The 41,414-nt window shown below is 43.9% G+C and carries 36 protein-coding genes; 19 read left to right on the top strand and 17 right to left on the bottom strand.

Annotated elements, in window-relative coordinates; translation table 11 throughout:
- Positions 1-31: 31 nt before the first annotated feature.
- Both AB4180_RS10530 and AB4180_RS10525 read right to left on the bottom strand, forming a co-directional pair.
- Positions 32-409, bottom strand: coding sequence for a hypothetical protein (locus tag AB4180_RS10530; protein ID WP_009846478.1), 378 nt, complete (start codon positions 407-409; stop codon positions 32-34).
- A gap of 203 nt (positions 410-612) precedes the next feature.
- A complete protein-coding gene (locus AB4180_RS10525) occupies positions 613-2,997 on the bottom strand; it encodes a helicase-related protein (protein WP_017099829.1) in 2,385 nt (794 codons plus the stop codon).
- A gap of 184 nt (positions 2,998-3,181) precedes the next feature.
- On the opposite strand from AB4180_RS10525, the gene AB4180_RS10520 reads away from it, so the two are divergent.
- The 3 genes from AB4180_RS10520 to AB4180_RS10510 all read left to right on the top strand — a co-directional run bounded on the left by AB4180_RS10520 (position 3,182) and on the right by AB4180_RS10510 (position 7,632).
- Positions 3,182-4,870: an NAD-dependent malic enzyme gene (locus AB4180_RS10520; protein WP_012603704.1), complete on the top strand. Its 1,689-nt coding sequence runs from the start codon at positions 3,182-3,184 to the stop codon at positions 4,868-4,870.
- Positions 4,871-5,063: 193 nt separating this feature from the next.
- A complete protein-coding gene (locus AB4180_RS10515) occupies positions 5,064-5,900 on the top strand; it encodes an ElyC/SanA/YdcF family protein (RefSeq protein WP_102250596.1) in 837 nt (278 codons plus the stop codon).
- A gap of 361 nt (positions 5,901-6,261) precedes the next feature.
- A complete protein-coding gene (locus tag AB4180_RS10510; protein ID WP_009846474.1) occupies positions 6,262-7,632 on the top strand; it encodes a DASS family sodium-coupled anion symporter in 1,371 nt (456 codons plus the stop codon).
- Between the two features lie 311 nt (positions 7,633-7,943).
- On the opposite strand, the gene AB4180_RS10505 is transcribed toward AB4180_RS10510, so the two are convergent.
- The gene (locus tag AB4180_RS10505; protein WP_017099827.1) at positions 7,944-9,239 is read right to left on the bottom strand and encodes a GGDEF domain-containing protein; all 1,296 of its coding nucleotides are present in this window, start codon (positions 9,237-9,239) and stop codon (positions 7,944-7,946) included.
- Positions 9,240-9,532: 293 nt separating this feature from the next.
- On the opposite strand from AB4180_RS10505, the gene AB4180_RS10500 reads away from it, so the two are divergent.
- Positions 9,533-10,357 carry a DUF2797 domain-containing protein gene (locus tag AB4180_RS10500; protein WP_012603698.1) on the top strand — a complete coding sequence of 275 codons (825 nt, stop codon included), beginning with the start codon at positions 9,533-9,535 and terminating at the stop codon, positions 10,355-10,357.
- A gap of 151 nt (positions 10,358-10,508) precedes the next feature.
- Here the strand turns inward: AB4180_RS10500 and AB4180_RS10495 are convergent, their stop codons facing one another.
- Complete coding sequence (locus AB4180_RS10495) at positions 10,509-11,801, bottom strand: sensor domain-containing diguanylate cyclase (RefSeq protein ID WP_017099620.1); 1,293 nt, start codon at positions 11,799-11,801, stop codon at positions 10,509-10,511.
- 205 nt (positions 11,802-12,006) lie between these two features.
- Complete coding sequence (locus AB4180_RS10490; protein ID WP_102250597.1) at positions 12,007-12,891, bottom strand: LysR family transcriptional regulator; 885 nt, start codon at positions 12,889-12,891, stop codon at positions 12,007-12,009.
- A 203-nt stretch (positions 12,892-13,094) separates the two neighbouring features.
- On the opposite strand from AB4180_RS10490, the gene AB4180_RS10485 reads away from it, so the two are divergent.
- Positions 13,095-13,766 (top strand): type 1 glutamine amidotransferase domain-containing protein, encoded by a 672-nt coding sequence (locus AB4180_RS10485; RefSeq protein ID WP_012603695.1) that lies wholly within the window; start codon positions 13,095-13,097, stop codon positions 13,764-13,766.
- A 199-nt stretch (positions 13,767-13,965) separates the two neighbouring features.
- Here the strand turns inward: AB4180_RS10485 and AB4180_RS10480 are convergent, their stop codons facing one another.
- Both AB4180_RS10480 and AB4180_RS10475 read right to left on the bottom strand, forming a co-directional pair.
- A complete protein-coding gene (locus AB4180_RS10480; protein WP_017099618.1) occupies positions 13,966-15,201 on the bottom strand; it encodes a cysteine desulfurase-like protein in 1,236 nt (411 codons plus the stop codon).
- The gene (locus AB4180_RS10475; protein ID WP_029223059.1) at positions 15,185-15,841 is read right to left on the bottom strand and encodes a 2OG-Fe dioxygenase family protein; all 657 of its coding nucleotides are present in this window, start codon (positions 15,839-15,841) and stop codon (positions 15,185-15,187) included. The genes AB4180_RS10480 and AB4180_RS10475 overlap by 17 nt, the downstream gene beginning before the upstream one ends.
- An 898-nt stretch (positions 15,842-16,739) precedes the next feature.
- Here AB4180_RS10475 and AB4180_RS10470 point away from each other — a divergent pair.
- From AB4180_RS10470 to cydC, 6 genes are all read left to right on the top strand, one after another.
- The gene (locus AB4180_RS10470; protein ID WP_017099617.1) at positions 16,740-17,747 is read left to right on the top strand and encodes a DNA cytosine methyltransferase; all 1,008 of its coding nucleotides are present in this window, start codon (positions 16,740-16,742) and stop codon (positions 17,745-17,747) included.
- On the top strand, positions 17,740-18,768 hold the full coding sequence (locus AB4180_RS10465) for a DUF262 domain-containing protein (protein WP_017099616.1): 1,029 nt from the start codon (positions 17,740-17,742) through the stop codon (positions 18,766-18,768). Before AB4180_RS10470 ends, AB4180_RS10465 begins: the two co-directional genes overlap by 8 nt.
- A gap of 2 nt (positions 18,769-18,770) precedes the next feature.
- On the top strand, positions 18,771-19,451 hold the full coding sequence (locus AB4180_RS10460) for an MAE_28990/MAE_18760 family HEPN-like nuclease (RefSeq protein ID WP_017099615.1): 681 nt from the start codon (positions 18,771-18,773) through the stop codon (positions 19,449-19,451).
- A gap of 435 nt (positions 19,452-19,886) precedes the next feature.
- The gene (gene trxB, locus AB4180_RS10455; RefSeq protein WP_004733400.1) at positions 19,887-20,846 is read left to right on the top strand and encodes a thioredoxin-disulfide reductase; all 960 of its coding nucleotides are present in this window, start codon (positions 19,887-19,889) and stop codon (positions 20,844-20,846) included.
- Between the two features lie 161 nt (positions 20,847-21,007).
- Positions 21,008-22,792, top strand: a complete 1,785-nt coding sequence (gene cydD, locus AB4180_RS10450) for a heme ABC transporter permease/ATP-binding protein CydD (protein WP_102250598.1) — start codon at positions 21,008-21,010, stop codon at positions 22,790-22,792.
- On the top strand, positions 22,785-24,506 hold the full coding sequence (gene cydC / locus AB4180_RS10445; protein WP_102250599.1) for a heme ABC transporter ATP-binding protein/permease CydC: 1,722 nt from the start codon (positions 22,785-22,787) through the stop codon (positions 24,504-24,506). Before cydD ends, cydC begins: the two co-directional genes overlap by 8 nt.
- A gap of 154 nt (positions 24,507-24,660) precedes the next feature.
- Here cydC and AB4180_RS10440 read toward each other — a convergent pair whose 3' ends face one another.
- Positions 24,661-25,527, bottom strand: coding sequence for a LysR family transcriptional regulator (locus AB4180_RS10440; RefSeq protein WP_102250600.1), 867 nt, complete (start codon positions 25,525-25,527; stop codon positions 24,661-24,663).
- A gap of 142 nt (positions 25,528-25,669) precedes the next feature.
- On the opposite strand from AB4180_RS10440, the gene AB4180_RS10435 reads away from it, so the two are divergent.
- A complete protein-coding gene (locus AB4180_RS10435; RefSeq protein ID WP_102250601.1) occupies positions 25,670-26,044 on the top strand; it encodes a nuclear transport factor 2 family protein in 375 nt (124 codons plus the stop codon).
- 171 nt (positions 26,045-26,215) lie between these two features.
- On the opposite strand, the gene proX is transcribed toward AB4180_RS10435, so the two are convergent.
- The 3 genes from proX to proV are packed head-to-tail and all read right to left on the bottom strand — an operon-like array spanning position 26,216 to position 29,501.
- A complete protein-coding gene (gene proX / locus AB4180_RS10430) occupies positions 26,216-27,223 on the bottom strand; it encodes a glycine betaine/L-proline ABC transporter substrate-binding protein ProX (protein WP_009846457.1) in 1,008 nt (335 codons plus the stop codon).
- Positions 27,216-28,310 carry a glycine betaine/L-proline ABC transporter permease ProW gene (gene proW, locus AB4180_RS10425; RefSeq protein ID WP_009846456.1) on the bottom strand — a complete coding sequence of 365 codons (1,095 nt, stop codon included), beginning with the start codon at positions 28,308-28,310 and terminating at the stop codon, positions 27,216-27,218. The genes proX and proW overlap by 8 nt, the downstream gene beginning before the upstream one ends.
- Before the next feature lie 3 nt (positions 28,311-28,313).
- Positions 28,314-29,501 (bottom strand): glycine betaine/L-proline ABC transporter ATP-binding protein ProV, encoded by a 1,188-nt coding sequence (gene proV / locus AB4180_RS10420; protein ID WP_009846455.1) that lies wholly within the window; start codon positions 29,499-29,501, stop codon positions 28,314-28,316.
- A gap of 680 nt (positions 29,502-30,181) precedes the next feature.
- Here proV and AB4180_RS10415 point away from each other — a divergent pair.
- Entirely contained in the window at positions 30,182-30,919 is a 738-nt protein-coding gene (locus AB4180_RS10415; protein ID WP_029223161.1) for an HAD-IIB family hydrolase, read from the top strand.
- 38 nt (positions 30,920-30,957) lie between these two features.
- On the opposite strand, the gene AB4180_RS10410 is transcribed toward AB4180_RS10415, so the two are convergent.
- The 3 genes from AB4180_RS10410 to AB4180_RS10400 all read right to left on the bottom strand — a co-directional run bounded on the left by AB4180_RS10410 (position 30,958) and on the right by AB4180_RS10400 (position 34,878).
- Positions 30,958-31,170: a TIGR02450 family Trp-rich protein gene (locus AB4180_RS10410; protein ID WP_009846453.1), complete on the bottom strand. Its 213-nt coding sequence runs from the start codon at positions 31,168-31,170 to the stop codon at positions 30,958-30,960.
- Between the two features lie 145 nt (positions 31,171-31,315).
- Positions 31,316-33,763 (bottom strand): molybdopterin guanine dinucleotide-containing S/N-oxide reductase, encoded by a 2,448-nt coding sequence (locus AB4180_RS10405; protein WP_029225303.1) that lies wholly within the window; start codon positions 33,761-33,763, stop codon positions 31,316-31,318.
- A gap of 20 nt (positions 33,764-33,783) precedes the next feature.
- The gene (locus tag AB4180_RS10400; RefSeq protein ID WP_102250602.1) at positions 33,784-34,878 is read right to left on the bottom strand and encodes a NapC/NirT family cytochrome c; all 1,095 of its coding nucleotides are present in this window, start codon (positions 34,876-34,878) and stop codon (positions 33,784-33,786) included.
- Between the two features lie 316 nt (positions 34,879-35,194).
- On the opposite strand from AB4180_RS10400, the gene AB4180_RS10395 reads away from it, so the two are divergent.
- Positions 35,195-35,470, top strand: a complete 276-nt coding sequence (locus tag AB4180_RS10395) for a nitrogenase-stabilizing/protective protein NifW (protein WP_065679126.1) — start codon at positions 35,195-35,197, stop codon at positions 35,468-35,470.
- A gap of 152 nt (positions 35,471-35,622) precedes the next feature.
- Positions 35,623-36,747, top strand: a complete 1,125-nt coding sequence (locus tag AB4180_RS10390) for a M14-type cytosolic carboxypeptidase (RefSeq protein ID WP_041472773.1) — start codon at positions 35,623-35,625, stop codon at positions 36,745-36,747.
- A gap of 138 nt (positions 36,748-36,885) precedes the next feature.
- Here the strand turns inward: AB4180_RS10390 and AB4180_RS10385 are convergent, their stop codons facing one another.
- Entirely contained in the window at positions 36,886-37,242 is a 357-nt protein-coding gene (locus tag AB4180_RS10385) for a PilZ domain-containing protein (protein ID WP_102250603.1), read from the bottom strand.
- Between the two features lie 364 nt (positions 37,243-37,606).
- Here AB4180_RS10385 and AB4180_RS10380 point away from each other — a divergent pair, with 364 nt between their 5' ends.
- The 3 genes from AB4180_RS10380 to AB4180_RS10370 all read left to right on the top strand — a co-directional run bounded on the left by AB4180_RS10380 (position 37,607) and on the right by AB4180_RS10370 (position 39,781).
- Entirely contained in the window at positions 37,607-38,845 is a 1,239-nt protein-coding gene (locus AB4180_RS10380) for a DEAD/DEAH box helicase (protein WP_102250604.1), read from the top strand.
- A 268-nt stretch (positions 38,846-39,113) separates the two neighbouring features.
- A complete protein-coding gene (locus AB4180_RS10375; protein WP_009846448.1) occupies positions 39,114-39,335 on the top strand; it encodes a hypothetical protein in 222 nt (73 codons plus the stop codon).
- Between the two features lie 143 nt (positions 39,336-39,478).
- Entirely contained in the window at positions 39,479-39,781 is a 303-nt protein-coding gene (locus AB4180_RS10370; protein WP_032555230.1) for a thiamine-binding protein, read from the top strand.
- 74 nt (positions 39,782-39,855) lie between these two features.
- Here AB4180_RS10370 and AB4180_RS10365 read toward each other — a convergent pair whose 3' ends face one another.
- Together AB4180_RS10365 and AB4180_RS10360 are read right to left on the bottom strand one after the other, a co-directional pair.
- Positions 39,856-40,023, bottom strand: a complete 168-nt coding sequence (locus tag AB4180_RS10365; RefSeq protein WP_017099427.1) for a hypothetical protein — start codon at positions 40,021-40,023, stop codon at positions 39,856-39,858.
- A 109-nt stretch (positions 40,024-40,132) separates the two neighbouring features.
- Positions 40,133-40,393 carry a DUF1289 domain-containing protein gene (locus AB4180_RS10360; protein ID WP_017098649.1) on the bottom strand — a complete coding sequence of 87 codons (261 nt, stop codon included), beginning with the start codon at positions 40,391-40,393 and terminating at the stop codon, positions 40,133-40,135.
- A gap of 191 nt (positions 40,394-40,584) precedes the next feature.
- Here AB4180_RS10360 and AB4180_RS10355 point away from each other — a divergent pair, with 191 nt between their 5' ends.
- A complete protein-coding gene (locus AB4180_RS10355; protein WP_009846444.1) occupies positions 40,585-41,031 on the top strand; it encodes an META domain-containing protein in 447 nt (148 codons plus the stop codon).
- Positions 41,032-41,414: the final 383 nt, after the last annotated feature.

Genomic DNA, 41,414 nt, shown 5'->3' with positions numbered 1-41,414 from the left:
TAAGCTCTAAGCTCTAAGCAATACTGATAGATTAAAGCTTAATAGTAAACTCTTCTCCAGTATTCTCGGCAATCACCAAATGACTGCGCGATTCAATGTACTCGATCTGCTCTTCTTCAAGAGAATATGGCATAGCAACTTTGAGTTCATTGATCCCCTCTAGCTTGGCTAGCTTGAGTAAGGTAACAATGTTTGACTCATCACTTTTACGCGTCGACATCGATTTCAATGCCATCTGCCATAAACGATCTTCAGGGCTGGCTAGCTCTTTAATGCTATCTCGCCAGACGGTACTAAATACTGGCGCAATCGTGGTTAGTGCTTCCAGAAAAGTCCATTTTTTACTGCATGAGGCGCCAAGAAATGTTGTGTAATCAAACTCTACACGCGTCTCTGTCTGTTTATCCATGATGTCCCCCGACACTTTGACAACACAATATACTCAATATCTATCAACTCTTTCTTTATAGCAATAGGATATAGAAGAATAGTCTTTTATGACCTTTTGATTGGTTAAAAAGGCATATAAAAATCAAACTTGTAACAAAATAAGTACTGAAAAAACATATATGCACCTATTTGATTAATATTTTAGAGATAAAACTAATCCATCTATTTGATATCAATTATCCGACTCGCTTTTTTGTACTGAATACGCCAGCCAGACCATGTCGGGAGCTCCCAACGTTTTGGCGATAACTTTCGACTGCCCGATTGATAGTGAACGTAAATCAGCTTGCGTGCCGGCAGGTATTCGACTTCGAGTTGCAAGTCGGCAAGGCTCAATGCAAACGGGTACTTTTCCGAAAACTCTGAATAGAGCCAAGTCGGGATACCATCGAAAGGTATGTCTGCATGGTCGAACATTTCCAATTCGCTCACATCAGTAACTCCTAGCACCTCAAGCTGCTCTATCAACCATAGCTCAAAGTTAATGTTCTCAATTTCTGGTGTGTATTGGGTTTGTTCATCGAGACCGAGTTTCACATACAGCTGCCAATGTTTGATTTGTTGAGTGCGAGCTTGTGCAAAACCCGGAAGTTGAACCCCATTCGATACAAGATCGACGATCGGCTTTAACGATAGTTGCCCTTCCGCTGCCACGAGCTTGGTCGTGATCGTGCGGCCTGCATACACCAACGCCATCCCAGTATAGACGCCGTCATCATTCACAATCGTTTCACCTTGCTCCCACTCTCCTAGCTCAGCATCAATGATAAGCTCAAGAGGAATGGGGGCCGTGACCGTCGCTAAGGTCAGTGTTTGCTTAACACCTCTTCCCGGCAAACTATGAGTGTCTAACACCAACATCGCTTGTGCATTGTCCGGGAAACGATTCTGACGGCCGAGTACTACCTCTAAAACTCCATTAGCAAAGGCTTCTTTTCGTTTCAGTCTGCGTACGAACACCAGTTCAGGGTGAAGTTGAACAATAGTGTTAAGCAGTTCAATACGCTGGAAACGGGACGCGACTTCTAATTGAGGAAGTTCAAACACCTCACGCATTTGCTTAGCCAGTCCCTGTGCTTCATTCAATACCTGCTGATCGATTTCTAGATTTGGATACTCGCGACCGCGAACGATCTGAATCAACAGGCTTAGATCACACCCTTCCTTTTCTTGCTGAGCGAGTGCTTCCAAATGTTCTGCATTGTTCGGTAACTGATACAAGCGAGCCGGAACGGACAACGCAGCTGTGAGATCGACCATCGCTTCTTTTAATGCTTTGGTTTTGATTCGAGTAACGATATCGGCATACAAAGCATCAATCGGCAGCGGATACAGCTTTTTGCCATGCTCGGTAATTTGATGGTCGGCTTTAATCGCTTCCATCGTCAGCAAGGTTTGAGTAGCACTGTTTAGTGATTTTTCAGGAATAGGATCAAGGAAAGACAAGCTCTCAAGCGGAGCACCACAACAGGCCGCGGCCAACATCGGTTCGATCAGCTCTTCACGCTGCAATTCAGGCGGTGTGACTAACTCTAACGCCGCATGCTCACCATACAGACGCACACAAGCGCCGTCCATTACCCTACCCGCGCGACCAGCTCGTTGCTTGGCACTGGCTCGTGATATGGATTTAAGCATCAGAGTCGTTCTACCGTTTCGTTGAACGGTGCGCCTTTCTAATCCTGAATCTATTACCACGCCAATGTCAGGAATGGTTAATGAGGTTTCAGCAACATTAGTAGCAAGAATGACCTTTCTCAGGCCATAACCGTTAGCATTGATATCGATATTACGACCCGATAACGCTAAATCTCGCTCTTTATCACTGACTGACGCATGCAATTTCACCACTTGGATATCTGGATTTTTCGCCAAGGTTTGTTCACATTGCACAATCTCTTTTTTACCCGGCAGAAAAACCAACATGTCGCCAGAAGATGCAATCAGTTGGTGATTCACTTCTTCGGCAACGCGTTGCTCTAGGTGTCGAATATCGGGCAATGCTCTTGATTCATTAGCCCTGTGCTCAATCTCAACTTGATAAGTTCGCCCCTCGCAGCTAATTCGATTCGCATCCAAGTAATCAGCAAGACGCTCGCCTTCAATGGTTGCAGACGTGATCACCAAACGATGACTCGCTTTTTGTTTGAGAATCGCCACCAGCAAATCGATATCCCAACGCCTCTCATGAAACTCATCCACCACGATAACATCAAAGCTAGCGAGTCCGTCTTCAGATAACCAACGCAGCGCGATACCGGGCGTCACAAAAACGACGTTAGTTTTCTCGTTGTATTCAGACTCAAGTTTGATCGCATAACCAATTTTGTCACCAAGCTTCTCGCCCGATTGTAGCGCGAGATATTTAGCCAGTGATGTACACGCGATGCGTCTTGGTTCCACCACCAGTACTCGCCCATATTGGCAAGCCCAAAGTGGCAGGCGCGTAGATTTACCCGATCCGGTTTCCGCCTCTACGACAAGGTGAGAATTAGCGATTTGTTCGTGAAATACGTTTTGATAAGCATCGATGGGAAGTAATGACATAAAAAAGAGGCGTCGCGAAAAAGTGTGAGCAAAGTATAACGAATTATGCTGCTAAAATTCGATAAGTGTGGGACATGGGTAAGAATATCATTTTGTTTGCAAAGATCGGAGGTAAACTATTTACAATTGAATAACTAAACCGTTATCATTTTTCGGTTACCCTTTCTCCCATATTAGGCATCTAATGAACAACGATAAACGCCCTCTATATATCCCTTATGCTGGTCCTGCTCTACTAAGTACCCCTCTTCTAAACAAAGGCAGCGCATTCTCTGCTGAAGAGCGCAGTTCTTTCAACCTTGAAGGCTTGTTACCGGAAACAACCGAAACAATCCAAGAGCAAGTAGGACGTGCATACAAGCAATATTGTAACTTCGAAAGTGATATGGATAAGCATATCTACCTTCGTAACATCCAAGACACTAATGAAACGCTTTTTTATCGTTTAGTTCAAAACCACATCTCTGAAATGATGCCTATCATTTACACGCCAACAGTTGGCGCAGCATGTGAGAACTTCTCAAATATTTACCGTCGTGGCCGTGGTCTGTTTATCTCATACCCGAACCGCGATCGTATCGATGACCTACTGAACAATGCGACAAACCACAACGTTAAAGTTATCGTGGTTACGGATGGTGAGCGTATTCTTGGTTTGGGAGACCAAGGTATCGGTGGCATGGGTATTCCAATTGGTAAACTAGCACTTTACACAGCTTGTGGCGGCATCAGTCCAGCTTACATGCTACCAATCGTGCTCGATGTGGGTACAAACAACCCGCAGCGTCTTGCTGACCCAATGTACATGGGCTGGCGTCACCCTCGTATCACGGGTGCTGATTACGATGCATTTGTTGAAGAATTCATTCAAGCCGTTCAACGCCGTTGGCCTGATGCATTAGTTCAGTTCGAAGATTTCGCACAAAAGAACGCAATGCCACTGCTTGAACGCTACAAAGATCGCCTCTGTTGTTTCAACGATGATATCCAAGGTACAGCCGCTGTAACGGTTGGTTCTCTACTTGCAGCATGTAAAGCAGCGAACAGCAAACTGTCAGACCAACGCATCACCTTCTTAGGTGCGGGTTCTGCAGGTTGTGGTATTGCTGAAGCTATCATTGCTCAAATGGTGTCTGAAGGTATCAGCGATGCACAAGCTCGCTCTCAAGTTTACATGGTTGACCGTTGGGGTCTGCTACAGGAAGGCATGCAAAACCTGCTTGATTTCCAACAGCGTCTAGTTCAAACCAACGCGAACACCAAAGATTGGGAAAGCGACGGCACTGGTTTCTCTCTACTAGACGTTGTTCGTCACGCGAAACCTACGGTTCTGGTTGGCGTATCTGGTGCTCCGGGTCTGTTCAGCAAAGAAGTCATCAAGGAGATGAACCTTCACTGCGAACGCCCTATCGTGTTCCCACTGTCAAACCCAACAAGCCGTGTTGAAGCAACACCAAATGACATTATTCGTTGGACTGACGGCCAAGCGCTTGTTGCGACTGGTAGCCCATTTGAGCCGGTGGTTCACAACGGCACCACTTACCCAATCGCTCAGTGTAATAACAGCTACATCTTCCCAGGTATTGGCCTTGGTGTATTGGCTGTGAATGCTTCACGCATCACTGACGAAATGCTAATGGAATCAAGCCGAGCACTTGCAACGTGTTCTCCACTTGCTATCAATGGCTCAGGTGCTCTACTTCCACCATTGGAAGAGATCCACACCGTATCTAAAAAGATTGCTTTTGCCGTTGGTAAAAAAGCGATTGAGCAAGGTGTTGCTCTAGAGATCACTGAAGAAGCACTACAACAAGCGATTGACCAGCACTTCTGGCAGCCGGTTTACCGTCGCTACAAGCGTACTGCATTCTAATAAAGCGTTCTGTACTTTGAATAAAGCGTGCTGCGCTTGGAATAAAGAGCGTTAACGACTCTTACAAGAGCCTCTGCAACTGCGGGGGCTTTTTTCTTTACACTGTCTTGTCTTTTTAACTGATTTTTCTCATTTTTATTTGGTATTATCGAGCACTCAAAAATTATTGCTCAGTCAAAGGACCATACCGAGAGTGAAATTTGATTCTCACATTTTCCGTAGCCACTTATTAAAAGCTTACAAAAAACTGCAAGGTTTTCTGTTTGGCGCTTTCCTCGTGTTCTTAGTAGGCAGCGCTGCGGTTATTGCGATCGATTATTGGGTTTCATGGCAAGCAGAAGATCGCATCATCTACGATATAGATGAAGTGCCCGAGCTTGAGGTCGCCGTAGTGCTTGGCACAAGCAAATATTTAGGTAGAACACTCAACGACTATTATAAGCACCGAATCGAAGCGGCAATTGAGCTGTTCGATCGTGAAAAGGTAGACCAATTTCTACTGAGTGGCGATAACGCTCATCGCTCTTACAATGAGCCGTGGACGATGAAACGCGACTTGTTAAAAGCGGGCGTCCCCGATGAACGCATCAATCTAGATTATGCGGGGTTCAGAACCCTAGATTCGATTGTTCGCGCCAAAAAGATATTCGATACCGATAACTTCCTAATCATCACTCAGAAGTTCCACTGTGAAAGAGCGCTATTTATCGCTAACTCTTACGATATTAATGCGCAGTGTTTGGCGGTTTCAGGACCAACCCATCATTCAGGAACCTCAATACGTTTACGTGAAGTGTTTGCACGTACCAAAGCGTTTCTTGATCTGTATATTATTGGTACTACGCCAAAATTCCTTGGCCCTAAAGAGCCGATCCAACCCAGTCCAAAACCAGAATCATTGCCGATTCCTAGCCCTATTACTGACCCCAATGCAAACCCTATAGCAGCCCCCACAGCAAGCCCTACTGAAAATCCGATTGCAACTCCTTCAGTAAGCCCTATTTTAGAACCAGCAGAGACCGATGTGTAGAAAACTACACATTTTGAATTTGTTGCCTCACACTTCCCCATTGTTAAGCAAAAACACACCAACACTCCTTTATTAACTTGAGTAACATTCTCCCAACAAAGTCTGACCCTACATCAAGTCTATATACCTCGAAAATAATAATACCAATCAAAGTAAGTAAGTGATCATAAATAGCGCAGGAAAAATGCTTGAGAACAAGGCAGAAATTTTCGATAAGTAGTTATTCTACAATCAAAATTTCTAACGATGTTATCGAGTGTTTTAACCAGCTAGGATGACCAGTTAGTTACTACGATTGGTATAAGCACCGCTCAACGAAGTCGTGCACCAATAAAACGAGGATAAACAAAAGGAGCGTCTTATGACGGCACTTGTTACTACACTGAAACACTGGTTGTTTACCCGCAACAGCATGATATTAATTGGTAATTTCACGCTATTTGCAGTTTTGCTCAATTCCCTGCCATTCGAAGCGCAAGTGAATACGGGTTTAAGTATTCTCGTGTTCGTTGCCATTCTATGGTTAACAGAAGCTATCCACGTCAGCATCACCGCTTTGCTCGTTCCCCTATTGGCTGTCTTGTTTGGTGTATTCAACACGCCCGCAGCACTGGCTAACTTTTCGAATCCCATCATATTCTTATTCATGGGCGGATTCGCGTTGGCAGCCGCACTGAACAAGCAAGAGCTGGATAAAGCGATAGCTGACAAAGTATTGCTCATAGCAAAAGGCAGAATGTCGGTAGCCGTGTTCATGTTGTTCGGTGTGAGTGCGGGTTTATCCATGTGGATCTCAAACACAGCCACCACAGCAATGATGCTCCCTCTTGTTCTTGGTATCATGAACAAAGTCGACCAAAGTGAAGACCGAAACACCTACGTGTTCGTGCTACTGGGTATCGCTTACTGTGCTTCAATCGGTGGTATCGCAACTTTAGTAGGTAGCCCGCCAAACGCCATTGCTGCGGCAGAAGTTGGCTTGAGCTTCACAGAGTGGATGGCGCTTGGACTACCTATCTCGATGATCTTACTGCCAATCACGATGATTATTTTGTACGTGATGACTAAGCCAAAACTTGACCACAAATTCGAGCTAGACCATGCACCTGTCGAGTGGACAAACAGCAAGAAAATCACACTGTCTATCTTCCTTTTAACCGTAACGCTTTGGATATTCGGCAAGCCGATCAACGCAATGATTGGCGGGTTCTCTAAGTTTGATAGTTTGGTAGCGATTGGCGCCATTGTACTGCTTGGCGCTTCTAGAGCCGTGGAATGGAAAGACGTTGAGAAGACAACGGATTGGGGTGTACTTATCCTGTTCGGTGGTGGTATCTGTTTAAGTAACATTCTGAAAGCGACAGGAACAAGCGTATTCCTAGCACACTCACTAAGCGGATTTTTAGAAACAGCAGGTATACTTCTTACGATTCTAGCCGTAGTCGCGTTCGTGGTATTCCTAACGGAGTTTGCGAGTAACACAGCGAGTGCGGCATTGCTTGTCCCTGTATTTGCAACCATTGCTGAAGCGCTGGGTATGTCACCTGTTATCTTATCTGCACTGATTGCGATTGCCGCATCTTGTGCCTTCATGCTACCAGTCGCGACACCACCTAATGCGATTGTATTTGGCTCTGGTCATATCAAACAAAAAGAAATGATGCGAGTCGGTATGGTGTTGAACCTAGTTTGTATCCTAGTTCTGACTCTGTTCGCTTGGATTTTCTGGTAAACACTAATGTCCTATAGACGTATGTTTATAGACAAGTGCTTACAGGAATGCCCCCTCTCAAAAAATCTGGTTGCAGCTTCCCCCGGCTCAACCAGTACAAAAATGCCCGCTCAGCTAACAAGATCAATTTAACTAGCAAGATCAGTTTAACTAACAAAACCAGCTAAACGGGCACATACAAACAAGAAACGCTTTTCCCTTTTGGTGGCCCCGCGCCACCTTTTTTGTTTTGGCTATTAGGATAAGAGCATAAAAATGCCACACGTCACATATGCACGTGTGGCTTATAAACCAATGAACTCTACTTCAGATTAGTGGCTCAAGATCACCTGATTTCGCCCTGAATGCTTCGCTTGATATAAGGCTTCATCAGCGCGGGCAATGGTCTCTGTCACCCGCTCTTGTTTCATCTCGGCAATGCCGATACTGCAAGTGAGAGAATCCCCATGAATCCAAAGATGTTGGCTAACCAAAAGTCGGATTTTCTCTGCCTTTCTCTGCGCTTCGCCAGCTTCGGTTTCAGGGCAAAAAACAATAAACTCTTCTCCACCCCAACGTACAAGTTTGTCCGTCGCACTGATAGAGCTGCCAACCACCATACTGAATTCACGCAAGATATGATCACCCATCTGGTGTCCGTATTTGTCATTCACACTTTTAAAGTAGTCAATGTCCAGGTAGATCATACTTAACTTGCCGTGGCCTTGCTTCACCTGTTGCGACTGCATTTTCAACCAATCACGAATCGCGTGTCGGTTAAGTATCCCAGTCAATTCGTCACGATGAGCCCTTTCAGAGAACTCAAAGTTTTGCTCTCTCAATGCCCGATTAACGTTCTTTAAGTGATGATGTCTTTTTTCAGCGATCGCCATACGTTTTCTTGAGCGGTGTAATTCTGAAAGCAGGAACACAGTGCCTGTACCCACCCAGATAAACAGCAAGATCAGGAACAGGCTTTCAGCCGAAATATACGAACCCTCAAACTCAATACTTCGAATAATTATTCGATGATGACCTAATTTAGCACCAGAAGCAGTAGCAAACTCAACCATGTTCACATTTGAAAACTCAGGGGCTGAATGCTCTAACGCAATCTCGTTATCCGCTAACCACCACGTCATGACTTGCAAGTTTTTGATCGGGATCTCGATCACGCCACCATCGATTCCTGGAGAGAACTCCATCCCGTTGTACTTGTGTGTGTACTCATCATCTGGAACCGAATAAGCAGGATTGTAATTGCGTAGGTACGTTCTCAGACGACCACTAGAGTCAGCCTTCGCATGGTAATCAATATTGACTCTAAAGGTGTGGTACTGCGAAAGGTCAAGGCCAGTGGTTATATCTGGGTTAATACGAATCGATAGCCCGCAATAAGGCCAAGGATATTCGGATTTTTTAAGCTCACAATCGAGAATATACTGCCCATTTTCATAGGACAATTGGGAGGTACTGACTCCTCTATCAACTTGATCGCTGGTCGCGATAAATTCATATTGTTCAGGAGTAATTGTTGTTATCACACGATTTCCACTTACCTGGTAATACTGCACAATGGCAAGTGTTGCGATAACTAGAAAGATAACAATTTTATGAATCCACTTCACATCTAAGCTTCCGGCTTTTGTTCCCTATAGTTGGGATTTGACGATATAAACTAATCATTAGATTGCATACTAACAATTGACTTAAAAACGTTATATCACACCTTAACAAAATGTCATACTATAATTTAGATGGCGGATTTCCACTCAATTATTCACTGCATGAATCAAGTAATATTGCGTATAAATAGAGGCTCTATTTGTTATACTCATCGCATAATCATCGTTAACCGTAGCGACTGCTTACAAGGCGTTCGAGTCGACGAAATAATAATCAAAATACAACGAGTAATGTCATGTCTTTATTAGCAAAAGGAACACTCAAGAAAATGAGTGCTTCCCTTGATGGTGCGGTTACCTACCGTTTACCTGTAGGGGAAGAGTTTGTAGAGCTAAACCCTCTGATTGGAAAAACCATCAACCTTACCCACACTGGTAATATTTTTTGTTGTTCGTGTGGTAAGAAAACTAAGAAAAGCTACTCTCAAGGTCACTGCTTTGTGTGCATGAAAAAGCTAGCGAGCTGCGATATGTGCATCATGAAGCCGGAGACTTGCCACTACGATCAAGGCACTTGTCGTGAACCTCAATGGGGTGAAGAAAATTGCTTCGTCGATCACTTCGTTTACCTGTCGAACACATCAAGCCTTAAGGTTGGAATCACTCGCCATACACAAATCCCTACCCGTTGGATTGATCAAGGAGCCACTCAAGGCCTACCTATTTTGAAGGTAAAAACACGTCAGATCTCTGGTCTTATTGAAGTCGAATTAGCGAAGCATATTGCTGACAAAACCAACTGGCGCACGCTGCTAAAAGGCGACGGTGACGATATGGAGTTGGTAGAGAAAGCCAAAGAACTATTGCCACTGGTTGAAGATAAAATCCAAGAGATCAGAGCGAAGTTTGGTGATGATGCTATCGAGGTGCTCAGTGAGAGCATTACTTCATTGAGCTACCCAGTTGAACAGCACCCAGTGAAAATTGTATCGCACAACTTTGATAAGAACCCTGAAGTGACGGGCGTACTTCAAGGCATTAAAGGTCAATACCTTATCCTAGATACTGGCGTGATTAACATCCGTAAATTTGGCTCTTACGAAGTGGAAGTGTCTGCCTAATTTAAAGAACTTAAGCGTTTCTCATAGTTAGAGGCGTTTCTTATAGTGAGAAGCGTTCAGTTAATAGCCAAAAACTAAAATGCCCTCAAGTGATGACTTGAGGGCATTTTTTGTTGTCGATTCTATTCGCTTTCCATGACGGTTTTAGGCGTTAAAGCGCGACTACATCTCCGTCTACACAATTCTTGCCATTGGTTTTAGCGCGATAGAGAGATTGGTCGGTTAAATTCACGAGTGCGTCAATAGTGACACCGTCTTCACACGCTCGGCTATCGCTGATTCCGATACTCACGCTAGAGTTAAAACGAATTTGTTCACCCACTTTGAACTCGACTTGATTGAACTGTTGGCGAATCTCTTCTGAAACTTCGAGAGCTGTTTCAAGAGGCGTATTCGGGATAAATATAATGAACTCTTCACCACCCCAACGGCCTGCTACTCCACCAACTTTCTCGGCATTGCGCTTGGTTATACTAGCCAAAGCACAAATTACCTCATCACCTACCATATGACCATAAGTGTCATTAATCGACTTGAAGTCATCGATATCTAGTAGCATACAGACAAGGTAGTTTTTAGAGAACATATGCTCTCTCAACCATTCATAAATCGCCCTACGATTAAGCAGATCCGTCATTTCATCGTAATTCGCTTGGTGAACCAACTGCTTCTCCAACATCACCTTTTGAGTCACATCTTCGAGTACTACTTGAACGGCCCGCTGACCTTTCCAAGTAATTGCATTATCGTAAATATTAAAGAAGCGATGAACACCGTCAAAGCCAATATTTTCAACCACGGTACTGGTTCCCGACAACTCACCCGACACGATCGCTTGATAGTGTTTATAGATGCCGTCGCTATTCTGCTGTGGTACTAAGTCAAGAATCGAATCCAGCGCTAAGACTTGCTCTATGGAAGATCCACCTTGCAGTTTTACCCAGGATTGATTGACCATCAACGGTTTGAAATCTCGGTGCACCAAGATGCCCTGCCCTGATTGCATGATCATGTCGTGATACATCTTATCTTGCTCACGCACTGCATTTTGCAGCTGAATCGCAGGGGAAAGATCGATAACCGTGACTTGCAGTGCAGGTCTTCCCTGCCACTCCGTCACATGATCGATAGAAAACACGGTGAACTCTCTGCCGTTGCGATCAATATTGGTATAGGTGTGAACCTGAGGGTCTCGTTGACCACTGACCGTTTCGAGGTAATTTTGATAGGCTAAAACATGGTACTCTTCTGAGATGAGATCTAGAAAGCTATCGATATCAGAAAGTAGTTCTTCCGGTGATTGGTATCCATAGATGCGAGCATAGTTAGCGTCAACACTCACTACATTCATATCTTGAATCGTTATTACACCGTACGTGGATTCGAAATTTATTGAAGACATTGCCAACTCCGCATTCTCGCTACACTTCATAAGCCGAAGCATAACAACACATCCTGCCAACGCTTCCACACAATCTATCACGCGTTAGGGACATTAATATGATATCTAGTATATCGTACTGCTTTAGGCTTCTCTACAACTCAATCGTAAGCTTAAGTCATCAAAAGTAGACAAATAGCACCTTCTTATTACGCACATCAAAAAACAAGAAGGATATTGTATAGCTATGTAAGCATTATCTATTCGGTTATTCATTCCAATCCGAAAAGTGAGAGACTAAGAAGTCGATAGCCAGCCTTGCTCTCTGTGGAAGAAAGCGACGGTTTTGATATACGATCCAACTGCTTGTACCTGCTCCCCAATATTCTTCTAGCACTGGAACGAGCTTTCCATTGGCAAGACCGCCATTGAAGCTGCTTTTGGGAAGATAAACAATGCCAAGCCCTTCTTCACAAGCTTTAAGTACCGCACTCGAGTTATTGCTTTTCCAACGCCCATGTACGCGCACCGCGTTTAACGGTTTTCCATCTTTCTCAAACAACCACTGACCACTGTTGGCAATAATACAGCTGTGCAACTTCAACTGTTCAGGCTGTGTTGGAGAACCGAATTGATCGATATAGTTCTGACTCGCGGCCGCTGCCATAGGCCGATCCACCAGCTTCCTTACCACCAAACCAGAATCATCTAACCGACCATAACGAATCGCGAAATCAATACCATCTTCAATAAAGTTAACCATATTGGTATTGAAGTTCATTTCGATCGTCAGATCAGGGTGGTCTTTGGCAAACGCCATCAGCGCCGCCGCAACATGATTCTCTGCAAACGCGCCTGCCGCACTCACACGCAAAGTACCGCTCAGCTGAGCTTGTTGAGACGTGACTTGTTCATTCGCCTGTTGCAGTCCGATAACCAGATCTTTGCATTGTTGATAATAGGTATGCCCAGACTCAGTCAAACTCACCATACGAGTAGATCGAGCCAGTAAAGCCACACCTACCCTCTCTTCTAATCTCGACACTTGGCGACTGACATGACTGGTACTGCAACCCAGTTGTTTCGCGGCTGCAGAAAAGCCGTGACACTCCGCTACCGCCACAAATTCATTAATACCTTCAAAGCTATCCATACTTCTCCTGTTCACCTCCGACTAATTCACATCCACTATTGCTATATAGCAATAATGTTTTGCCTACTCGGCATATTATCACTCAAATGGTTTACTACTAGTATTACAGGTAACGAAACAGCGGTATCTAAATTGAAAGCTTTGGTTTTCTAAATAAAAGCCACGACGCTGAAACCAAACAAACGTGCTCAAAGGAACGAATCATGAAAAAAATACTAATCCCAGTAACTAACCACGCAACACTAGGCGATACAGACCAAGCGAACGGTACTTACGCTCCAGAACTGACTCATGCACTGAAAGAGATCATTGCTGCGGGTTTTGAGTACGACATCGCGTCTATCAAGGGTGGTAAAGGTCCACTGTATGGAACCGATATTGAAGGTGATTCAGTAAACGCAGAGATCTTGGCTGACGATGACTTCCAGAACCGTATTAACAACACGATTCCTGTAAGCCAAGTAAACGTAGAAAGCTACGATGCTATCTTCTACCCAGGTGGATTCGGCCTACTTTCTGACTTAGCAACCGATGAGCAATTCGCAACGATTGCCGCTAAGCATTATGAAGATGGCGGTGTGATCGCATCAGTATGTCACGGCCCAGCAGCACTGCTTCCGATTGTTCTAAGCAATGGCGAGAAGCTACTAAGCTCTAAATCAGTGACTGGCTTTACTCGTGAAGAAGAAATCGACTTTGGCACCATCAACGACATTCCGTTTCTACTAGAAGAGTCTCTTGCTCGCAGCGCTGCGCGTTTCAACAAGGTTCAACCTTGGCATGAGCTTGTAATTGTTGATGAGCGAGTGATTACCGGCCAAAACCCAACCAGTGCGCACGCAGTAGGAGCAGCTCTGGTTAAGCAGCTGTCTTAGTTAAATCAAGGACTTTTTCGATTAGCGATTAGCGGCTTTAGCCTTAGTAACCGTCCTAATAGAATAACTGCCGTTAAACAGATATAAGCTCAATCAAACAAAAAAGAGCATACTTCCTACTCAATATTATTGAGATAAGTATGCTCTTTTCTAATTCTGTAGCTATTAAGTGATAGTGACTTCTTGCTAATTACTTCTGCTAGTGGCTTCGCAAGATCCCTTCAAGCACATTGAACAACAAGTCGATCTCTTCAATCGAGTTATAATGCATACAACCAATACGCACCACGCCCTGCTCTTCAATACCCAACTGCTTCACCAGTCCTAATGCGTAAAAGTGACCATTCCAAACGCAGATATTATGCTCGCCCAACTTCTTAGCGATGAACTCTGGAGAGTGATCATCAAAAGTAACCGCAAAGGTTGGAGTTCTTAGATTCGAATCAAACTCGGTTTTTCCGTAAAGCTTTGCTCCTTCAAGGTCGGATAAGCGTTTAAGGAAGTACTCACTGAGTTGGCTTTCATGCTTATTATACAGCGCGTAACTTTGCTCTAAACGAGAACGCAATGAATCGGCGGGATCACCTAATTGTGCCAAGTAATCCACTGCCGCAATAACACCGGCAAGGCCTTCAAAGCTTTGCGTGCCAGTCTCAAATCGACCTGGGCCGATATTGGTTGCAGGCTCTACCTTGTAAGGCTTTAAAGTATGCAGCCATTGAGGCGCAACATAAGCAATACCCACATGCGGGCCGAAAAACTTATAAGCTGAACACGCTAAGAAATCACAATTCAGTTGCTGAACATCAATCAAGTGATGTGGTGCGTAATGCACGGCATCGACATAAACCTGAGCGCCATATTGATGTGCAAGCTCGATAACTTTCGCCATGTCAACAATCGAGCCTGTCGTGTTTGAAGCAAACGTCACCGCGACAAGCTTGGTTTTCTCGTTAAGCAGCGATTCAAAGTGCGCCATATCTAAACTGCAATCCGACTCGTCTACGCGAGCTTGGCGAACGATAGCGCCTTTGTCGTCTGCCGCTTGCTGCCAACTCGATACATTTGAGTAATGGTCTAACGCAGTGACGATAACTTCATCACCCTCTTTCCAATCGCGGCTGATCGCTCGGCTAAGTTGGAAGGTCAGCGATGTCATGTTCGCGCCGAACACAACGTTGCCAGAAGATTCCGCATTAAGCAGTGCTTGTGCCGCTTCTCGCGCTTGCTGCATTAAACTTGTGGTCTTTTGGCTAGAAAAATAGTGGCCGCCTAGGTTTGAATTGAAATGCCCTAAGTATTCGGTCATTGATGCTAAAACATTCTCAGGCACCTGAGAGCCACCCGGCCCATCAAAAAAAGTGACTGGCTTGCCATTATGATATTGGCCTAACGCGCTAAACTGTTGGCGCACATCATTAAGAGTGAAGGACATTGCGCGCATCCTTAGCCGTTAATACAAACACATCCATGTAGCCCATCTCGCCATGGTCTATGGTACGAATCGGTTGTGCATTGTGCCAAAGCTTACTATCAGCAAGCATTGCCACTTCGCCATCGCCTAACACTTTTCTGAAGAACGGTGCTTCGTGGCTATCTTGATAAAGCATCACTTCACCACCAACGATGTTGTGACGAGTAACACCAATGATCGCGATGTGGTCGAAGCCGTCTTGGTGAACACCTTCTGGTGCAACCTGAGTTTCTTCAAAAATAGCGGCAATACGGATTTGATGGATTTCGATTTCTTGTCCGTCTTCAAGCCCGTTGGTTTCAATAAACAGTTCACACATCTCTTGCATGCCTTCGCTGCTTAGAATATTCGCTTCAATCGGCTCGAACTGACGAACAACATCACCTTGAAAGTGATTAATGTTTTCAGACTGAACAAAGTTATGTTTGTCTAGCTCAACGACTTGTCCATTACTGAATTCAACCACTGAGTACCTTCTCAATCGGAACTGACCATCGGCATGCTCTGTGCTTGGTAGCTTAGAGAATGAAGGTGACAACTCCTTAACTGCATGGTTACTGAGATGCGTAATATGTAGGGTATTTTCGTGAGCATGTAACATCATCGACTCCTTAATGATTGTTAATTAACTTTCGATATTTAACGTTTTATTTACATAAAGGATACTTGAAGATCTTGCCAAATCAACATTAAACAATCATTTATCCCGCCAGATTTAATAATTCAGACACTAAATCCAATCTAGAAATAAAAAGCAGTGTATAACACCAGAACAAAAGGTGACCAACTCTTGAAACTAGCACACTCCACTAGCCAGTTATAAATACCTACAATTTAAATAATAACGATATTATTAACTAGAAAGACAAGTTTCATATTGTGTCGGCCCTTTCACTTCAATACGCCAGCCTCCTTGTATGAACTCAGGCACCACGGTTGCCATCATTCATTTCTATGATTTGCACATCGAAATACGATCTACCTATCAGTTGCCAAACTATTGATTATTTACACAACAAACTGAAATTGGTTAATTTATCAGTAAGCCAGAAACCAAACGCCTTTGCTTGCGCGTCTGGAACAGGTCGAGTTCGGGGGGAACTCGGCCGCACCAAATGGCTTACTTCTTTTAGAAGAGAACTTAATAGTTCTTTTAATCTCGAAGATGTTTGAAGTGGAATATTATGAAAAGAATTGATTTACTAGGTTCTGAAAACCAAAAAATGAAGCTTTGAAGTCGACCATAACAATGAGCATGATTTCGAGAGCAACAACAAATCTGATGTGCCTCCATCGTAAGAAAATTATCCATTCTGGCAACACGGTTAGCTTTAAACACCTTGATGTTTTACGAGGGTAAAAGTCGACATAACTATGAGACTCAGAACCTGCTCTAATTCTTCTGTTGAACACTTGAGCTCTTTACCAAGATAAGATATTTAGTTTATCGATGAAAAAGTTTAAAATGACTAACTAAAATAAAATATTAGGTAGTAGTAGTGAGAATTGTAGACCTGTTTTCGGGACTTGGTGGTTTGACAATTGGTGCTTTACAGGCAGCAAAAAAATTAGGTTTAGATTTTGAGATATACCTTGCGAGTGATATGGAACCGTCGTGTTCAACCTTCTATCAAAGCAACTTCCATGATTACATTAAACATTTCCACGATTCTGATATAACACTTTTAAATGTTAACGATTTGCCAAAAGCTAAGATTGATTACCTTTTCGCTGGTCCACCATGTCAAGGACATTCAGACCTTAACAATCGTTCTAGGCGAAATGATCCTCGCAATAATCTTTATCTTGAAACTGTAAAGGTGATTCAACATTTAAAGCCATCATATTTTTTGATTGAAAATGTGCCTTCAGTTATCCACTCAAAACAAGGCGTAGTTTCTCAGTTAATAGAAAAACTCGGTGGCTTATATCATGTTCAAGAATTAGTCGTGGATTTTGAACGTATGGGGATAGCACAAAGCCGTAAAAGACATATATTGCTAGGCAGCATAAAACCTATAGAATCCAATATCTTATCATCTATTTATGAACAACAGGATGCTCAAACGCTCAAAGATGCGATCTATGATTTGGTTACAGTCAAACAAGATACAATGTTTGATACTCCTTCCCGTATGACAAGCGTGAATAGAGAAAGAGCTGAGTATCTTTACAAGCAAGATATCTTCGATCTTCCAAACCACTTGCGTCCTAAGTGTCATCAAGGAAATCACAGCTATAAATCTATGTACGGCCGTTTGGATTGGGATAAGCCATCACAAACTATTACTGGTGGATTTGGCTCGATGGGGCAAGGTAGATTTTTACACCCATCTTTACCGCGAGTTATTACGCCGCACGAAGCAGCAAGGATCCAAGGTTTACCAGACTGTCTGGATTTCTCCAATGTAAGCAAACGTGGTGCGCTGCAGCAAATGATAGGGAATGCAGTTCCTCCAGTATTATCAAAAGAACTAATAATAAAATTGGAAAATACAAATGAGTAACGAGTTAGTTGATTTAGACGCCCTAGAAAGGCAACTGAGAGACACACAAACGAGTATTACCTACGATACAAAAGAGTACGTAGTTGAGGTTATGGTAACTCGTTTTGAAAAAGGCTTTTTCTACATTCCAGATTATCAGAGAGAGTTTGTTTGGGCAGAAGATCGCCAGAGCAAATTTATCGAATCAGTAATCATGGGATTACCCATCCCTTTTCTTTTTGGGGTTCAAGACCCTCAAGGAAACACAGAGATCTTGGATGGTGCCCAGCGTATGAACACCTTGCGTAACTTCGCCCTTGATCGTCTTGTTTTGAAAGATCTGACACGTTTAGATTTACTAAATGGTTTAAAATTTTCAGACTTACCAGCTTCACAACAGTTAAGATTCAATGACCGCTCTATGAGAATGGTTATATTACCAGAATCTGTTACAAAGCAATCTCGGTTAGACATGTTCGAAAGAATTAATACTGGTAGTGAAGATTTGAAGAAAGCAGAAATTCGAAAAGGGTCTTTTTCTGGTCCGTTTTACGATTTTGTTTGCTCTTTGGCAACCGACGAGCAGTTCAACCGTTTATGCCCTGTGTCTCATAAATCTGCTCTTCGTGGTGAACGTGAAGAACTAATTTTGCGCTTCTTCGCTTATTCAGATAAATATTTGGAATTTAAGCATTCAGTATTTAATTTCTTAGATGATTATTTACGTGAAGCTAATAAATTGAATTTCGATATTGTCCAATTAGAATCTGAGTTTAGAAGCATGCTTAATTATGTCGAAGCAAACTTACCCGATGGCTTTAGAAAGACAGCGAAGTCTAAGACGACTCCTAGAGTAAGGTTTGAGTCTATAGCTATTGGAGTAAATCTCGCCCTAAAAGCAGAACCAGAACTTGATAATAAGGGTGATGGCTTTGTGCGCACTTCAGATTTCAACAAACATGTAACATCGCATGCTAGTAACTCAGGACCGAGATTAAGAGGTCGCGTCGAATATGTTCGAGACTGGCTATTAGAGGCTTAATAATGCGAGCGTTTACTGATGAATACGATAAACGAAAAGGTGAAATAGAAGCTTACATTACACTTTTACAAGCTTTAAGTTCTGATGGAGCTAAAGTCACTGATATAGATGATAATGAAAGTTCAGTTTCAGCTATTCAACAAAAAGTGTGTAAAGCTTCATGTTACCTTTTAATATATAACTTGGTAGAAGCTACCGTAATGAATGGCGTTCAAAGTATCTATAACAGGATAAAAGATGAAGGATTAGGCTTCTCGGCTATTATGGATTTGTTAAAAAAGGTCTGGTGGCACTCTAAGGGAGAAAGCCTAACATCAACACCGAAAGGTGAACTAATCGAAACCGTTTATAACTATTACTGCGAAACACACTCTGGTGATGCATTAGACTTTAAAGATTTTGTTTCAGGAGTTTCAGGTAATATGGATGCAGATGGTGTGCGTAATGTATGTCATAAATACGGAATCCGCGCAGTTGCAGATGGACGACATCTTGGTAACGTCAAGCAGTATAGAAACTGGCTTGCTCACGGCAACAAATCATTTTCTGATATTGGTCAAGATGTTACAGTAACACAGCTAATTGAGATTAAATCCAATGTATTCTCGTTCTTAGATGAATATGTAAGTAATGTGAATACATACCTTGATAACCAATGTTATAAAGCAACACCTCAAAATTAGGCTCCATAGGGAGCCTTTACTGTAGCCCCATACTAACCCGCACGCATAAAGCTGTGACTTAGAGCAATCGTTAGATTTTATACGTATCTTTGCTCATCACCCATTCTTCCCTACTTCGTTTGTGTAGATAGTCGTTAGATAAAGCTTGTTTGAACAGTGGAATACATCGTGAAAACTCACTTCTTTGTTTAACACGCTGCCAGCAATAGTTTAGGCTCAGGAATGTAAGTCCACTTGATGCAATGGCTCTCGTCGCCCTCACTCCCCCATAAACCTTTCACTGATCTTCCAGTCACGAAAACGTTTGTCTCGATTAAGTTCTAACGTATAACGATTAATTACACTTCAGCCCTTGTTTAACCTTTTATTGCCTCCATATTTTCCATACAATCCTAAGCGATTATAAATAAAAACAATTTCAATTTCGGAGTCCTCATGAGCGACGTAAAGCACTGTAATTTATTGATTCTTGGTTCTGGCCCTGCTGGCTATACAGCTGCAGTTTACGCTGCTCGTGCAAACCTAAACCCAGTACTGGTTACCGGTATGCAGCAAGGTGGTCAGCTTACAACCACAACAGAAGTGGAAAACTGGCCGGGTGATGCTGAAGGTTTAACGGGCCCTGCTCTAATGGATCGCATGAAAGAGCACGCAGAGCGCTTTGAAACAGAGATCCTGTTCGACCACATTAACGAAGTCGATCTATCAAACCGCCCTTTCCGTCTTAAAGGCGATTCTGGCGAGTACACGTGTGATGCATTGATCATCTCAACGGGCGCATCAGCTAAGTACCTAGGTTTAGATTCTGAAGAAGCATTCAAAGGCCGTGGCGTTTCTGCTTGTGCAACGTGTGATGGTTTCTTCTACCGCAACCAGAAAGTTGCAGTTGTGGGTGGTGGAAACACCGCTGTTGAAGAAGCACTTTACCTGTCTAACATCGCGTCTGAAGTGCACCTTGTTCACCGCCGTGACACGTTCCGCGCTGAAAAGATCCTAGTGAAGCGTTTAATGGACAAAGTAGAGAACGGCAACATTGTTCTTCACACTGACCGCACGCTAGACGAAGTTCTAGGCGACGACATGGGCGTAACGGGCGTTCGTATTAAAGATACTCAGTCTGATAAGACAGAAGACATCGAAGTAATGGGTGCATTCATTGCTATCGGTCACCAACCAAACACTGAAATCTTCAAAGGCCAAGTCGACATGAAAGATGACTACATCATCGTTCAGTCTGGTCTTGAAGGTAACGCAACGCAAACCAGCATCCCAGGTGTGTTCGCTGCGGGTGATGTAATGGACCACAACTACCGCCAAGCAATTACTTCTGCTGGTACAGGTTGTATGGCTGCACTGGATGCTGAACGCTTCCTAGATGGCCTTAACGATAAGTAAATCTGAGATTGCAGATTTGATTATCGGTGCTCTCGCCTCAGTAGATGCAGGGCGTCATCACATTTTGTTGTAAATCCCTAGAGCCCAGTGGTATATCCACTGGGCTTTCTTTTGTATACTAGCCGCCCTCAACAAATAATAATTATCATTAAGCCTTCATAATGGATAAGAAAAAACAACGCAGCTTGAACAAGTGGCTTAAGCAACAGAGTAAGTTAGCGAAACGCTGGCTTATGATTGCGATTAGCCTTGGCGTACTTTCAAGCGTGTTCTTAATTGCTCAAGCAGCTCTTCTCGCCTCTATTCTTCACCAGCTGATCATCGAGAATGTCGATAAATCTGAACTGGTTGGTCATTTCGCAGGCTTGGCATTATCGGTCGTTGGCCGTGCTGGCTGTACATGGGGACGTGAAATCGCAGGTTATCGCTGTGGTGAACAGATCCGTGTCTACATCAGGCAACTCATCCTAGATAAGTTACGCGAGTTAGGCCCTGCTTATATCAAAGGCAAACCTGCGGGTACGTGGGCAACGCTGTTGCTAGAACAAGTAGAAGACATGCAAGATTTCTTCTCTCGTTACCTGCCTCAGATGTCTCTGTCGGTAATGATTCCATTCATTATTTTGGTTGTGGTGTTCCCAGTAAACTGGGCTGCTGGCCTTATCTTCTTGCTGACTGCGCCACTGGTGCCGATGTTCATGGCACTTGTGGGTATGAAAGCCGCCGATGCAAACCGTAAAAACTTCAAAGCGCTGCAGCGTCTTTCAGGTCACTTTTACGACCGTTTGCAGTCAATGACGACTATCCGTCTATTCGACCGCACCAACGCTGAAACAGAAGTACTTAAAGGTGCATCTGAAGTGTTCAGAACGCGTACCATGGATGTGTTGAAAATTGCTTTCTTGTCTTCCGCAGTGCTTGAGTTCTTCACGTCGATCTCGATCGCGATGACAGCTGTTTACTTTGGTTTCACCTACATCGGTGAGCTTAACTTCGGTCACTACGGTGTTGGCATTACGCTATTCGCGGGTTTGTTTATCCTTATTTTAGCACCAGAGTTTTACCAACCTCTGCGTGACTTAGGTACTTTCTACCACGCGAAGCAACAAGCGGTTGGCGCAGCCGAAAGTATTGTCGAGTTCTTAGAAACAGACATCACTAAGGTTAAATCAGGCGACACTCAACTCGATCCGGCTCAAGGCATTAATATTGAAGCTACCGACCTAAAAGTGTTAAGCCCTGAAGGCGTTCAATTGGTTGGTCCTATCTCGTTCGCACTGAACACTCGCCAATCGACTGCGTTAGTTGGCCCAAGTGGTGCGGGTAAAACAAGTTTGATCAATGCCATCCTTGGTTTCATGCCTTATGAAGGAAGCTTGAAAATCAATGGGGTTGAACTGCGTGACTTAGACTTAGCCTCTTGGCGTAAAACGATTAGTTGGGTTGGTCAAAACCCATTGTTGTTACACGGCAGCATTCGTGACAACGTCACTCTTGGTAAGCACGATATCGCTGACCAAACAGTTCAAAACGCACTAGAGCAATCATTTGCTAGCGAGTTCGTTAACGAGCACGGCTTGGATTACATGATTTCTGATCGCTCTGGTGGCCTGTCTGTTGGTCAATCTCAACGCTTGGCACTAGCTCGCGCAATGATTCAAGACGGTCAGTTCTGGTTGCTAGATGAACCAACAGCCAGCCTAGATACTCGTAGCGAACAGTTAGTGATGAAAGGCATCAATAGCAACATTGAAAGCCGCACTGCCCTACTTGTGACGCACCAACTCGCTGCTCTTAAATCAGTCGATAATATTCTGGTTATGCGCGATGGTGGTCTGGTTGAACAAGGTCATTACTCTCAGCTTTCGACTGCGGGTGGTTTGTTTGAAGAGATGCTGAACGCGAACTTAGCTCAACAAGATAATAAGGGTAATTTAGATGCGTGATTTACTGCCTTACCTGAAACTCTATAAAAAGCATTGGTTTGGCCTATCGCTAGGCATGCTATTGGCTTTTGCTACTCTGTCGGCTTCTATCGGCTTGTTAACGCTATCAGGCTGGTTCATTTCAGCTTCTGCGGTTGCAGGCCTTACGATTGCGCGTGAAACCTTCAACTACATGCTGCCGGGTGGTGGTGTACGTGGTTTGGCAATGAGCCGTACTGCGGGTCGTTGGGGTGAACGTGTTGTCAGCCATAATGCAACATTCAAATTGTTAACTGATCTGCGTATCTTCTTCTTCAAGAAGCTGGCTCCGCTGATCCCAGGTCGTATCTCAAACCTTCGAGATGCTGACCTTCTCAACCGTTTGGTTGCTGATGTAGACGCCATGGATCACGTGTACTTACGTTTAGTAAGCCCAGTGACGGTGGGTGTGTTCGGGATTTTCTTCCTGACTCTGTTCTTGATGTGGTTCGATAGTTCGCTTGGTTTGATCTTGGGTTCTATCCTTCTGATCATGCTGTTGGTTTGGCCAATCTTATTCTACAAGCTGGGCAAGCGTAACGGCGGTGAACTAACACAGAACAAAGCTGATCTACGTGTGACTACACTCGATTGGATTGAAGGCTACAGCGAACTGACTCTATTCGGTGCAGAAGAACGTTACCGTAATGCAATTCTAGAAACGCAACACAAGCTGATGGCGAATCAGTTTGTAAACGCCAACCTAACCGGTATGGCTTCAGCAGCGCTAATGCTGTTCAACGGTTTGACGCTGGTTCTTATGCTTTGGCTTGCGGCTGACGGTGTGGGTGGCAATGCACCAGACCCGTTCATCGCGCTAATGGCGTTCGCTACTATGGCAAGTTTTGAACTGCTGATGCCTATCGCAGGCGCGTTCCAGCATTTAGGTCAAACTCTGTCTTCTGCTCGTCGCTTGAACGAAGTGATTCTGTCGGAGCCTGAAGTTCAGTTTGCTGAAGAGAAACTCGACATCAACAAGTCGCTTGATATTACGTTCTCAAACGTGACGTTCAACTACCCTGACTCTGAGCGCAGTGTTCTGAACGCTGTTGACCTAACGATCCCTGCCACGCACAAGGTTGCGATTGTGGGTCAAACGGGTTCTGGTAAATCGACTCTGATTCAGCTTCTGACTCGCTACTGGGATCCTAAAAAGGGCTACATCTCAATCGCGGGTATTGAACTAACACAATGGAACGAGTCACAACTGCGTGAATCAATCAGTGTGGTAAGCCAGCGTGTCGACATCTTGAATGGCAGCCTACGCGACAACTTGTTGATTGCGAAACCAGATGCCAACGATGAGCACCTAGCTAACATCCTTAAAGACGTTGGTCTAGAAAAGCTGCTTGAGAATGACGGTCTTGATAGCTGGTTGGGTGACGGTGGTCGTCAACTGTCTGGTGGTGAGAAGCGTCGTATTGGTATCGCACGTGCCATTCTTCATGATGCCCCTATCCTGCTTCTCGATGAGCCGACAGAAGGCTTAGATAAGCAAACTGAGCAGAGCATCATGGCGCTGTTCGAGAAGCACTTCGAAGGCAAAACGGTTATCTTCATTACGCACCGTTTGATTGGTCTGGAATCGATGGATTCAATCGTTCTGATTGAACAAGGCGAGATTGTAGAACACGGCTCTCACGAGAAACTGTTAAATGAAGAAGGACGTTATTTCCAACTTCGTCAGGCAATCTAGCTCCTCATAAGTTATAAAGAAAACCATTCAAAGCCCGAGTTTATACTCGGGCTTTTTAGTGTCTTTATGTTTTTGTATCTTCACTCTTGGGCAATCTATTAGGCAAGTTTGGTTTTAAGCCTCTTTACTAAATCACTGACTTATCGAATTGGTTTTAAACAAAGTTCTGTTTGAGCTTCTCTTCCAGCGCTTGGACGCAAAGTTTGATGGCAATCGGTGTGTTTGAAGCGAATGGATTCAATGCATAAACCGTGTTAGTGGGTAATTGAAAGCTAGGCATGATGTCGATAACCTCATTCGATAACTGAGATAGGTAGAAGTCTGGGATCACACCGATACCGACACCAGATTTGATCAACGCGAGACAACTATGAAAGGAGTTCGTAGTGCAGCTTGCTTGTTGTTGGTAAATAAAGTTTTGATCTGTTTGAGAAGTAAAGTGATGAGAGACTTGCTTACCTTGCCATGAGTTAGCAATGTAAGGAATAGATTCAAGCTCACGAGAACGCATGCTTTCAACGCCACACAACACGTCTTTAAACTCGCCCAAGCGTTTCTGCTTTAGGTTACTGTCACGAGAAGTTCCTACTCGTACTGCGAGATCAATATCGTGTTCCATGAAATCTAAGTGCTGATCATCGCTTATAAGCTCGGGTTTTAGCTTGGGATATTGCTTCATTAGATCTGCGACAACAGGGGCAACGAGCAAGTCCATAAGAGCATTCGGTGCAGTAATACGAATCCGACCTTGTGGCTCTTCTAGCTCAGCTTTGGCCATATCCCAAGCCGAGTCAGCAATCACGTTGATGTCTTTGCAGCTTAAATAAAAACGCTCACCCATACTGGTCAGAGATTGCCTCCGTGTTGTGCGTTTGAGAAGTGAAGCACCTAGTTCTTGTTCCAGAATTTTGAGGTGCTGACTGACGACGGACTTGGATAACTCAAGCTTTTCAGCCGCAGCTGATACTGAGCCCTGCTCTACGATGTGAGCGAAAATCGACATCTGCTTTAGCTTACTCATCTTATTGTTCTCTTTTTACACACAGTATTTTCTATTATCTCTGTTTTTCAACTTAATTTCCAAGGCTAAACTGAATCCAACTTATCGAGACACCCAAATCAAAGACACAGTGTTTGAAAGAAGACTGTTATGGAGAAAGACAATGTTAGACAACCAAATTTTAGAAGCATGTAAGCAAGGCATTAACGCGTGGCAGAAAGCATTCAACAGCCAAGATGCGAAAGGTTGTGCGAATCAATATGCTGAAAGCTGTGTAATGGAAGCGCGTCCATTTGGCACTTTTGAAGGTCGTGAAGCGATTCAAGCATTTTGGCAAAACATCATCGACCAAGGCTTCAAAGACGTTGATTACACCGATGTTAAATGGGAAGAGCACCCAGAAGGAGGCTACATTTTGACGGCTAGTTGGACAATGAACAAAGCATTTGGTGTTGTGCATCGTGAGCACTGGGCACTAGAAGCGGATGGTTGCGCTCGTTTAATCAGCGATGATTTTGAGGTTCAAGGCGAACGCTAGCCTGCTCGCTTTTAAAAGAACAAGCCGCTTTAAAAAATAATGCGATAACAATAGTTATGTCGCTAGAAAATAGTTATGTCGCTAGAAAAACAAAGGCCGGTAGTCTGAACCAGACTAACGGCCTTCTCTTTTTATTCCAGCCTGTTATCGACTGCTTACGAAAAACAACCGTTATAGTGCCGCTTTCTTCGCTTCTGTAATCCAAGCATCAAACGTATTTCGGTTCGCTTTGATCCAACCGTTTACGTGCGCTTCGATATCAGCCGAGCTGTTCTTACCTTTACTCATCATCATGTTCTGAGCACTTACATCATTGATGTTAAGTTTGATGATTTCAAAAAGCTTCGCCGCAGATGGGTTGTTCTTAGCAAACTCTTTGTTCGCAATAATACGCATCGAGTTCATTTCGAAGCCGTAGTTCTTACCGTTAGACAAAGTAGTATCAACATTCGCACGATCACCCGGAAGTGAAGAGAATGGAACTTCTAACCAAACTACGTCTTCGTTAGGAACCAATACACCACTTACCCAATAAGGTGTCCACGTGTAGTAAAGAACTGACTCGCCCTTTTGGTAACGTGAAATCGTATCTGCGATGATCGCTGCATAGTTACCTTGGTTGTGAGTAACGGTATCGTCCAATTTGAATGCAGAGATTTGGTGTTCGATGACCATCTCACAACCCCAACCAGGGTTACAGCCCGTCAGGTCTGCTTTGCCATCGCCATCAGCATCAAACAGCTTAGCGATTTTTGGATCAGTCAATTGACCTATGTTAGTGATGTTGTACTTTTCAGCGGTTTTCTTATCAATAAGGTAACCTTGAGCGGCACCACTTACATATTGGCCTTCACGGTAGAATTTGTCATCGCCACCCGCCATTTTGTATTTGTCAGCGTGTAGTGGGAACCAACCTACTGTTAGGAACGTTGCGTCACCTTTTGCGATAGAAGTGTAAGCTACGTTGTAGTCCACTTCTTGCGTTGATTTCACATCGTAACCAAGCTCTTCTAAAGCACGGTTAACAATCAGTGTTTGGAACGTTTCTTCAGCAACTGAAGATTGAACAGGCTGAACTGATACACCTTCACCCGGTAAGCTTGCAGCCCACACGTTCGTTGATACAGCCAGTGTCGAAACGATGCTAACGGCTAGCTTACTCTTCCATGAATTATTCATTGGTGTTTTTCCTTAGTTGTAGTTCTGATTGTTTACCGCGATTTAAAGCTTTTAGCACAAGGGAAACAGGCCCCATGTGATACCAGCGTAATTTTGTATTACCTGCATTTACCCCAAGAACTTGGGTAATGCGGTCAAGTAGGATTGCAAGAATAACAATGCCTAGGCCACCAACAGCGGCCAATCCCATATCCAGTCGGCCAATACCTCTCAGTACCATTTGACCTAATCCACCTACCGCGATCATTGATGCGATAACCACCATCGATAACGACAGCATCAGTGTTTGGTTCACGCCCGCCATGATGGTTGGCAGTGCAAGTGGTAGTTGAATTCGGTAAAGCATCTGCTTTTTGCTGGCACCGAATGAGTGACCCGCTTCGATCAACTCTTCCGGTACTTGCTGAATACCCAAGATAGTCAAACGTACAACAGGAGGAAGTGCGAATATGATGGTTACCACCACACCCGGAACGTTACCGATACCAAACAACATTACGATGGGTACAAGATAAACGAAGGCTGGCGTCGTTTGCATGGCGTCGAGAATTGGGCGTACGAATTTAGCCGCGGTATTGCTGCGGGCGAGCCATATCCCCATGGGTAAGCCGATCAGCAGACAGAAGAATACCGATGTCATGACCAGTGAAAGCGTGGTCATCGCTTCAGACCAAGCGCCAATCAAGCCAATAAAAGTCAAAGAAACGGCTGTAGCCAAACCAAGCTTCAGGTTCGAAAACTGCCATGCAACTAAAAACAAAATGATCAACATGAATGGTGCAGGTGTCGACACCAACGCCGTTTCAAATGAACTTAGAATGAAATCGATAGGCACACGGATTGCTTGAAACAATGGACGTCCGTGCTCAACTAACCAATTCAGTCCAGACTCTACCCAAGTGTCGACGGGCAAAACTGCTTCTGCAAAAGGGTTAAGTGGATCAAAAGGTGTCGTTTCGACTGTTTCGCTGCTTAACCAATCTGCTGATGGTGAGGTATCAGCTGCTTGACCCCAAGGATCACTTGATGGCTGAGCTGCTGGAGCTGATTGAGACCATGGGTCATTATTTGTTTGTTCAGACGACATGATCTACCCCTTATCCAATGTTTGTAACAGTCGTGACTTAGTTACCACGCCAAAGTAATTACCTTGCTCATCCACAACAGGAACGGAGTAAGGCACACCGCCAACAAGGCCAAGCACATCGTTGATTGGTAAATCAGGGTTCAGCGTTAGGCCATCATCGAGCTGCGCACTGACGAGTGATTTGTTCTCTTTGTGTGCTTTACGAAGGGAATCAACAGAGACAATGCCGGAGTAACGACTGCTTTTCTCAACAACAATGCCGTATTCACGGTCGTTATCCATCAAGATTTGTAGAGCGGACGCTGGGCCGTCATGTTCTGATTTTTTAAATACCGCCGCTGGCTTCTTACGTGCAATGTCTTTCACCGTAAGAACACTTGCTACATTCACACCGCGGAAGAAAGCTTCGACATAATCGTTCGCTGGGTTGTTAAGAATTTCGTCTGGGGTACCCACTTGAACCACCTCACCGTTTTGCATAATGGCAATACGGTCACCGATTCGCATCGCTTCATCCAAATCATGGGAGATGAAAACAATGGTTCGTTTATCGTCATTTTGAAGGCGAATAAGCTCATCTTGCATTTCAGTACGAATCAAAGGATCGAGTGCAGAAAACGCTTCGTCCATTAACAGAATATCAGGGTCACATGCTAGAGCACGAGCCAAACCAACACGCTGCTTCATACCGCCAGACAATTCATCAGGGTAAGATTCTGAATACGGCCCGAGACCGACTCGTTCCAACGCTTCAAATGCTGACTGTTTTCTCTTATCGACTTCAACACCCGCTAGTTCAAGACCAAACGCGGCGTTTTCAATCACTGTCATGTGAGGCATCAATGCGAAGTTTTGGAAAACCATGGAGATGTTGTTGCGACGGACTTCGCGGAGCTCATCTTCTGAGGTGTGGGCAATGTCTTTGCCTCGAAGAAGCACATTACCTTTGGTAGGTTCAATCAAGCGGTTAAGAAGGCGTACTAGGGTTGATTTGCCAGATCCTGACAGGCCCATTATGACGAAAATCTCGCCTTCTTGAATGCTAAGAGAAACATCGTTAACGCCGATCGTTAACCCTGTTTCTTCGAAAACTTTATCTTTGTTCGCGCCTTCATTAATCATTGTAAAAGCACGGTCGGTGTCTTCACCAAACACCTTGTACAGTCCCTTAACTTCCAGTATGGGATCCATGTAATTTAATCCTTTCTTAGTTATCTAAACTAATAGTTATTTAAACTCAAAACCGATTATTTAAACTTAAAAACGGTTATTTAAACCCGAAAAACGATTAGCACTCTAAGCAATTAACCCATGCAAATCAAGGGGCATCGTTCTGTAAAGCCGATGAAAAACCGTTAAAACCCCAGCCCAAACAAAGGTCAAATATCAAGCCCATACAAAGCAAAATGTTGATAATAAAGAAATTTAAATCACACTCAACACCTGCGGCATTATGTATTACTTACAGATAGATTATTGAATATTTATTTCACATCAGAACAATTAATAGGCCAAATAGACCAAGAATATGCACAAATAGTTCGTGTACAAATAATTCGAATACAAACCAATTAAGAGAATTTAAACGCCACTAAGACCGGTAAATTAACACCATTACGAGGCGCGCACTCCCAATGACTTTTACACACATATGAAGGGCAATCTGGATAGAGTCCGTCCAATTAGGCACAGATCGGATTGATACCTTCATCTCCGATATAGAAGACATAACACCAACTGTGATACTTGCTGCAAACTGTCAAAAGTCGATTACCCAGGCCGAAAGACAACTTGTAGAGTACACATTGCTGATCCATTCTTTATCTAAAGGCTGGACACTCTTTCGGACGGATAAAAGGACAGGTATTAGAATGATAAAAATGCTGGTGTGTGACTTTGATGGAACGCTTGATGGCGGCTCGTCTCATGGGGTTGATCAGTTGTTTAACTACTTAACAAAACAACCGGATATCCGCTTTATCATCGCGACAGGTAGAACACTGCCCTCAATTCGTGTGGGTTTAGCTTCTGACAACTACCCGAAACCACACACGATTATCAGCGACGTAGGCACGAGAATTCATCACGAGCACTCCCAAACACCGGATCACACCTGGCACAATCAATTAGAAGCGTCTTGGAACAAGTCAAAGGTTGAGTCTGCACTTGCATCGCTCGATTTCATGGGAGAGCGCTTAGAGAGCCATCAAGGGGAATACAAGATCACTTTCGAAGGAAAACTCTCAGAGCCTCAACATGAGCTGATCGCATCTCGTCTGGAATCACACGGTTTAGATGTACACCTTACTTATTCCCACGATTGGTACTTAGATATCACGCCTAAGGGTGTCAACAAGGCCACAGCGATTCATCATCTACTTAAACAACATCAGTTAAGCATTGAAGAGGTATGCGTGGCTGGCGATTCAGCGAACGACACCTCGATGCTAACCATAGATGGCGTAAATTCAATATTGGTCGCGAATCATTACCCTGAGATCGCTCACCTGTCCGATCGAGATAACGTATACACCAGCAGAGCAACACATGCAGAGGGTGTATTAGAAGGCCTTAAATACTGGCAAGGGCTTGCTGCGTCGGGTAATTAATACAAGTGTATCAAGCAGATCGCCTCGACTTGATACACTTATTTCCAACCAGGAAGCCAATGATCCTTATCGGTTAGATCGCGCCAGTTAATGTCTTCTTCTCGTTTCGTCATCACCGCTTCTATTAAGCAACGAATGACCTCCCCTTCTTCGAATTCGACCTCAGTGATCATAAAGTGCTTTTCTTTCTTTACTGGGCTAACGGCCGTCCATTTACTGCGAAGTAGTTTCTTTGGATTGATTCGATTCATTGATCTTATCTCTCGCTGTGATGTCGTTGATTAATATGAGTTGTCTACTCGACACTGGGTAATAGTCTCTATGACGCAAAAAAGATCATAAAAAAAGCCAGCGATTAAAGCTGGCTCTATTCTGGTGATTGTTTCTCGTTAGAGATTAACCATTTTTAGGTGGATCAAATGCCGTCAGTTCTAATGCTGGGCCTGTGTATTTTTCAATTTTCACAAGCGCAGAATTCGCAGCACAACCATTTGCCAAACGAGAAGTTGGAATATCCAACGTGAGCACGTTACAGCCACCATTTTTACATAAACCTGTCTCTTTATCTAAATCTGGCCAACCGCCTTCATGGATACATACAGCACCCTGTTTGATACCATCAGTCACTAATGCACCAACCAGTACTTGTCCACGATCGTTATATGCACGAACCAAATCTCCGGTTTTGATGCCACGTACTTTCGCGTCTTCTACGTTAATGGAGATAGGTTCACGGTTACCAATAGCGTACTCTTCACGCAATTTTGCATAGTTAAATTGACTGTGTAAACGGTGGGCCGCATGCGCTGTCATCAACTGAAGTTCATCACTCTTCGCTTTACCAAAGAACTCTGTAGGCTCAATCCACGTTGGATGCGCTGGACAATCCGCAAGATTGTAGCCTTCGATTGTTTTAGAGAAGATCTCGATCTTACCACTTGGTGTACCTAGCGGATTCATCACAGGGTCTTTACGGAAATCAGCATGGCGAACGAACTGTGCAGCTTTCTTGTTGTATTTCATTTCAATAAGCTGGTTATCATCCCAGAACTTACCAAACTTAGGCATACGTACACGTGCAGATTTACCCGCTTTTTGCGCTGCATCGTAGAAGCCTTTCAACCAAGCCATTTCGTCTTTACCTTCAGTAAAGACATCGCGACCACCGGCTTTGATCATCTCAGACATATCTGCAAATACATCAAAGTCGTTACGCGCTTCACCTTGAGGTTCAACTACCTTCTTCATTGGTACTAAATGTTGGTTACTGTAGTCACCTGTCATCGTCATATCATTACGTTCAAATGACGTAGTGATTGGCAATACAATATCCGCATGCTTAGCCGCTGCAGTCCAGTAGATCTCAGAGATAACCACAAGTTCAGGTTTTTGCCACGCTTTGATCAAACGGTTGGTATCTTGGTGATGAGTAAAGTTACCACCGCCCGCCCACCAAATCATTTTCAGGTCAGGGAACGTCAGTTCATGACCATTGTGCATATATGATTTGCCTGGGTTTTCCAGTGCTTCTGTAATACGAGCAACAGGGAAGCTGTTCACCGCACCTGAAACTGCCCAGTCGTTACCTGCTGAAGAACCACCACCGATCGAAGCTGAAATCGCAGGTAATACACCAGCATCGCGTGTTGGGTTACCACCATTAGAATAGTGGTAAGACAGACCAAAACCACCGCCAGGAAGACCAATCTGACCAAGCATTGCAGCTAACGTCGCAATCATCCAGTGGCGTTGCTCACCGTATTGTTGACGCTGAATGCCCCAACCCGCCATAAGCATAGTGCGGTTCTGGCTAAAGATGTCTGCTAGAAGCTCAAGTTGTTTCGCAGGAACGCCTGTGATCTCTTCAGCCCATGCTGGCGTCTTTTCAACACCGTCTTCTTTACCCATTAGGTACGCTTCAAACTTATCGTAACCACTGGTGTACTTATTCAGGAACTCTACGTCATGCTTACCCTTCTTAACTAAAGAGTGCGCGATACCCATCATCATTGCGACATCGGTCATTGGGCGCGGCGCAATCCACTGAACTGTGTCACCAAAGAAATCAACGGTTTCGGAACGCATAGGGTCAATCGCGATGATTGTCTTGCCGGACTTCTTAAGTTGATGGAAGAACTCTAGGCCTGAACAGTCGGTTGAACTCCATGCAATCTTAAGCGTGTTCATTGGGTTCATACCCCACAACACAACAACGTCTGAGCTCTCTAGTACCACAGGGTGAGTGGTTTGCTGTTCATAAACTTCGATCGATCCCATTACGTGCGGCATGATCACTTGTGCCGCGCCCGTTGAGTAATCACCTAAGTGACCAGAGTAACCACCAGCCAAGCTCATGTAACGTTGCAGCAACGTTTGTGCTTTATGCAGTACGCCACTTGAACGCCAACCGTAAGAGCCCGCAAATACAGATTCAGGTCCGTTCTCTTTACGAATACGCGTTTGCTGTTCGTGGATCAGCTTATAAGCTTCATCCCAAGACACTCGAACGTAGTCGTCATCACCACGAGAGCCTGTTGGCGCCGATGGATTGTCTAGGAAACCTTTACGTACCATTGGGTATTTGATACGCGCTTTGGTATGAACCTGATCAGGGCCTGTCGTTTGCAAGCTGTTTGGCACTGTTTGTGCCAGAGCATTAGTCGTTGAAACCAACTTGCCATCTTTTACTTCACACAACATCGGTCCCATGCGGCCTGCAGTTAATACACCTTTACCACGCTTATTCGCAGCTGATGCTGTCATCGGCGTCAATGATGTAAATGCCAGCGCACCAGCAGCCATGCCCGATCCTTTGAGGAATCCGCGACGAGTAATATCTGTCATAATTATTTCCCTTTTGTTTCTTAGTGGCCAGCCACATCTTTTGCGTGGTTCTGGAAGTATTTAGTAAGAAGTTCTAAATCTTGGTCTGAAATGTCAGTTCTTTCGCCCATACCTTTTGCAACAGGGCCCCAAGCATTAACGGTGAAGTGGTTCGCGCCAATTTTTGCGTGGCATGTCGAGCAGTAAACGTTGTCGAGTTCTTCAGCGTACTCCCAGATTGGCTCGAGTGAATCCAGTACAGGCGCATCAACGTTCGCGGTTAAGACCGCCGTTCGCCATTCATTGCCGTACGCATCCGTTTTAAAATCACCAACGTCAAGGTTCTGTTGCCCTTGGTCTGTCAGCATCGCAACGATTGAGCGCTGACCTTCGCCGTAGTAAAGCACCTGTTCTGCACCCTTCATTTGGTAAGCATGCAACTCGATTGTGCGCTCAGTACCTTCAACACTTTTCACATCTAGGCGTGCCGTTGGATTAATAGTGCCAAGGTCACCAATACTGATGGTTTCTGCTGAGTAAACGACTTTCGCATTCGGGTCTGTTTTTTCGGTGAATGCCATCAAATTATCAAAGGCTTCGCTGTCCATTTCTGGCTCAGGAGCAAAGTGAGCAACACCTTTGTGGCAGTCGATACAAGTCTGATTATTCTCTTGTCCGTACTCATGCATTTTTGCTGCATCTTCAGATTGCTCGTAGCTGTCCATCGCATCGAAAGTATGACAAGAACGACACGTGGCTGAATCGCTTTCACGCAGTTGTGCCCACACTGTTTCTGCCATTGCCATACGATGTTCTTCGTATTTATCTTCTGTATCAATTTTGCCGGTTACGAACTCATGATAAATATCTTTAGACGCACGAATTTTTGTGATTACGTAGTCAATTGGATCAGAAGGAATATGACAGTCAGAACACTCAGCTCGAATGCCTTTTGCATTGCTGAAGTGGATTGAACCTTCATATTCTTCATACGGAATTTGCATAGTGTGGCAAGAAGTACAGAACTCAGTACTCGATGTGTAGTGCATAACGGCTGCAGTACCGCCCAGCGTTAGCCAACCAATACCTATACCAACAGCGGCAATAAGAGCGATATATCGTTTTTTAATAGACATGTTTAGAAATCATCTTCAACAATTAGTAACAATTGCGATCAGAATAATACTTTAGGGGTAGTCACTATTGATTCACGTCATAAATTGTCTTTATTGACAATAAAGAAAGTGAGCAATGAGACTTCAATACAACTCACTTATAACCGTGACTGCGCAACCAATTGGTTTGATATTCACAAAACAAATAAAGCCAATCTCATTTATAAATTTCAACTAAAAATAACTACACGCCTTCCTATTTAAATCGCACTAAAATCAAGATAAGGAGTAACGAACCCGCCTATAATATTTGCAAAATTACGGCATTGAATTAGGCATGAACCAAACAGAGTTCCAACAAAAAATAGCGAGTTTTACTTCGATTGAACAAGCCCTTGATTACTTTGAAATTGGGTTTGATAGCAAGTTCATCGACCAAAATAGAATAGAGCTTGTGAAGCGCTTCAATGGTTATCTGATCCTGTCAAAGCCGGATGATTGGTTTGCTGGAAGAAGAGCGCTGAAAAATGCGTACTGTAAGGTGCAACGCAGTAAACTCGATCGCTATACACGCTCTGCCTGTCGTGGTTGCACGACTTGCCAACGTCGATAGCTCAAAGTTAACCGTTAAATAGCTGTCGATTTAAAAGTAGGCAGCTAAAAAACAGATAGCTGAAATAACATCTCATTACGATTTAGTTAGTGGTTTGCTCGAAAAAAAGTGTGCTAATCTTACGGCAACTCAACTACGAGATAAAAACTACAATGAAAATTTTCAGCAACTTCGAAAGCGGCAACATTCACGTCGTTTCAGCAGATTCACCACAAAACATTCAACTAACTATTCCAGCGGATAATCAAACTGAAATCGCACAATGGTTTCATTTCCGCTTAGAAAGTGAAGCTCAACAAGCTCACCACTTTGAAATCGGCCAATTGGCAACATCTGCCTACCCTGAAGGCTGGAAAGATTATGATGTGGTTGCATCGTATGACCGTGAAGAGTGGTTCCGCATTCCATCTCAATTCGATGGCGACACTTTAAGCTTTGATATCATTCCTGAACACGATTCAATGTACTTCGCGTACTTCGCACCGTATTCATACGATCGTCATCAAGATCTCTTGCACAGTGCTCAAACGCACCCTGCTTGTAAGCTAGAAACTCTGGGCCATACGTTAGATAACAACGACATCACTTTGCTAACCATCGGTGAGCCAAGTGCAGAGAAGAAAAACATCTGGGTTATTGGTCGCCAACATCCGGGCGAGACCATGGCTGAATGGCTGATCGAAGGTCTGCTACAACGCTTGCTTGATGAGACAGACACAGTAGGCCGCTCACTGTTAGACAGCGTTGTATTCCGCGTTGTACCTAACATGAACCCAGACGGCAGTATCCGTGGCCACCTACGCACTAACGGTATTGGCGTTAACCTAAACCGTGAATGGCAGTCACCTTCTATGGAACGCAGCCCTGAGGTTTTCTTTGTTCGCGAGCGCATGCTAGAAACTGGCGTTGACCTTTGTCTAGACATTCACGGCGACGAAGCAATCCCATATAACTTTGTTGCTGGTAGCGAAGGCACACCTTCATACAACGAGCGCATTGCAAAACTAGAGAATCACTTCAAGCAAGCTCTTCTGACTATCACGCCAGAGTTCCAAGATGAATTTGGCTACGATAAAGACGAACCGGGCAAAGCAAATATGACCGTCGGCACAAACTGGATCGGCGAACAGTTCAAGTGTTTGGCATACACTGTCGAGATGCCATTTAAAGATCACATCAGCCACGCTGACGAACTGTACGGTTGGTCTCCAGAGCGCAGTGTTGCATTTGGTCACGACATGCTAGCAGCGGTTTGGGCAACAGTAGACGAGCTATAAGACGAAACAAACTCGTTAGTTTGTCTTTAGAAGTAGTTTGTTCATATAGATGACAAAGCCCAGCACTCGTCAAAGTGCTGGGCTTTTTATATCAGATAATGATGAGTTACTTGGGTTTTAGGCGTTTAGAAGCTTTGCTTATGCCACTCTGAGGTTCGCGAAGAAAACCGGGTACCTTTGCCTAATGTGTCGTTGTTCAGCCACCATATCTTTGAAACTCGGGCCTTGTGATAACAGAACGATCACTTCATCGCCTTCTTGCCTCAATACAGAACCACGAATATCAATGCTGTTATTACCATGCAACCATAAAATGCCTGCCATTGAGAAGCCTCGATAGACCGGGATGATGTTACTCATCATCAAGCGCACGCCTTTTTCAGAAACTTCACTGACATGAAAAAGTTCATCTTTGATTCGTATCACTGGGCGCGCCTTTTTAGGGTACTTCAGGCGGTAATACTCACGTTTCTGGGTGAATGACTCTTCACTCATCGATGACTCCCTGTCTCTATTTTTATTTCTATTTATTAAAAAACAAGCTAGTAAAACAACTCAAAAACACACCATACCGTTGGCTCTATTCATCCTTTAACTTCTAAGCTAGATTCAAAACAAAGATGCCAACCAAATGGATAACTGATAATTATATCGACTTTGTGATCAATTGCTTTAGGTTTTTACTCCAAAATATTCATAGTCTTTAGGATTCAATAAAAAATGGGATGTAAGTCGTCTATCTCAAATTCGATTTCGCCATATTAAGACTAAAGGGCAAGCTGAAGTTCACCGATAAACTGATTCTCTAACTTTTGACGTCCTGTTAAACTCCACCTCCCTTTTGATACTTGGTTCATTTATGTCATTTGATAGCCTAGCCCTTAACCCAAAAACCGTCTCCGCGATCCCATCTCAATTCAATAAGCCGACAGAGATACAGCAAGCGGTAATTCCTACAATTATTGCGGGGAAAGACGTGCTGGCGTTGGCTCAAACGGGTAGCGGAAAAACGTTGGCATTTGGCTTACCTTTGCTGAACAACATCAAGCATGATGTAAATGAACTACAAGCGATAATCATTGTTCCAACCCGTGAACTTGCCTCTCAAGTAGCCAAAGCACTAGAACCCATCGCAACCACACTTGATATCAAAACGGTGATACTGACTGGTGGAGTTGATATTGAGAGCCAGCAACAGCAATTGTTAGAAAAGCCACAACTCGTGATCGCAACTCCTGGCCGCCTACATGCCGTTATTCAAGAGAACAAGCTCGAGCTAACCCAATGCAAGTCTTTAGTTCTTGATGAGGCAGACCGTTTACTCGACATGGGATTTTGGCCAGATGTTCAAACCATTATTTCTGCTCTTCCTAAAAAGCATCAAACACTGCTGTTTTCGGCTACGCTGCCAAAAGAGCTGATCAGTCAGACTGAAGCGCTTCTTGTTAATCCAGTAAAGGTCACGACGCATCAAGAAAACAGTGTGGTCGCGGCTATTGAAGAAACTCTGTACTTAGTGAACAAAGGCAGTAAAGCTCAAGCGCTGATCGCCCTACTCAATCAGCACGCATGGTCGCAGGTATTGGTATTTATTGGCGCAAAAGACAATGCAGATGCATTAACCAAGCGATTGAGTAAAGCCAAAATAAGTGTGAATGCGCTACACGGAAATAAGAGCCAAGAAGAGCGAGAGCAAGCATTAGAGAGTTTCAAAAATGGCAAGACTCGTGCGCTTATCGCCACCGACGTTATGGCTAGAGGCATCCATATTGATCAACTACCTGTCGTAATTAACTTTGATTTGCCATCGCATTCGGCGACTTACGTACACCGAGTTGGTCGCACAGCAAGAGCAGGAAGTACTGGCAGCGCGATCTCTCTGGTTAGCCACAGCGAAACTGACTACCTGAATGCAATTCGTACTCTGACCAATAAACCGCTTATGCTACAAGCGTTGGAAGGCTTCCCAGTTACAGACAAACCTGCATCTGAAGCGACAGCTCGTAAACGTCCGCCTAAAGACAAAATGGCTAACCGAAGAACCGCAAAAAAGAAGAGTGTTAAGCAATTTAAGAGCAAACCAAGTTCTTCGAAATAACCTGTTATTCAAAGTAACCACAGAAAATCGAATAGCCCAGTTTGCACTGGGCTTTTTTATGGTTGATCTCATATTAGCAGGACCAAAATACAAACTTATGCCCTCAAACCTCCATAAAGATGCCAACCTAAATGACACTTTTATGAATTATGATGCCAAGGTATTGATTCTTGGTTGCTCAAAAAAAATACTCTAAAATCACGTTGACGCCCCTATATCTGACAACTAGATTTTTCTATTAGTGTCTAAAAACCGGGAGGTCATTGAAATGAAACGTGCAAGCTCTACATATCGATTACAACTGATTAAGGAAGTGGCTACTCGCCGAGATCGTCAGCGTTCTAATGACCCGATGGCAAACTACATACAAAACCTAATAGACAACAAAGATGACTGTGATACCTCGGTGGAACGTAACCAGAGATTCAGTGGCAGTCATTTTGATGAGCATATTGGTGGTTGGGTTAGCGACCATTGGGGTAGCAAGTAAGCCTATATCTCTAGTCACTGATATAGTCGATAGAACAGCATCGTTAGCTGTAGAATTAATATCCGTATTAACCTATCATCTGCAACAATTCCCTATCCAAGAGTAAGCAGAAAGTGCCTGAGTTAAAAAGAGAAAAAGAAGTGATGGTTGCCTTCCAAGTGATCCCTCGCGTTAAAGAAGGCAACAACTTCGAAGTGGTTGATAAAGCAATTGAAGTTGTGAAAGCTGCCGATGTGCCTTTCCAAGTCGGAGCTATGGAAACCACGATGAAAGGTGAACTCAACCTACTGTTAGATATCGTTAAAAAAGCAGAACAAGCTTGCTACGATGCAGGGGCTGTAGAAGTGATCACAAACATTAAAATTCACAGTAAAACCACCGAAGCCGATGATACATTTTGCACGTACCATCGTGGTGTAACGAAAGCGAATCACATGTTTGTTTAGCAATATGTTTATTTCAGAAAGCTGTTTATTTAAGAAAACAGGGCTTTAAGAAAGACTCTGAAGAACCAGTGATGTTATTGAAAAGGCATGTCTGAAAGGTGAGAAAGGATTTCCATTCGTTCTTCTTCTGACATCGAATGCCAATCACGCGGAGCCTCTTCAGGGTCATCTTTCGCCCCGATCGGTTTACGATCCAGTGCTTTAACTGGCTCTTTTTTGAATTTTCCGTTCTTTTTATTCATACCGACACCACTCCTTCAGGTACAAAGGTACCTACCTTAATATTACACCCCAACCATTATGTAAAGTAATAGTTACCTCGAGGTTAAATAAAATTTCAATACTTCCTCTTTAGCCGAAAAGATCTCTTTGGGGACTTGTACTTCCCTCTTCGTCAACCGACTTACCAACCAAATTTTTTTGCTTCATTATTTTTCTTCTATAGCGCTGACGACACAGCTTTATGACGTGTAACTGTTCTGACGGCGTCATCGACATCCAATTAAAGCGCTCCTCCCTTTTACGCATACAGCCATTGCAATAGCCTTTGTCATCGCTTGAGCAAACCCCCACGCAAGGGCTTGGAACTTGGAAAAACTCTAGCTGCTCCACCGCGCCTCCTTACATAATCAAAATTACGCTTACTATCTCAAAAATAAGCGATTAATTTGTCGCCTAGCTCATGAAATCCATACTAAACTATGACCTTATACTGACACATATAGTGTTTTGTAAACTATACTTTGAACCCATCAAGTTACACTTATTCGGTAACTTCGTTCTTTCCTTTGGAGCCTTATAATATGAAGTTTAGTTCAAAAAAATTACTAGCAGTAGCCGCTTTACCTATGATGCTAGCAGCATGCACAACAACAGGTGATAACGCGATGCAAGTAACACCAACCGATCTACAGCACCATAATTGGGAACTTGCGCAAATTGATGGCAAGAACATTGAGAAAAGCGAACACCAAGCGACACCTCGTCTAGAGATCGGCGAAAAGATGACGGCAAACGGCATGGCTGGTTGTAACAACTTCTTCGGTCAAGGCGAACTAAAAGACGGTCAATTCCGCATTAAGCAAATGGGCATGACCATGAAAATGTGTCACGGCTCAGCAATGGAAATCGAACAATCGGTTTCCGCGACTCTAAGCGAGTGGAGCGACGTAACACTAACAAACGATACGCTAGTATTGAAAAACGATGTACACACGCTAACGTACACAATTCGTGACTGGGTAAACTAATCAGTCAGAGAAACCAAATATTGATTGAAGGAGCCCTAGTGGCTCCTTTTTTATTGCTTTTTTACACTCATGATTCCTTCAAAACTGACACTCATCGCTTACTTTTCGTACCAACCTCCAATAAACCTAAAAAATCTATCATTTGAGTGCAATAAATTCATCAGTTCAACGGTCTGTTGCTAGGATGGTAAGAGCCCTTAAGTAATTGATTGAATTTACTGTTGAATTAGAAATTATTTCAGAAACAGATAGAATAATAGGGCGTGTTGATCTTTCGAGCTGATTTTTGCAGCGAGTTGCTGGGTATTTATACAAGGCAGAGGCGTCGATGTGTAGCTAGCCTACATGAGAAGCCGATAACGCAGTAGAAATGACCAGCAAAC

Source organism: Vibrio sp. 10N.286.49.C3 (assembly GCF_041469545.1).
GTDB lineage: Bacteria > Pseudomonadota > Gammaproteobacteria > Enterobacterales > Vibrionaceae > Vibrio > Vibrio tasmaniensis_A.
The sequence above is the reverse complement of the archived record's forward strand: the minus strand, read 5'-3'. Positions and strand labels throughout refer to the sequence as shown.

What these genes read in the sequence shown, in the direction of transcription:
- AB4180_RS10530 (WP_009846478.1), bottom strand. Translation starts at nt 409, where the DNA reads ATGGATAAACAGACAGAGACGCGTGTAGAGTTTGATTACACAACATTT.
- AB4180_RS10525 (WP_017099829.1), bottom strand. Translation starts at nt 2,997, where the DNA reads ATGTCATTACTTCCCATCGATGCTTATCAAAACGTATTTCACGAACAA.
- AB4180_RS10520 (WP_012603704.1), top strand. Translation starts at nt 3,182, where the DNA reads ATGAACAACGATAAACGCCCTCTATATATCCCTTATGCTGGTCCTGCT.
- AB4180_RS10510 (WP_009846474.1), top strand. Translation starts at nt 6,262, where the DNA reads ATGACGGCACTTGTTACTACACTGAAACACTGGTTGTTTACCCGCAAC.
- AB4180_RS10500 (WP_012603698.1), top strand. Translation starts at nt 9,533, where the DNA reads ATGTCTTTATTAGCAAAAGGAACACTCAAGAAAATGAGTGCTTCCCTT.
- AB4180_RS10495 (WP_017099620.1), bottom strand. Translation starts at nt 11,801, where the DNA reads ATGCTTCGGCTTATGAAGTGTAGCGAGAATGCGGAGTTGGCAATGTCT.
- AB4180_RS10490 (WP_102250597.1), bottom strand. Translation starts at nt 12,891, where the DNA reads ATGGATAGCTTTGAAGGTATTAATGAATTTGTGGCGGTAGCGGAGTGT.
- AB4180_RS10485 (WP_012603695.1), top strand. Translation starts at nt 13,095, where the DNA reads ATGAAAAAAATACTAATCCCAGTAACTAACCACGCAACACTAGGCGAT.
- AB4180_RS10480 (WP_017099618.1), bottom strand. Translation starts at nt 15,201, where the DNA reads ATGTCCTTCACTCTTAATGATGTGCGCCAACAGTTTAGCGCGTTAGGC.
- AB4180_RS10475 (WP_029223059.1), bottom strand. Translation starts at nt 15,841, where the DNA reads ATGTTACATGCTCACGAAAATACCCTACATATTACGCATCTCAGTAAC.
- AB4180_RS10465 (WP_017099616.1), top strand. Translation starts at nt 17,740, where the DNA reads ATGAGTAACGAGTTAGTTGATTTAGACGCCCTAGAAAGGCAACTGAGA.
- AB4180_RS10460 (WP_017099615.1), top strand. Translation starts at nt 18,771, where the DNA reads ATGCGAGCGTTTACTGATGAATACGATAAACGAAAAGGTGAAATAGAA.
- trxB (WP_004733400.1), top strand. Translation starts at nt 19,887, where the DNA reads ATGAGCGACGTAAAGCACTGTAATTTATTGATTCTTGGTTCTGGCCCT.
- cydD (WP_102250598.1), top strand. Translation starts at nt 21,008, where the DNA reads ATGGATAAGAAAAAACAACGCAGCTTGAACAAGTGGCTTAAGCAACAG.
- cydC (WP_102250599.1), top strand. Translation starts at nt 22,785, where the DNA reads ATGCGTGATTTACTGCCTTACCTGAAACTCTATAAAAAGCATTGGTTT.
- AB4180_RS10440 (WP_102250600.1), bottom strand. Translation starts at nt 25,527, where the DNA reads ATGAGTAAGCTAAAGCAGATGTCGATTTTCGCTCACATCGTAGAGCAG.
- AB4180_RS10435 (WP_102250601.1), top strand. Translation starts at nt 25,670, where the DNA reads ATGTTAGACAACCAAATTTTAGAAGCATGTAAGCAAGGCATTAACGCG.
- proX (WP_009846457.1), bottom strand. Translation starts at nt 27,223, where the DNA reads ATGAATAATTCATGGAAGAGTAAGCTAGCCGTTAGCATCGTTTCGACA.
- proW (WP_009846456.1), bottom strand. Translation starts at nt 28,310, where the DNA reads ATGTCGTCTGAACAAACAAATAATGACCCATGGTCTCAATCAGCTCCA.
- proV (WP_009846455.1), bottom strand. Translation starts at nt 29,501, where the DNA reads ATGGATCCCATACTGGAAGTTAAGGGACTGTACAAGGTGTTTGGTGAA.
- AB4180_RS10415 (WP_029223161.1), top strand. Translation starts at nt 30,182, where the DNA reads ATGATAAAAATGCTGGTGTGTGACTTTGATGGAACGCTTGATGGCGGC.
- AB4180_RS10410 (WP_009846453.1), bottom strand. Translation starts at nt 31,170, where the DNA reads ATGAATCGAATCAATCCAAAGAAACTACTTCGCAGTAAATGGACGGCC.
- AB4180_RS10405 (WP_029225303.1), bottom strand. Translation starts at nt 33,763, where the DNA reads ATGACAGATATTACTCGTCGCGGATTCCTCAAAGGATCGGGCATGGCT.
- AB4180_RS10400 (WP_102250602.1), bottom strand. Translation starts at nt 34,878, where the DNA reads ATGTCTATTAAAAAACGATATATCGCTCTTATTGCCGCTGTTGGTATA.
- AB4180_RS10395 (WP_065679126.1), top strand. Translation starts at nt 35,195, where the DNA reads ATGAACCAAACAGAGTTCCAACAAAAAATAGCGAGTTTTACTTCGATT.
- AB4180_RS10390 (WP_041472773.1), top strand. Translation starts at nt 35,623, where the DNA reads ATGAAAATTTTCAGCAACTTCGAAAGCGGCAACATTCACGTCGTTTCA.
- AB4180_RS10385 (WP_102250603.1), bottom strand. Translation starts at nt 37,242, where the DNA reads ATGAGTGAAGAGTCATTCACCCAGAAACGTGAGTATTACCGCCTGAAG.
- AB4180_RS10380 (WP_102250604.1), top strand. Translation starts at nt 37,607, where the DNA reads ATGTCATTTGATAGCCTAGCCCTTAACCCAAAAACCGTCTCCGCGATC.
- AB4180_RS10375 (WP_009846448.1), top strand. Translation starts at nt 39,114, where the DNA reads ATGAAACGTGCAAGCTCTACATATCGATTACAACTGATTAAGGAAGTG.
- AB4180_RS10370 (WP_032555230.1), top strand. Translation starts at nt 39,479, where the DNA reads ATGGTTGCCTTCCAAGTGATCCCTCGCGTTAAAGAAGGCAACAACTTC.
- AB4180_RS10365 (WP_017099427.1), bottom strand. Translation starts at nt 40,023, where the DNA reads ATGAATAAAAAGAACGGAAAATTCAAAAAAGAGCCAGTTAAAGCACTG.
- AB4180_RS10355 (WP_009846444.1), top strand. Translation starts at nt 40,585, where the DNA reads ATGAAGTTTAGTTCAAAAAAATTACTAGCAGTAGCCGCTTTACCTATG.